Here is a 56,895-nt window from a genome sequence, read left to right as displayed (position 1 = left end):
ACACGACGGCCAACTATTCCAAACGCAAGGACCTGCGCCACGTCAATTCGCTCATGGACATGACCGTCGCCCCGGGGGTGCTTTTCCGCCTCGGCCCGCGCCTTGCGCTCGGGGCGAACTACACCTACCGCCGCCGCATCGAGAGCCTGCTGCTCAAGGTCTACGGCAAGACCGACCGCGTCTACGAGTCGCTGCTCGATTACGGGGCCTTCTTCGGCAAGCGCGAGGTCTTCGGCGAGAACGGCTATACGAAGGAGAACGAAACCAAGCCGCTCTTCGACCGTTACCACGGCGGGTCGCTTCAGATCGACTGGCGTCTCGGCCGGCGGCTGACCCTCTTCAGCGAATGCTCGTTCCGCACGCGCGCGGGCTACTACGGCCGCCCGTCGCCCACGACGGTGGTCTACACCGACCACGACGGCAGCGAACTGGCATACACCGCGCAGCTGACGCTCGATGCCGGACGGCAGCGCCACATCCTGCGGCTTGAACTCGGGCAGCGAACGGTCTCCAACCGCGAGAACATCTACACCTACCAGACCGAGGAGGTCGGCCGCAGCTACATCCTCTACCTCGGACAGACGGACGTGGGCAGCCGTACGCGGCGCTCGGCATCGGTCGTCTATACGGGTGAGTTCGGACGCGGGCAAGGGGTGGCGGCGTGGCGGGCGACCCTCGACGGCGGGGCCGGCTCCCGCCGGATCCTGGCCGTGAACTATCCCGACTACCGGCTTCAGACACTGACGTGGTGGCATTTCCGCGCCGCAGGCTGCCGTAACCTCGTGCGCGGCCGCAACCTCTGGACCTTCGGGTTCGGGGGCGGATACTCCTCGGGCTCGGGCGCCCTCTGTGCGGATGGCAGCTACGACAGTTCGGGCCAGAGCGAGACCCTGACCCGCACGCTCGACGACCTGCTCGTGCAGGAGTACGAGTTCCTGACCGCCCCGCGCGTCGGCCTCGAGCTCGACGTGCGGCTGACGCGCCGTTTCGGCAGCCGGGGCATCCGCGGGTTCGTCGCGCTGGACTACGCCTGGGACAAGGCCTTCTCGACGACTGCGCTGGGCAATGCCATGCGCCATACGGCCCGCCTGCAGTTGGGCTGCGCCTTCTGACAGGCGGGTTTCGGCCGCATGGCCGGGCGATTTTCCGATCGTGTTTCTTAAACTTACGGGGTATAAACCGTCTTTTCAGAAACACGAATCGTTATGGCAACAGTAAAAGTCAAGTTCAGACCCTCTTCGGTCGCGGGCAAAGCCGGCCGCATCTATTATCAGGTGGCACACCGGGGCCGCATCCGGCAGATCGCCACCCGTTTCCGGATTCAGACCGGGCAGTGGGACTTTCCGGCGCAGCGCCTCGCAGCCCCGGCAACGGAGGAGGAGGCGCTCGTGCGGCAGTGCATCGACAGCGATCTTGCGGCACTGGCCGGCATCATCCGCCGGCTCGAGGCTGCGGCGCGGCCCTACGATGCCGACGAGGTGGTCTGCCTCTTCGTCGCGCCGCAGCACCGGGAGACGATCCTTGCCTACATGCGCCGCCAGATCGAGCACCTGAACTCCTGCCGGCGCTTCGGCACGGCACGCAACTACCTCCGGGCCATGAACAGCCTGTCGTGCTACCTCGGCGGCGAGGACCTCCCGATCCGTGCGCTCAACGAGAGCCTGGTCGAGGGTTACGGCGCCTTTCTGCGGCAGCGTGGCGTGGTCCGCAACTCCATCTCGTTCTACATGCGCATCCTGCGCTCGGTCTACAACAAGGCCGTGCGGCAGCATCTGGCCGAGCAGTCCTATCCGTTTCGCAGCGTCTATACGGGCATCGACCGCACGTCGAAACGGGCGGTCGATGAGTCGATCATCATACGCCTGTTCCGTCTCGACCTCGACGCGTCGGGTCCGCTCTCGCGAGCCCGCGACCTGTTCATCTTCAGCTACTGCACGCGCGGCATGGCCTTCGTCGATATGGCCTACCTGCGCAAGAGCGACATCCGCGGCGGGGCCATCCACTATACGCGCCACAAGACCGGGCAGCAGCTCTCCGTGCGGATCGAACCGCCCGTGCAGCGCATCATCGACCGCTATTGGTCCCGGTCGTCGGTCTACCTGCTTCCGGTGCTCGACACCGAGGAGCCGGCCGCGGCCTTTGTCCGCTACCGCACGGCGCTGAACTACTACAACCGGCAGCTGAAGCGGCTGGCCGCCATGCTGCATCTCGACTCCGGCCTCTCCTCCTATACGGCCCGCCATAGCTGGGCGACTGCCGCGCGCAACCATGATGTTCCCCTCTCGGTCATCAGTGCCGGCATGGGACATGCCTCGGAGCGCACGACGCAGATCTACCTCTCGCGGCTTGAGAACTCGGTGGTCGATTCGGCCAACCGCAGAATCGTCGGCAGCCTGCGCTGAAGGGCCGTCGTGCGGCCGTATTCCCTTCCGGGGGGATTGTCTTCCGGCGAAAAAACGCTATCTTTGTCCTCTGCCCGGGGCGGTGCTGCAGCCGTCCCGGGACAAAACGGAACGCAAACGGATATGGAACGCAAAAAATCGGTGTTCAACTGGAGCGGCGGCAAGGATTCGGCCCATGCGCTCTGGAGGGCGATGCAGTCGGACGAGTATGAGATTGTCGCGCTGCTGACAACGGCCAACCGCTCGACCCGCCGCTCGACGATGCACGGCATTCCCGAGTCGCTGCTGCTCGCGCAGGCCGAGCGGATCGGCGTGCCGCTTCATGTCGTGGATCTTGCGCCGCAGGGCGGCATGGAGGACTATGGCGAGGCAATGACCCGCGCCGTCGGGCATTTCAGGCAGCAGGGTGTCACGCACTTCATCTTCGGCGACATCTTCCTGCACGACGTGCGCAGCTACCGCGAGGCGCAGCTCGCCCCGCTCGGCATCGAGGTGGTCGAACCGCTGTGGGGCCGCAGTTCCGCCGAGGTGATGCGCGACTTCCTCGACTCGGGGCTCCGCACGGTGGTCGTCACGACGATGGCCGACGGCCTGGGCGCCGCGGCCGTCGGGCGGGAGATCGACCGTGACTTCGTCGCCTCGCTGCCCGCGGGGGTCGATCCCAACGGCGAGAACGGCGAGTACCACACCTTCTGTTACGACGGCCCGATCTTCCGCTCGCCCGTGCCGTTCCGCCTGGGCGAACCTTTCATGCAGAGCTACGACATCCGCCATGACGACGGCTCGGTGCACACCTACTCCTACTGGTTCGCCGACCTTTCGGCCGCCGAGTAGCCGGCCGTGCCGGCATGCCGCTACCGGTCGATGCCGTCGCGCGACAGCACGCCCTGCGTGTAGTAGTGCTTCACTTCGCGCATCTCGGTCACCAGGTCCGCCGCGTCGAGCAGCGCCTGCGGGGCATACCGTCCCGTGATGACCGCCTCGACCCGCGGGTCGCGCTGCCGCAGGGCCTCGAGCACCTCCTCCTCGGTCAGCAGCCCGAAGTGGAGCGCTATGGTCAGTTCGTCGAGGATCACCACGTCGTAATCGCCGCCGTGCAGCAGTCCGGCGCAGCGTGCGAGCCCCTCGCGGGCCGCCGCGATGTCCGCGGCATCGGGCTGCCGGTCGATGTAGCAGCCGCGGCCGAGCTGCTCGATCCGGATCTGCCCGAATCCGGCTCCGGCGCGGCCGAAGAGCTCCTCGATCCGCGTTTCGTTGTACTTCATCGACTTGACGAACTGTCCGACATAGACCTTTTTCCCGGCGCAAAGCGCCCGTACGGCCAGCCCGAACGCCGCCGTTGTCTTGCCTTTCCCGTTGCCCGTATAGATGTGGATGTATCCTCGTTCCATGCGGCAAATATAGCCTTTTTGGGTCGAACACCGAAACTTTTGCCGGCCGTATCTTACGTGTCGGCGGGCTGCGGATCGCCTCCGTCCGGGAGTTCTTCCCCGCCTTCCCGCCGCGTCAGCCTCACCACGTGGCGGCACCTTCGGGCCACCTCGGCCCGGTGGGTGACGAAGAGCAGCGTCCGGCCTGCCGTGCAGGCCGTCAGCCGCTCCATGAGGAGCCGTTCCGTCGCGGGGTCGAGCGCCGAGCTGAACTCGTCGAAGAGCAGGATCCTTCCCTGGCCGAGCAGCGCGCGGGCGATGGCGATGCGCTGCGCCTGCCCTTCGCTGAGTCCCTCGCCTCCCTCTCCGCACGGGGTGTCGAGCCCGAGCGGCAGCAAATCGACGAAATCCGCTGCAGCCGAATACAATGCACGTCTCATCTCAAGTTCCGAAGCATGTCTGTTCCCGGCGCGCAGGTTCTCCCGGATCGTACCGCTCAGCAGGCTGTTTCCCTGCGGGACGTAGACCAGGGCGCGGCGTGCGGCGGCCGACGCCTCGACCGGCCTGCACCCTTCGCCGTAGAGCGTCACCGACCCCTCCTGCGGACGCAACAGCCCCAGCAGCAGGCGGATCAGCGTACTCTTTCCGACTCCCGTGGGCCCGATGACGGCCGTGGTGCTCCCGGGGCGGAAATCGTGGGTGAAACGTTCGAGGATGTTGCGCCGGCCGTTAGGATAGGCAAAGGTGACGTTGCGGCAACTGATGCCGCTCAACCGGTTGAAGTTCAATGCGTTGTTTGGCGTCACCTCATCCTCCGGATCAAGTTGTCCGATCTCCTCGAGCCGTTCGGCCGATGCCGCGGCGCGGAGCACCTCCGGCGCCTTGTGCCCGAGGTCCGCCGCAGGGCGCTGCAGCAGCCCGACCAGCTGGATGAAGGCCGCAAGGGTCCCGACCGTGACGGTGCCGTGGCGCAGCAGCAGGGCGCCTCCGATGAAGACCGCGAGGTAGCCCGCCCCGAATCCGGCGAGGAGCAGGCCGCGCATCCGCCGGGTCATCCGGGCGCGGCGGTCAGTCATCCGCCGCACCTCGCGCTGCAGCGTCGCAAGCCGCGCCACAGCCGTGGACGTGCGGCGCAGGGCGAGCAGCACCACCCGTTTGCGGAGGCTCTCCTGCATGAGCGCCTGGCTGCCTCCTTCGGCCCGGCGGATGGCGGTGGAGAGTCGCTTGATCCGCCGCGAAGTCCCCCGGGCGGCCAGCAGGCAGGCGGCCAGCAGCACCGTGACGCCTGCTGCCAGTCCGGCGTGGAGCATGCAGAGGAAGAGAAACGCACCGCCGGCCTGCAGCAGGTCGTTTACGCAGCCCGGCAGCGTCCGGCAGCAGCATTCGGCAACGAGGCGCACATCCTCCCCGAGCCGGTCGGCCGTATCGCCCGTGTGGAGCCGCTCCCGGCCGTTCCAGACGCTGCCGACCGCCCGGCCGAACAGCCGGCGCCGCAGCCGGTTCGCCATGCGGACTTCGGTCCGTGCCGTGGTGTATCCCTGTCCGAGGCTGCAGGCGATGCCGAATGCCGAGGCGGCGGCCAGCCCCAGCGCCGGGGCGAGCAGCGGGGCACTGGTGTCCGATGCGGCCAGGTCGATGAGCCGCCGGCTGCATCCGACGAAGAGCAGACCGCACCCCGTGCGGAACGTGCCGAGGAGGAGGATCGTGGCGATCCTTCCCCGGAATCCGGAGGCGGCATGCAGGAGGAGGTGCAGCGGGGCAGTGGGGCAGAGGTTCATGTGCGGCGTTTCGGCAGGGCGTATGACGCGGATGCTGCAAAATGCCTGCCGGACCGGAAAGCGGCGGGGCGGAACCCGCAGTGGGTTCCGCCCCGTTCCGACAGCCCGAATGCCGGGCCGCATGCGCCGCACCGGTCAGGGTTCGGGGGTGATCGTCACCTTGTCCACGTTGTTCTTGTGGCCGTAGTAGGGACTCTGGGGTTGGTACGACGTGTTGATCCCGCCGTCCCGGTCGTTGATGTAACGGACGTTCGAGGCCGGAGAGCAGTTGTTGATCTCGAGGGCGGCCGACCAGGAGATGTTGATGCCTCCGTCGCCGATGTTGCCGATGAATCCCGACGATGCCGAGATATAGGAGTAGCGGATGTAGATATCCTCCGTGCGGCAGTTGTCGAACGATACGCCGCGGTCGCCCAGCACCTGGCCGACCAGTCCGCCGGCCTGATAGCCCGTCAGGTGGATGTCTTCGGCCGAGCAATCCTTCAGTGCGGCCACGCGGCTGCCCGGATCCCCGCCGCCCGAGCCGACCCAGCCGATCAGTCCGCCGAGATTCTGCGACGTGGCCGACGATTTGATCTGCACGTGTCGGGCGTGTACGTTCTCGAACTGGCTTTCCATGCTCCACTGGTTGCCGCCGGTATATCCGATGCAGCCGGCGAAGTAGGCGTTCTCCTTGCTGTGGTCCACCGGGTTGCCGTCCTCGTCCTTGACCGGGAATTCGGCGTCGGCCAGTCCGTTGATGGTGATGTTCTCGAACGTGAGGTTCTTCATCACTCCGTCGAACTTGCCCCATACGCCCGTGTAGGCCTCATACCGTCCGAGGACGAAGGGGCCGAGCTTGTATTCGTAGATGGCGCCGTAGGCCCCGCTCATCGAGAAGTTGCGCAGGGCGTGGTCCTGTCCGTCCACCGTGTAGATCCGTGCGCTCGAGTTCGGGTAGATCGGTTTCCACTCGATGCCGCTCATGTCGATGTCGTTGTTCAGCCGCAGCGTGAAGTTGGGATGGGCGTCGAGCATCTCGTCGATGTGTTCCGGCAGCCAGGCGAACTCCTCGCGCGTGAAGACATCGTAGGTGTTCGAGGCGGCGTCGTAGCCCGGCTCGACGGGGGTGATCGCCTGCCCGTTCCACCACTCCTCGCCTTCGATCCACTCGTTGGTGAAGCCCTCGTCGATGGAGATCGTCACCGATCCGCCGACGGTCAGCAGGTTGCCGATGAGCGTGGTGAGGTAGTTGCGCTGTACGGGGATGCTGGTCTGGAAATCGCGCGAGGCGACCTCGGTGTCGCCCTCGAACATCTCCAGGCTGAAATGGACGGCCTGCTGCTCGGGGGTTGCGATCAGGTAATCGACCGTCAGCGTGCGGTTGGTATCGCTCGAGTCGTAGCCTTCGGCGTAGAACTTGCCGCCGGCCTGGTCGGTCGCGATGGCTCCCGTATAGACCGTCGAGGCGTCGGCATCGGCGCCGCCCACGGCTTCGCCCGTCACGGCGTTCAATCCGGCAAAGCGTTCGCAGTCGTGGTAGGCGATCCGGAAGTTGTCGGGTTTGGCCGCCGCTCCGTTGGCCTCGTCCCAGTCGGTGGTCACCACGCGGATCTTGGCAAAAGGCCGCTTGAGTGTCAGCGAGGCGTCGAAGGTCTGGGAGATGGCGATGTTGGACGAGATGAAGTAGGCGTCGCGGCTCTCGTCATTGATCTGCGCGTCGAGGGCATCCCGGGTGGTGATGTTCGTGAAGTCCGAGGTGTCGTAGTGCAGGTCCTCGGAGGTGCCCTGTGCCACGAAGTCGGCCCATGCCACGAACTTGTAGGTGTTGTTCGGCGTCAGCCGGAACTCGAAGACCGTGGGACCGTAGGTGTCCGAGGTCTTTGCCTGCGGTGCGACCAGCAGCCGGCTGCCGTCGGACGAGTAGACGGCAATCTGGTAGCGCAGGTCGTAGCGCTCCCAGTCCACGTTTGTCAGACCGCCGCGGGCACTGTTCGTGCCGGCCACGGCGCGTGTCGTTTGCAGCGCCTCGGGGGCGTCGAGACGAATGCGGATCGTCTCACCGTCGGGATTCCATCCCGGCAGATCCGGGTTTTGCGAGCAACCTGCCGCTGTCAGTACGGCGAGCCCGCCCATCAGGATACGGTTCAACTTTTTCATGCGTAAAGGGTTTTATAGGTTGATACTTGTGATTTATGTCATGAATCCGAGGGGTCAGTCCGGGATGACGACGACGAACTCGTCGTCGAATCCCTCATCGATCCCGATGTCGCCGCTGCCGACCGACCGGGTCAGGAACGGCCCTTTGATGACCGTCTCGCGGTTTCTCCACAGCGGAACCTCGATGTCCTGGTAGTGGTTCAGCTCCTGTCCGTCCTCGTAGAGGAACACGTCGATCAGTACGTGGTCTTCCCGGTCGCTCGAGGTCAGCACGTAGTCGTAGGCCAGGAGCACGCTCCCGTCGGCCTCGACCGTCGAGGGCGAGGTCTCCATCGTGCGGCTCTCCACGAAGGCGTTGGGGTTCTGCGTATCGACGTTGTATCCGGCACTGACGTATTGTTTGTAGATGATCCGCACGTCGAGGTCCTCGATCCGTTTGCCGCTGGCCAGGAACTCCTGCAGGTCGGTGGCCCACAGCCTGAAGCGGCCCGATGCCCGCTCGAGATAGACCGGTATGCTGCCGTCGTCGGCGCGCGTCGCGCGTCCGCTCCGCAGCAGGATCGGGGCACCCTGCCTGTCGGCGGCGAAGTCGATGGCGAAGTCGCTCGATCCGGCGGCCGAACTCTTGTGGTGGTTTACCTGGGGCTTGTGCTCGACCTTGACCAGGACCGCATCGAGCGAACCGGTCTCGAAGTGCCAGTCCGATACGTTGCTCTGCGGGGCGTAATCGGCCCAGCTCAGGGCCCGGTAGCGGCCCTCGGGTACGCGGAACTGCAACGTGTCCTGCGGAGCCTCCATGAGTCGCTCGACCGCGATTTCGCGCCGGGCGACGAGCCGCCCTGTATTCGTGCGCGATTCGGTCGAGGCGACCTCGTAGAGTTCGGTGATGATGCGCATGCAGAGCCTCTCGTCGGCCGTGTAGGTCTGTGAAAGCTCCGGAGCGAGTTCGGTCTCGGAGCGGTTGCCGTCCTGGTCGTAGACCAGCTCCTTGTAGTATTGGGGAGGGGTTCGATCGACGTTCAGCTCCACGACGACCAGCGATTCTCCCTTTCCCGGGTATTCGTGTATAGTGGCGTCGCAGGATGTGGCAAGCAGCACGATCCCGCAGACGGTTGCCGGATATATGGAACGAAGGTTCATGGCGTTCAGTTTTTGGGTTTTTTGCGGGAGAGGTCCCATTTGTAGGAGAGGGTGATCCCGGCACGGGTGATGCCCCAGTAGCAGTCGGATCCCGATGCGAATTTCTGTCCGTTCTCCCGGTTGCGGTAGGCGTCGTAGCGGTATTTGGCGAATCCGGCGCCGAGGGTGAACTCCAGCCCCCAGCGTTGTGCCCGGCCCAGCGGCAGGGCATATCCGTAACTTAGGCCCAGACCCCAGAGCGCGTGGTTGGGGTCCTGGTAGCGGGCGTAGTCGTCGAGGGCGATGTTGAAGCCGGCAACGTGGGTATGCAGGCCGATGAAATGGCCCCGCAGGGCCTCTTCGGGCCACCAGCGGATCTCGGGCTGCACGGCCAGCAGGCGGATGTTGCGCCGCGAGGTGATGTTGTAGGGCGAGTACCACACGGGAATGTCGAGCGACCAGTGGGTGCAGGGGCTGATCTCGATGCCGAGGTTGGCGACCAGCGCCGCATCGAACAGCAGGTTGGTCTTGGCGGCGATCAGCCACTTTCCGCAGCCGCAGCCTCCTTCGGGGGAGGCGGGAAGGCCCGCGGCCGGGAGCGGCTGTTCCGCGACGCGGAGAAGCGGGGCCGGGAATGCGGCTTCGGCGCCGATGCCGTCGTTTTTCGGCCGCTGGTAGACGATGACCATGCGGGCATTGCGCAGCGGGGGAAAGAGTTCGCGGATGATTTGTTGCCAGGTTTGTCCGCCGTCGAGGTCGCGGATCTTCCGTTTGCGCGCCTCGTTGTCGGGGGTGCTGCGGAGGATCTCCAGCACTTCGTCGCGCTTCGGGATGCGGCGGTCGGAGGCAAGCATGCGTTCGAACGACGTCCAGTCCTCGCCCAGGTTGTCGGTTCGGAACCACTCTGCCGAAAGGCCTGTCTGGTCCCCGATGAGCCGGGTCAGGGCATCGGCGCGCCGTTGGCCCAGGCGCAGGTTCCAGTCGGCGAGGCCTTCGGGCGAGGCACTGCCTCCGATCCAGATGTAGGTCAGCCGGTATACCGGGTCGTGCCGGATTTCGTCGAGCAGCCCGAATGCCGGTTCGAGCCGGTCGTTCGGTTGCGGCACATCACGATTGACGGCAAAATGCACCGGTGTGACGAAGCCGCCGGTGGAGTAGATCAGACTGTCGNNNNCCGCCGGTAAAGTAGATCAGACTGGGGGAAGAGCCTTCCGATATCCGTGACAGGCTGTCCGGGAAACAGATTTCGGAGGCTCCCGTGAAATCGGCTGTCTGTTGTTGGGCGTGGATGACCGGTGAGCAGAAACCGGTCATCAGCAGAAGTAGCAGTTTTTTCATAGGCCTGCGATTTCTTTGCGGTTTGGGGTTTTGTATTGTCTTGCTCGTTGGGTTCGCTCTTGTCCGATTCGGATATCTCTGGGGCGTTCCTGTGATTTTAAAACGTTGGTCTTTTCTTCAAATTTAGATATATTCTGGGAATAATCCAATTCGATGGGACGAATATGCTTATTTTATCGGACGTTTTGTGTAATATTTGAAGTCACGACCGGTGGTTCCGTTGAAGATCCTTCGCTGTTTGGAAAAGACCAACGTTTTTTCCACAACCGTCTGTCCGGACCCTTGGAAAAACGAATGCAAATTCGGTGCCATCCTGTTCCGGGCCGTCGAGCGGGGAGCAGGCCCGTATGCCTCCGAACGGAGCCCGCCGAGCGATAAATGCGGGCCGGACCTGTCCAACCGCGTCCCTGCAATATCCGCACGTACTATTTTTCTCTTCTGACATTTTTTCTATTTTTGCAAAATCTATTTTTGTTTATTTTTAATATCGGCTGTTTATGGAGAAAGAACTGCGCCCCGGCAGGCGGACCTCTGCCTCCCTGCTCGGAAAGATATCGGTCGTCGTGCTCAAGACCCTGGCAGCACTGGTCCTGATCGCTCTTCTGGCGGTCTTCGTCACCAGTGTGAGCCCCATCTACGATTTTGCCGAACCGAGGCCGTTCAGCGGACCGGACATCTTCAACCCCTATCGGGACGGCGGTGATTCGGCGTTCTGCTGGAAACGGGCCAACTTCCATACCCACACCCGGGTGAAGGGCATCCTGAACGAGTGCGAGCATTGGCCCGATGAGACCGATGCGGCCTACCGCAAATTCGGCTACGACATCGTGACCTTCTCGAACCACAACGAGCTGACCGTGCATCCGTACGACCCGATGCTGCAGGTCAATGTCTACGAGCACGGCTACAACCTGTTCAAATACCACAAACTGGTGTTCGGGTGCAGCGACGTGAACCTCTTTGACCACCTCGTCCCGCTCTTTGCCTCGCAGAAACAGTTCCAGCTGGACCTGCTGGGCAAGGAGTCCGACTTCATCCAGATGAACCATCCCCTGCGGACGATCGGCACGTCGGAGGACCACATGCGGAAACTCGGCGGCTACCGGATCATGGAACTCGACAGCGGCAAGAGCAAGGAGAACGAGTACTGGGACTGGGCCCTCAGTGCCGGGCACTACAGTTTCGGACTGGCCAACGACGACCTCCATTTTCCCGACCGGTCGAGCGCCATCGCCGTCCGGTGCAACTTCCTGTGCTGCCCCTCGGCGCGCTATGAGGATATCCGGAAGACGCTTCTCGGGGGGTGCTATTACGCGATGCGCGTACCCGACTACGGTCGCGGGGACTGGAAGGTGAAATACGAGCGGAACCGCCACCTTCCGTCGATCGAGCGGATCGGCCTCGACGGACAGACGGTCTACATCGCCCTGTCGTGCCCGGCCGACAGCATCAAGGTGACGGGGCAGGACCACGCCACCCTGGCGCTGGCGCTGAACACCTCGGAGGCCCGGTACACCCTGACGGCTGACGACCCCTATGCCCGAATCACCGCCTATTTCCCCGACGGCGAGGTGATCTACACCAATCCCTTCGCACGATACGACGCCTCTGCGGCGGAGAGCCCCTATGTGGCACCGGCGCACACGGTGAACATCCCGCTGACGGTGCTTTTCAACCTCGTGATCCTCGTCCTGTGTGCCGGGACCCTGTTCGCGTTCTATAAAATTGTGATCAAATGGTAGGATTCCTCAAAGAGAAGGCCAGCCTCACGCGCGTGGCCTCGGTGCTCAGCCTCTTTACGCTCGTGGCATACCACCGGCCCTTCTTCCGGCTGGTGCTCGACAACCTCGAAGGGGGCTTCAACGGCGTGATGATTGCCGGAGGGCTCGTCGTCGTGATGCTGGCGCTCAATTTCCTCGTCTATTACCTGCTGCTCTTTCTGGGCCGCTTTGTGGGTAAATGCCTCCTTGCCTTCACCTTCGTCGGCAACGCCCTGAGCCTCTATTTCATCAACACCTATCAGGTGCTCATCACGGACAAGATGATGGGCAACGTCTTCAACACCCGCTATTCGGAAGCCTCCGGGTTCTTCTCCTGGGATGCCGTGTGGTATCTCCTTTTCCTGGGCGTCGTGCCGTGCATCTACCTCTTTGCCCGGCGCGTAGACTACGGCAGCAGGCGACGCTTTCTGACCCGTACCGGCACGGCGCTGGCGCTCTCCCTGGCCGTGGCGCTGATCAACATGCAGAACTGGCCCTGGATCGACCGCCACGCCCCCAAGATCGGAAGCCTGATCATGCCCTGGTCGTATGTGGTCAATTCCGTACGTTACTACAACTCCGAGCGGAAACGCAACCGGAAGGAGATTCCGCTGCCCGATGCACGGATCGCTACCGACAGCCGTGACGTCTGCGTCCTGGTGATCGGGGAGTCGGCCCGGAGGGCGAATTTCTCGCTCTACGGATACGGGCGGCCGACCAATCCGCTCCTCGAGCGGGACAGCGTGACCGCCCTGATGGCAGATGCCGCGGCGACCTACACCACGGCCGGCGTGAAGGCCATTCTCGACCACAAGCCGACCAACAAACTCTATGAGATCCTTCCGAACTACCTCTACCGGAACGGTGTGGATGTGGTGTGGCGCAGTGCCAACTGGGGCGAGCCACCCCTGCACATCGACAAACACTACGGCACCAGGGAGCTCAAGGCGCGCTATCCCGAGGCCGACGACCGTTATGACGGCATCCTGCTTGCCGGACTCAAGGACGAGATCCTCTCGAGCGACAAGGACAAACTGCTGATCGTGCTCCACACCAGCACGAGCCACGGGCCGACCTACTACAAGAAATATCCGGCCGGGTTCGAGGTGTTCAAGCCCGTATGTACCACCGTGGAGATGTCGAAAGCCGACCCCGGGGAGTTGATGAACGCTTACGACAACACCATCGTTTATACGGACTATCTGATCCACTCGGTAATCGAGATCCTTCGCGATGTGCCCCGGCGCAGCTGCCTGATCTTCGTCTCCGACCACGGGGAGTCCCTCGGCGAGGGCAACCTCTACATGCACGGGGTTCCCATGCTCGTCGCCCCGAAGGAGCAGATCGAGATACCGTTCCTCGTATGGACGTCGGACGGGGAACTGAAGGCGGATGCCGGGAAGCAGGTCGGCCAGTACCATGTCTTCCACAGCATCCTCCGTTTCCTCGGGATCGACAGCCCGGTCTACGACGAATCGCTGGACATCTTCAGCCCCACAGAAAAGGAGTAACGTCGCGTGGGGAAGCGGGATCGCCGCGCCCGGGAGCAACCGTTTCGCTCCCGGGTGCGGCGGTATCGTTTCGTGGTGCGGATGGTCCGGCTACCGGGTCGCGCGGAAGAGCTGGAATTTGATTCCGACCGAGAAATAGACGATCTCGTCCAGTCCGAGATGACGGTTCCCGCACTTGGCGACGATGTCCAGGTCGTTGGCCGAAAATTCGTAGAAGAGCGTGATGTGCCGCAGCAGCGAGTCGCCCTTCAGGTAGAAGGTGAACCGCTGTCCGACATAGAGGTGGAACCGGAGCCGCGAGGTGAAGTTGTAATACTGGTCTCCCGGGTAACGGTCCGGTTCGCGGATCCAGAAATCCTCTCCCGAGATGAAGTTCATGTAGATGCCGCACGACAGGGGCTCGACGGCGAAACGTTCGCCGCAGCGGATGCTCCACGGGATGTAGTTCTGTTTGAGCGTGAAGGTCATGTGCGTCCGGTCGGAATAGGCTTTGGGAAGTACCCCGATCATCATGTCTGTCTCCCAGCGGCATTTGCGGCCGTAGTCCCATCCGTAACCCGCGGAGAGGAAGCCCATGCCTCCGGCATACTGGGCCTTGACGTGTGTCGGCAGCAGCCTCTCCCACGATTCGTATCCGCAATGCTCCCGGCGGTCGAGGGGGCGGGGCGCCGGGATGCTTCCCGCCTGCCGGGTCTCGGCTGCGGCGACCGATGCCGTCAGAAGGACGGCCAGGAGCAGCGCTCCCCTAAAATTCGATACGCTCGCACGCATAGCCCTCTTCGTTTACGGTGAACAGCAGATAGGATCTCTTGGCGATGTTGTCGCACTCGTAGTAGAGCACGCCGTCGCCGAACAGGTCCACGACCTTGTAATTGTGTCCGTGCCCGTTGATGCAGCACTGCAGGTCCGGGAAGCGCGTGACGAGATACTGGAATCCCTTGGCGACATTGTCTCCGAACTGTTCCGTGTAGGGCTTCGCGTGCATGGCGACGATGGTTTTCGACGCCTCGGGTGGGAATTCGGTCAGCTCCGTCTCGATGAATTCGAAGTTGGGCACCGCCTCCCGGAGGTCGAACTCCAGGGCATTGGTGTTCAGACAGAGAATCCGGACATTCCCGGCCGTGAAGGCGGTGTTGAAGTCGCCGAAGATCGTGCGGAAGATCTCCTCTCCGGTGGCCAGACAGTCGTGGTTGCCCAGCAGGACGACGTAGGGAACGTGCAGGCGGTTGAGGATATCGCGCTGGCGCTCGAACTCCGCCTTCATTCCGAAGTCGGCCATGTCGCCCGTGTGGAGCACGAAGTCGATGTCGCCGCGGGCGTTGAGGGCGCTGACCGCCTTCTGGGTCTCGTCGTACCAGCGCTGCGTGTCGGAGATCACGGCGAAGCGGATGGCGCTCTTCCCGGCGGTCGAGGCCTCGATGCGGGCGATGTTCTTCGCATTGATTCCGCACTCCCCGTCGATGCGGGTGTCGTATGGATGGTAGTCCACCTGGCAGGCTGTCGCCGTTGTCGCCGCCAGCAGGGCAATTGCAAGTCTCTTCATGTTCGACAGGTTTGGATGGCAGCCGCGCTCCCCGGAACGGGCATGCCGCAAAAATAGCATGCCGGGAGGTGCGGGCGGTTGTCTTTTTCAGCCGCAGATTATCCGAAAAGTCCGACAGATCCTTTTTGCGACAACATGTCGAACTTCCCGAATATGCCCCGTCGGTTTCGTATTGCGGCCTCCTGTCGGTTGGGATGATCAGATAGCGGTTCCCATATGGTGAAAAAACGGGACAATTTGTTAAATTTGTGTGCGATTTCCGGTTTCGCCGATCTGCCGGGCCGTTTCATGCTGGCCCGACGCGCGCTTTTCGGCCTTCGGAATGCTAACGAACGGGAACCTCGATGCAGCGGGATGCTGTTGCCGGGGCCGGGGGCTTTCCGCCTGGCCGGAAGGGGCATCCCGCGACTGTCATCAAAACATTATTGCCATGAGACAGATCATAAACCATTTTACCGACGATGACCTTTACAAGTTCACCATGTGCTGTGCCGTTATCGACAACTTTCCCAGAGCACGTGTGAAATATGCATTTACGGACAGGGATGATACCGTCTATCCGGCTGGATTCGCACAGGCGCTCGAGGAGCAGATCCTGATGCTGGAGTCGGTCATCATAACCGATGAGGAGATCGACTTCATGAAACGTCGGTGCCGCTTCATCCCCTCCTGGTTCTATACCTATCTGAAGGGTTTCCGGTTCGACCACCGATGGGTCAGGGTCCGGCAGGACGGGCAGGGGCATCTGCACCTGGATATCGAAGGCTGCTGGTCGGAGACCATTCTGCTGGAGGTGAAGCTCCTTGCCATCATCTCCGAACTCTATTACATGATGACCGGCGCCGACCGGCGCTTCGACTATCGGGTCTATTACGACAAGACCGCCGAAAAGGGCCGGCGGCTGTTGGATGCCGGGTGCGTATTCAGTGATTTCGGAACACGCCGCCGGGCTTCCTATCAGGCGCAGGATACCGCCATATCCGCCCTGAAGAGCTGTCAAGGGGCATCGAACGGGACCGGCCGCTTCGTCGGAACGAGCAATGTGCATCTGGCGATGAAGTACGACCTGCTGCCGATCGGCACGATGGCGCATGAATTCATCTGCGCCATTGGCGGCATGTACGGTCCGCAGATGGCCAACCACATGGCCATGAACCTGTGGCGCAACACCTTCCGCGGGGCGCTGGGGCTCTTCCTCTATGACAGTTTCGGATGGGATATCTTCAGCCTGAACTTTTCCGAGGATTTTGCGAACCAGTTCAAGGGCCTGCGCATCGACAGCGGGGACAATTACGAGCAGCTCATGAGGATTGTCGGGAAATACCGTTCGCTGGGAATCGATCCCCGGACGAAGCAGGTCGTGTTCAGCAACGCCCTCGACACGTCCGCAGCCATCCGGATCCAACAGTATGCCAAAGACTATTGCCAGCCCTCTTTCGGCATAGGCACGCACATAACCAATGATTTCGAGGGGGTCCGGCCGCTCAATATCGTGATCAAGCTCATCGCCGCAAAGATTACGGAATCGTGGCCCTTCTATAACGAGACGTGCAAGATCAGCGAAGACGAAGGCAAACACACGGGCAATCCGGAGACGATCAGGCGCTTCATGGAGGCCCTGCACATGGACTGACGGAGTTGCGGCCGACGGGGCATGCCGTGTCCGGTTTTGCGGATCAGGCGACGATGCCCACACACTTTTCGGATGGCGACTGGGCCATCTGCCCGAGGCGTATCGATTGACTCTGTCGCTGATCTCCTGTTTGCGGCGGACACTGACCGAGAGCTGGCAGCTGCGGCCGGCACCTCCGACCTGCTACCAGCGCTATACGATCACCTACAACGGGCCGACCCAATGCCAGGAGAGCAAGACGGCACGGACCTATACCGTCACCCGGAAACTGCTTGATGAACTGCTGAACGATGTCTCCGGCCTGTAAGATCGTTGGAGACGGAGATACATCCGGCTTATTCTCTGTCTCCTAATTTCTTACAAATCCTCTTGCTGAATCTTACAACGCTTACGGACTTACGGCACCGACTGTCCTGTAAGAACGTTGTAAGAGGGCAACCTTTCTTTCCCATATTCTCCCCGGATCCCCATCCGGGAATATCTGGCCCGCTGCGCCATCCGGCGCTGCTCGGAGACCTTGCCTCATGCGGCATTGTGCCCGGGATTGCGGCGGCTTAATGTCGGGAAGTGCGCTACCAGGTTCGCTGCCGCTGCTTTTTCGCCATCGGCCTCCGGAATGACTGCGGAGGCTGGGAGCTGCGGTCCGAACGCTTCAAGGGGAGCTCCTCGCCCAAACAGATAACGACCATCGACCACCAGGCCGACAGGGTGATCGTCTTCGAGGGGTTCATGGACTTCCTCGCCTGTCTCTCGATGAAGCACTCCGCACCGCTCGGTATCGACGCCGCGGTGCTGAACCCGGTGGTCAATCTGCCGAAGGCGCTCTCTTTCCTCGAACGGCATCCGACGGTCCATGCCTTTCTGGACAACGACGAAACGGGACGTCACACCCTCGCCGAATTGACCCGTCGGTGTCCCCGCAGCCAGATGATCGACCACGCGTATCTCTTTTTGGATTACCCGCAGACGGTTTCGGAATGATTCGGAAGGGGTAAAGGCTGAATCCCGAAAACCGAAGTTACGACCCAAGGGAGGAATGATAAGGGAGGCAAGGTTGCGTTTCTGTCAGCCAAAAACCGGCCGCAAGGCCCTATCCCGATGGTCTCAACTCAAAAATTCCAATCCATGAACACACCGAAAAAGGGGGCCGTCCGCCTTTGGGACGCGCCCGGAAACAGGAGTACCGCATCACCTTGCGGTGCAACACCTCCTGCAACTTCAAGCTCCGTGCCCTGACCCGTGCGGCCGGTATCCCTTCTCCGCAGCGGGAGGTGGTGGAGCGCAAGCGCCGCATGGAGGCACGTTCCCGCAAAATCGGATAACCAACCTAAAATACGAAAGATAATGAATGAGAACATTCTGGAGCTCTCCTTCGAGATGTATGAAGAGTTGAAGTAGACCCTTATCAAGACACTCCACACGGAGCAGGCCGAGGCCCGATCTCAACCGGCAGCAACCATAGCAGCTGTAAATTCTGATTCTGCAACTGGAACAGACCCAGACAAGGGTAAGCGAGGCACAGCAGGAACGGGGCCATCGGATCGAACAGCGGCTGCATGCGATCTCCGATCGTCTTCTCGTTCTCACGGGACGCAACCCGCAACTCCAGGCTCTTCATGTCGATGTTTATCGTGATCGTTGCGCAGTCAGCCGAACTCTACCTGAAGAGGTGGCCTGGCCGCAGCCGGTATGACAACGACCTGAAGTATCGCTATGTGCTGATGAGGGGCGGGGCAACAGGTTGCGCAGTTTCCCGATGCTCGTTACCAGTAATTCTTCCGACATGCTGTTTTCTTCTTTTGCGGCAAAGAAAGTTTCAAAATAGTTGCTATTGCATATTATTTTTCACCTGCAAACTCAATATCCGCCTCCGAGGGCGTGGTAGAGGTTGATGACACCCTGAATCTCGTCGAACCGGTCGGATGCGGCATCGAGTTCGGCCTGAAGCAGCGATTGCTGGGCCGTCAGGACTTCGAGGTAGTTTTGCGAGCTGTGCTGCATCAGCAGTTCCGAGCTGCGCAGGGCAGAGCGCAAGGCCTCGATCTGCCGATTGTCCAGTTCAAGGCGACGCCGGGCCGTCTGCCACTGCACCAGTGCGTCGTTCACCTCCGCCCCGGCCGTCAGGAGGCTCTGACGGAAGTTCACCAACGCCTCCTCCTGCTGGGCCCGGGCGATTTTCAGATTCGCACGGTTCCGGCCCCGCGTGAAGAGCGGCTCGACCAATGAGCCGACGGCCGTGAACAGCCATTGCCCCGGATTGGAGATGGCCGCCCCCGCGGCGTTGGTCCACCCGGCGGTGCCGCCGAGCGTAATCGACGGATAGAATGCCGAGCGGGCCGTATTCGTGGCGTAGAAGGCAGTCGCCAGGGTTGCTTCGCTTTGGCGAACGTCCGGACGCCGGCTCAAAAGCTGCAACGGAATGCCTGTCGAGAGCGAATCCGGGAACTGCTGTTCGTCGAGCGAGGTGCGGTCGATCGCCCGGGGTGTTGTGCCGAGCAGCACGCAGAGCGCATTCTCCGTCTGGAGAATCTGACGCTCGAGCGCAAGCACCGACGCCTCGACCGACGCCTGTTCCGCCGCGGTCTGCGCCACGGCCATCTCGGTCGTCTGGCCGGCCCGTTTGAGTGCCTCCATGACCCGCACGTTCTCGGCCCAGATTTCCGACGTGCTGCGCGTGATTTCCATCTGCCGGTCCAACATCAGCAGCGTATAGTAGCTGTTGGCTATGGTCGCCACAAGCTGCGTCTCGACCGCCTGGCGGTAAGCCTCCTGCCCGGCCAACGCAGCTGCAGCCCCGCGCTTCTCGTTGAGCAGTTTTCCGAAGAGGTCTACCTCCCATTCGGCTGCAGCTGCCAAATCGTAGGTGCGGGTCGTCGGCGCATGCTCCGGCGCATTGACTGCTCCCTGCGGGGTAAGCGACAGGGAGGGAAGGTAAGCCAGCCGCGAGGCCGTGAGCGAGGCCCGGGCCTCCGCCACACGCAGCCGTGCAATCTGCAAGTCGCTGTTGTTCATGATTCCCGAGTCGATGAGCCGTTGCAGTCGGGAATCGGTGAAGAGCTCCCGCCAGGTGAGGTCGGCGAGCGACGTCGTGTCTGCTCCCTGCACGGGCTGCCGGAAAAGGCTGTCGATCTCAGGCAGTTCGGGGCGCTGATAGGTTCGATATATCTGGCAGCTGCCCAGCCCCGCGAGCAGGCACAATGCCATGACGATTCGTTTCATGCGCGAGATTTTGATTCCGGTTGGACAGATTCGGGGTCGGACTCTGCGAGGTTTCTGCCGGGCATCCACCGCTCCTGCAGGTATTGGAAGATCATGAACAGGGGCGGAACGATGAACAGCAGGGCAATCGTGCCAATCAGCATGCCGCCGACGGTTCCCACACCGATGGACGCATTGCCGTTGGCTCCGACACCCGACGCGAACATCAGCGGCAACATGCCGAAAATCATCGTCAGCGAGGTCATCAGAATCGGGCGCAGCCGGACCTTGGCAGCCGAGATGGCAGCCTGGGCGATGCTCATGCCATGCTGCCGTCGCTCGGCGGCATACTCCGTCAGAAGGATGGCCGTCTTCGACAACAGGCCAATCAGCATGATAAGACCCGTCTGGAGGTAGATGTTGTTCTCGAGCCCGAACATCCGGGCAAAGAGGAAGCTGCCCGCCAGGCCGAACGGCACGGAGAGGATCACGGCCAGCGGGATGAAGAGACTTTCGTACAGCGCACAGAGAATCAGATAGATGAATACCACGCAGATGACGAAGACGAGCGTCGTGGTATTACCCGTCGAGGACTCTTCGCGCGACATGCCGCCGAACTCGAAGCCGTAACCGGTCGGGAGCGTCGCGGCAGCCACCTCGCGCACCGCCTCGATGGCCTGTCCGGAGCTGTAGCCCGTGGCCGGGGTGCCGTTGACCTGAATCGAGGAGAAGAGGTTGAAACGGGTCAGGATCTCCGATCCGTAGACGCGCGTCAGGGTCAGATACTGCGCGATGGGCGACATCTCGCCCGCATCGTTGCGCACGAAGATGTTGTTCAGCGATTCGGTGTCGAGGCGGTACTCGGGCGGCGCCTGCACCATCACGCGGTAGAGCTTCGAAAAGCGGTTCATGTTCGAGGCGTAGTTGCCGCCGATGTAGCCCGACAGGGTGCTCAACACGTCGGCTGGGGAGACGCCGTTGCGTTTGCAGCGGGCGGCGTCAACCTCGACCAGATACTGCGGGAACTTGGTGTCGAACGATGTGGTGGCGCGTCCGATCTCGGGGCGTTGGTTCAGCGCCTCGATGAACTGCCGGGTGTATTTCAGCAGATCCTCGGTCGTGCCGCCCTTCTGGTCCTGGACATAGACTTCGAAACCGCTGCTCACACCGTAGCCCGGAATCATCGGGCGCGTGAAGGGCATGATGTCGGCGCTGGTGATGAAGGCCGTACGGCGGCTGATTTCATCCATCACGGCATCGATGGCGTCCTCCCGGTCCGTACGTTCACTCCAATCCTTCAGCCGGATGGTGAACATGCCGTTGCAGGCTCCCTGTCCGCTCAGCATCGAGTTGCCGGTGGTATTGGACTGGAGCTCGATCTGGGGGATCGTACGCAGGCAGCTGTCCACCTGCTCCATGACGATGCGGGTCTGCCGGGTGCTGTTACCGGGCGAGGTGCGCACGTCGATGAAGACGGTTCCCATATCCTCGTTGGGCACTAGACCGGTCTTGGTCGTAGACATGAGAAGCGCGAAGCCCGCGCACGCCACAACAAGCAGCAGACCGGCCAGCCACTTGCGGCGCAGCATGAACAGCACGCCGAACTTGTAACGCGACACCAACCGGTGGAACGCCGCATCGAACGCAATGTGGAAACGCGACGAAAAGCTCAGCCGCCGGCCCTCGCCTGCGCTCTGATGCGGGGTCATGATGAGTGCGCAGAGGGCCGGGCTGAGCGTGAGGGCGTTGATGAGCGAAATGGCCACGGCGGCGGCCATTGTCAGACCGAACTGGGTGTAGAACGTACCGGTCGTCCCGCCGATGAAGCTCACGGGAATGAAGACGGCCATGAAGACAAAGGTCGTGGTCACCAGCGCCGAGGTGATTCCGTCCATGGCGTCGATCGTGGCGCGGTAAGCCGAGCGATACCCCTCGTCGAACTTGGCCTGCACGGCCTCCACGACGACGATGGCGTCATCGACCACCGTGCCGATGACCAGCACCAGCGCAAAGAGTGTCAGCATGTTGAGGCTGAATCCCGCGGCATATAGGAAGGCGAAGGTCCCGACCAGGGAGACGATAATCGAGAGCGCCGGGATGAAAGTCGAACGCAGACTCTGCAGGAAGATGTAGACCACCAGCACCACCAGGATGATGGCCTCGATAAGCGTTTTGATGACGCTGCGGATCGAAGCGTCGAGGAAATCCTTGGTACTCATCAGATCGACGATCTTGATCCCTTCGGGCAGGGTTTTGGAAATTTCCGCCACCGTGCGGTCAATCTCCTCGATGATTTCGTTGGCATTCGACCCGGAAGTCTGGGCAATCATGATGTTGCAGCCCGGATGGCCATTCACCTCGTTGATGTAGTCGTATGCCCGGGTTCCGAGTTCGACCGTGGCCACATCCTTCAGCCGCAACACCTCGCCGTCGGGCAGCGACTTGATGACCATGTTTTCATAGTCTGCCTCATGCTCGTAACGGCCGCGGTATTTCAGTACATATTGAAACGTGTTCTCCGATTCGGCGCCCAAGGTTCCAGTCGGAGCCTCGACGTTCTGTTCGTCGAGCACGGTGGTGATGTCCGAAGGCACCAGTCCGTATTTCTGCATCTTGGCCGGGTCGAGCCAGATGCGCATCGAGTATTCGTAGCCGAAGACGTTCACCTCGCCTACGCCGGCAATACGCGACAGGCGCGGTTCGATGTTGATCTTCATGTAGTTGGTCAGAAAAGCCTCGTCGAACGAGTCGTCGGGGCTGTATACGGCCAGCTGCTTGATGTTGCTCGTCTGGCGCTTGCGCACAGTGATGCCGCTCTTCGTGACTTCGGCCGGGAGCAGTCCCTGCGCCGTGGCGATGCGGTTCTGGACGTTGACCGTCGCCATGTCGGGGTCGGTCCCCTGGCGGAAGAAGACAGAAATCTTGGCCGAACCGTTGTTCGACGCCGTGGAGGTCATGTACATCATGTTCTCCACGCCGTTGAGCGCCTCCTCCAGCGGTACGACGACACTCTTCTGTACGGTCTCGGCATTGGCACCGGTATAGGTGGCCGAGACGCTGACGGTCGGGGGTGCGATTTCGGGGAACTGCTCGATGGGCAGCTGCGAAAGACCGATGAGCCCCACGATAAGAATCACCACCGAGATGACTCCGGCCAGAATGGGCCGTTCGATAAAGGTGCGGATGGTCATAGGGCTGCGTTGTTTTCGGATTCATCGCCTGCAGCGGGCGTAATCTGTATTCCTTCGTGCAGCAGTCCCGCGCCCTCGGCCACGATGACATCTCCCACGTCGAGTCCCGACTCGACAATGTAGGAGGTGCCGTCGTTGTATTTGTAGACGGAGACGGGCGCCGACTGGGTCTTGCCGTTTACCACCTTCCAGACAAAGATGCGGTTCTGCAACTCATAGGTGGCCGACTGCGGGATGATGATGCACTCATTGAAGTGCGTGGGCACCGACACCGAGGCGCTGCCACCGTTGCGCAGCAGATGGTCGGGATTCTCGAAAACAGCGCGCAGACGCACCGCACCGGTCCCTTCGTCTACCGTGCCGCTGATGGCGTCGATGCGCCCCGCAAGGTCGTACATCGCCCCGTTGCCGAGCCGCAGTCCGACATCGGGCATCTGCTCTCGGGCCGCTTCGAGCGAGCCGTACTGCAGAATCAGGTCGAGCATCTGGCTTTCGGCCATCGAGAAGTAGGCGTAGATGCGCGCGTCGTCCGAGACGGTTACCAGAGGCTCGTCGATATTGCTGTCTACGAGCGCCCCGACACGGTAGGGAATCATGCTCGCCACACCGTCGACGGGACTCTTCACCTCGGTGTAGGAGAGGTCGTTGCGGGCGTTTGTCTCCGCAGCCCGGGCCTGAGCCAGGGCCGCCTCGGCCTCGAGCTGTTCGTTACGTGCCATCTGCACGTCGAAATCCGACACGACCCGTTCACGGAAAAGCGCCTCCTTGCTCTCCCTCGTCAGCCGCGCGGTCTGCAACCGCGCCTCGGCGCTCGTTACATTGGCCTCGGCCGTTTCGAGCGCCGCCCGGTAGGGAACCTGGTCAATGATGAAAAGCACCTGTCCCTTGCGTACGACGGCGCCTTCGTCAATAAGTATGTCGGTAATGATACCGCCGACCTGCGGCCGGATTTCCACGCTCTGGCGACCCCGCAGCGTGGCGGCATAGTCCGTATGGAGCGTCATGCTTCCGAGTTCGGCCGTCAAGGTTGCGTATTTCCCGGCAACAGGCTGCGGCCGGTCGCCCGAACATCCGCCGAGCATCGGTATCAGGAGCAGGAGAAAAAAGATGCGATTCTTCATTTTTGGGTATTTGTTTCTGTTATTTGCACTTCGTATCGCCCAAACGGGAGCTGCCTCCGATGCGGAAGCCTCCCGTCTGGACAAATTTAGAGCACCGCCGCCGAACGGGAAAACAAGTGATGACCAACGACCGGAATATGATGACGAACTCCGCAGCGAGGAGTGGGTTTTAGCGCGCAAAGAACTATCTTTGTATCGTCTTCCTCATATGAAACCGCTCCCGTCATGAAGCTCACCCGCATAGCCCGATACGTCGACCTGCTGTTCTGCCTGGTCATCATGCCGCTGGTCATCACGCTTCTGCCCGTCGACCGCTGGATAGTCCACAACACGGCCTTCCTGCTCACGCTCGTGGTCTATATCTACGGACTCTATTTCATCTATCGCCGGACCAGACCCGCTCACCTGTTCCTGCAACACAAGTACCTGCGGATTGTCCTGTTGATGCTGCTGTTGGTCGGAGTGACGGAGCTGCTTACTCACTTCCCGATGCACGAAAGCTCCCCGGCACTCGATGCCCGCCAGCTGGCGGCCCGCCAGAACATGCGGACCCAGACCATCTGGTTCTTCTTCCTCGTGGTGACGGGCTTCTCGCTGGCCATTGAACTGACCTTCGAACTGTTCCGCCAGATGCTGTTTCGCCAGGAGCTGGAGGCCGAGAAAAACAAGGCCGAGCTGGCCCTCTACAAGGCGCAAATCAACCCGCACTTCCTCTTCAATACGCTCAACACGCTCTATGCCCTGACGCTGTCGAAATCGGACCGGGCGGAATCGGCTTTCGTAAAATTCTCGAACATACTCCATTACATGTATGCACAGGCCGACCGTGAGATGATTCCGCTGGTCGATGAATGGGAGTACATCCGCCAGTATGTCGATCTGCAGCGGCTACGGCTGAACAGCCATACGCAGGTCGAGCTGATCGAGGAGATTGACGACGACCGGGCAGCGGTTCCCCCGATGCTCTTCATCACCTTCGTGGAGAACGCCTTCAAGTACGGCATCTCGTCGGAGACCGACTGCTCCATCCGAATCGGGCTGCACCTGCACAAGAGCATGCTAGACTTCACGACCGAAAATGCCGTGATGCGGCGGCGGGAGGAGGCTGTTCCCGGCATCGGCATCGCGAATTGCCGCAAACGGCTGCAACTGCTTTTACCGGGACGGTTCGACCTGCAAACATCGGAGCGGGAGGGTCTCTACCGCGTCCGGCTCACCATTCGACTGCACGAGGAATGAAAACAATCCGCTGCATAGCCATTGACGACGAACCAATGGCGCTGCTGGTCATCGAGCAGTTCTGCCGCCGCAAGGGCGGTCTGTCACTGGAGACCTTCAGTGAACCGCATGTGGGGCTGGAGACGATCCGCCGCACCCGCCCCGAACTGGTCTTTCTCGACATCCGGATGAACGGCATGGACGGTCTGGAGGTCGCCCAAGCACTTCCGAAGGGCTGCTGTCTGATCTTCACCACAGCCTATGCGCAGTACGCGCTGGACGGCTTTGACCTCGATGCTGTCGATTTCCTGCACAAACCTTTTGCCTACGAGCGTTTCGTGCGGGCTGTAGACAAGGCACTGCGACGGATCGAGGCGCGCGCCAAATCCGACCGCACGGAGACCGTGACTCTGAAACAGGAATACAACAACGTGGTCATCCCGGTCAATGAGATCCTCTACCTCGAAGCGATGGAGAACTACACGAAGGTGCACCGTCGCAACGGCCGATACATTCTCTCGCGCAACAGCCTGAAGAGGACTGCTGAACTGCTGCCCGCCGACCAATTCTTGCGGGTTCACAAGTCCTATGTCGTGGCCTTGTCGCAGGTGGCGGAATACTCGCATGTGCAGTTGCGGCTGAAAGAGAGTTCGGTCATCATTCCCATCGGTCGGACGTATGTCGACGTTTTTCTGCAAAGAATAAGAAAAAACGATGAGGCCCCTGCCGAGGCCCCATCGTCTGGAAAAGTTAATTAGTAAATAAATGGATCACAGGAGCTATTCCTGCTCCTCTCCATTCTCGCCATAGACAACAACCGTCTCGACACCATCCTTGTCCAGGAACGTCACCTTGTAGGTCTTCGTACCACCCACCTCCTCGACGGCGGCCTCTTTTATTGTCAGCTCGGGATATTTTGCGGCAATAGCGTCCTGGACGGCTTGCGGCAGGTCCTTGATATTGATCGTCTGATAATCCATCTCGACGGAGGCCTGTCCCCTCAACGAAACCTTTTCAGCGGCCGACGTTGCGACCGTGGTTCCCATCGTCAGCATCATGGCGGCTGCAAACAATACTTTTTTCATCATGTCAGATTTTTTCGTGAAACAATCGTTTCGATTACAGAAACAAAGATACGCGATGGTTTCTTTCCATAAAAGTGTCTGTTGATGAACGGCTTGAATCCGATGACAAGCGGCATCTGACGTCATTTTCCATCCCTTTTTCCGGAGCATTCGGCCCGACGCCGAAAGTAGATGGAATGGCCGTGTTTGAATGCAAAAATCAGAGTCACATCTCCTACCTTTGAAGAAATGCGGACAAAATGCGGACACAGAGGGTAAAATAAGAATTCCAAACAGCTATAGATTAGCTGTTTGGAATTCTTTACTGGTACCCGGAGCCGCATTTGAATATAGTAAATTCCATTAAATCGGAATAATTGGATATATGTGCAAATTTCACAGTATTTCACTTATTTTCAGTATTGTATATTCACTCGTTTGTCTTAATCACTGAAAGGGCATTGAAGATTTTTCAGCATGTGTGGGGAAAATGTGGGGAAAGATTTCTATCTTTGTCACAAGCCCCTAGATCTTGCTGAACCATGAAAGTAACCCTCATTCTCAAAAAGAGCGTCACCCGTTACGACACGGAGTCCCAGGCGACCATCTACGCGCGTCTGCGCGACGGCCGGCAACTCGATCTGGTCGCCCCGACCCGTCTTACGATCAATCCGAATCTTTGGGATGACAAGGCCGAGCAGGTCAAGAGCAAAGTCGTCTGTGACGAGGCCATGCGCACCCGCTACAACAACGAAGCCCGCAGGCTCAAGACCTACATTGAAAGAGCCTATCAGAACCGCCCCGAAGAGACGGTATCGAAAGGTTGGCTGAAGGAGGCGCTGGACCAATATTACAATCCGCAGAAGTACAACCTGGAGCAAGTATCCGCCATCAAACCGACCTTGACCGCGCTGTTCGACGAGTTTCTCGAGAAGCACCGACTTTCGGAGGTTCGCAAAAAGAACTATCGCGTCATCAAGCGGGCTTTGCAGCGCTATGAACTCTACATCCGGGCTACCCAGATGGGGAAGGAGGACTTCACGCTGGATGTGGACCGGGTAACGGCCGACACCCTGCGGGACATCTGGAACTTTCTGGAAAACGAGTACCGCTACTGCGCCATCTATCCCGAGATTTACGAGGCCATTCCCGAAGCCCGCACGCCGCAACCCCGAGGCAAGAACACGCTGTTGGACTGCTTCTCGCGTATCCGAACCTTCTTCTATTGGTGCAACAGTCATAAGAAGAGCCGGAACCGGCCGTTCGACGATTTTCCGCTGGAGGAGTGCACCTACGGGACGCCGTATTATATCACCATCGAGGAGCTGCACCGGATCTACGACACCAATCTGAAGCGCCATCCCCAGTTGGCCATCCAGCGGGATATCTTTGTCTTCCAATGTCTGATCGGCTGCCGGGTGGGCGACCTGCTGAAGATGACGAAATCGAATCTCATCGGCGGCGCCATCGAATACATTCCGCGCAAGACCAAGGAGGGACGTCCGCTGACGGTGCGGGTGCCGCTCAACGCCATGGCCTCGGAGATTCTTGCCCGGTATGAAGCCTGTGACGGCGACAAGCTGCTGCCGTTCATCTCCGAACAAAAATACAACCTGGCCATCAAGCGGATCTTCAAGGCAGCCGGGTTGAAGCGATTGGTTACGGTCATCAACCCGACGACCCGCGAGGAGGAGAAGCGAGTGTTGTACGAAATCGCCTCATCACACCTGGCGCGGCGGACCTTTGTCGGCAATCTCTACCGGAAAGTCAAGGATCCCAATCTGGTCGGTGCACTGAGCGGACACAAAGAAGGTAGCAAGGCCTTTGCCCGCTACCGCACCATCGACGATGAAATGAAAAAAGAATTAGTAAATTTGTTGTCATAATTGAACGCAGTGCGTTCACTATTCAATAGCGAGAACCATGAACGAACCGGCAATCTTCAAATTGGACGAACAATTTGTCTCCGACATTCGAAACATCATCATCACCGCACGAACGACTGCCATACGAAGTGTCGATTTCGAGCGTGTAAAAATGTACTGGAAACTGGGAGAACGCATCATGCTCGAAGAACAGGACGGCAAAGAACGTGCTGAATATGGGACCAAACTACTGCAACACCTGGCAGACAACATGGAGGCAGAGTTCGGAAGTGGATTTTCCTATCGGCAACTGGCCTTTTGCCGTCAGTTCTACAACACATACCGAAATATGAACGCACTGCGTTCACAATTCAACTGGTATCAATACCGTCTTCTGATTCAAATAAGCGACAACGACAAACGGGAGTATTATGAACTGGAAACCGCCAATAATAATTGGACCGGACGCGAACTGGAACGGCAGATCAATTCCGGGCTTTATGAGCGGTTGCTGTTGAGCAACGACAAGAAATCGGTATTGGAGGTGGCTCGCAAAGAACGTCAACCCGAATCTCCGACCGAGATCATCAAAGATCCCATGGTACTGGAATTTCTCGGATTGAAACCCGACGCAGCCTATTACGAAAAAGACCTGGAACGCGCCCTGATCACCAATCTGCAGGCTTTTTTGCTGGAATTGGGGAACGGGTTCTCATTCGTTGCCCGCCAAAAGAGGATACTGCTCGAAGATGATGAATTCTTCGCGGACCTGGTATTTTACAACCGGCTGCTCCGCTGTTTCGTTATCATTGAATTGAAGACCCACAAGATCACACACGAAGACATCGGTCAGTTGCAAATGTATGTAAACTATTACGATCGGAACGAGAAGGCGCCCGATGAGAACCCGACAATTGGAATCCTGCTGTGCGCCGACAAGAACGATCTGCTGGTAAAATATACGCTGCCGGAAAACAACAATACGATTCTGGCAAGCAAATACCAGCTCTATCTGCCCACTGAAAAGCAACTTGCCGAGCAATTGAGAATCGAATTACAGGAATTTGATCAATAAAGCCATGGGCCAGGCGGAATACGAAGCCTTCAAGGCAAAGCTACGGGAGTGGATGGAGGCCCATCCCGAAGAATATGCTGCATTCGAAGAGTCGATGAACACCCGGGACATGGCCGGGTGTCAGGCCGTATTGCTTCAGGCCATCGCCCTTATTCCGCAATATCGGAAGCTCGCGGCAGCCAAGGCCAACGAGGGGCTGTTCGACCATGTCGACGAGATCGAACAGGCTGCCCAAGACAACGACCTCGCCCGCAAACTGATTGGGGAGTGCGAGCAACCGGTCGCCGGATCGCCGGTTCCGGCAATGCTCTGCTGGCTCTACTTCGGAAAGAGCTTCGAACGCATGGTGGAGCATTGTGAAGAGTTGCGCCGATCTCCTGACCTGGGCTACTTCCAGAAGATCACCATGAGCGCTACGATCCGATTGCTGATTGCCCGTTCCATCAAACTGGGGCTTCGGACCCGGGAGGAGTGGAAAGCTCACCGCGAAGCCATGCGCCTGGCCGAAAGCGATCAGGTGCTGGATTGGGCCATGGAGGAGTCGTCAAACGACAGGAACGGCTCAAAACGCAAGCCGGGGCGTCCGGGAACCACCCGCTCTTTGACGGAGATGTTCGCCCCGACGGTATCCCGCCCCGAGGAGTTGCGGCGTAAGATCGGGACGTATCTCCTTACCCGGCATACACAAACCGATATTGCCCGACTGAAGATCGCTCTCGACGAGTTACGTTATCTGACGCTCCCGATTCCGATCAAGCCGTTCCGTGACGCACTGCAGGAGGAATACGGCCGAGAGATTCGCATCGTCCACGAACGCGGCATACAGGAGGCATACAGCCGGCTGACCGAGCCGCTGCTTGCCGGAAAAGCGGTCCGGGATCGAGGCTCGGAAGCCGTCGTCATTCGCGAAATCAAGGATTTTCTATCCGAAACGAACTCGTTTAATTCGTCCGAACCTGTTGCGAATTAAACGCTTAAAGATCATTCAATCACGTTATTATATTTGCGCCGTCACTCGGATACCCGGGCGACGGCGTCGCTTTTTGTTCCGCCGGAAGCGCCGTCCCACCCGTGCGGAAACAACAACTTATGAAAGACTTATTATCCATCCTCCGCGAAGCGCCCGGGAGCATTCGTCTGGAGGTTAGCGGCGAGGATCTGCTGGCCTTCTCCAGCAATCTGATCAATCGCGCCAAAGAGGAGTTGGCTACCCAGGTCGCCGAAGCACGCAAGGTACGCTTCCTGACCAAGGAGCAGGTCAAGGAGCTGTGCGGCGTATGCGATGCAACGCTCTGGCATTGGAACCGGAAGGGCTATCTGAAGGCCGTTAAAATCGGCAACAAGATTCGATATCGCACATCGGATATTCAACGGATTCTCGGTGAGCGGGAGAGCAAATAGTCGATTGAGAATGCCGGGGAGATCCCCGAGCATTCGAAAAGCAGAGGTAACAGAGGCAAGTTTGTGTTTTTGTCAGCCAAAAACCGGCCGCAAGGCCCTATCCCGATGGTCTCAACTCAAAAATTCCAATCCATGAACACACCGAAGAAAGGAGGCCGTCCGCCTTTGGGACGCGCCCGAAAACAGGAGTACCGCATTACCCTGCGGTGCAACACTGCCTGTAACTTCAAGCTCCGCGCACTGGCCCGTGCGGCCGGCATTCCGCGCACCGAGGTGCTGCGGCAACTGATTCTCAACGGCTCGGTCCGCGAGCGGCTGCGGAGTGAGCATCTCGAATGGCTCGCCCAACTCAAAGGCCTTGCCCGCAATCTGAACCAGCTGACCCGACTGGCCCACACCCAGGGATTCGCCACCGTCGCAGCGCGCCATGCGACGCTTCAGGCCGAACTGGTGCGGATGATCGAAGCCCTGCGTCGTGATCGGTAAGGTCATTTCGGGAGGATCGTTCGGCGGCACGGTCGGCTATGTGATGAAGGAGCAGTCGCGCGTGCTGGAGGCTCGGGGTGTCGAGCCACCCGGTGTGCGGGAGATGGTCGAGGATTTCGAGGATCAGGCGCGCCTCAATCCCCGTCTGCAGCAGAACGTCGGACATATCTCCCTGTCGTTTTCGCCGGAGGATGCCCCGAAGCTCACCGACGAACGAATGACACAAATTGCCCGGGAGTACATGCAGAAGATGGGCATCACCGATACGCAATACCTTTTGGTGCGGCACCTCGACCAGCCCCATCCCCATTGCCATCTGGTCTACAATCGCGTAGGTGATCACGGGCAGACCATTTCCGACCGCAACATCAAGCTCCGCAATGCGAAGGTGTGCCGCGAGCTGACCGAACGCTTCGGGCTGCATCTGGCTCCGGGCAAGGAGGCCGTCCGGCGGGAGCGGCTTCGTGAGCCAGACCGGACTCGGTACGAGATATACGATGCGATCAAGGACTGCCTGCCCAAGTGCAGGAACTGGAACGAACTGGAAGGCAGGTTAAAGGAACAGGGCATCATTGTCCGCTACAAGTATTGCGGTTCTACCAGCCAAAAGCAGGGCGTTCTGTTCTCGAAAAACGGGCTGGAGTTCTCCGGCTCGAAGGTCGACCGGGCCTTCAGTTTCTCGAAGCTGGATCGCCACTTCGGGCAGGTGCAGCAGCGGCACACAACCCTGATGTCGGGACTCAAGGCGGCAGCCGGGAGCTTCCGGGCTGCTTTTGCAAATCTGTTCGGCGGCGGGCGTTCCTTCTCCGCAGCGGGAGGAGGTGGAGGAGGTGGAAGCCATAGCGCAGGATCGGTGTCGCTCGGCAGCGCCGGGTCGATTCCGCTGCCACCGTTCGACTCGCCATTTGCCCTTTCGCCCGAGATGATGCAGCGGCGTGAGGGTGAGAGCCCCGAGGAGCATATTGCCCGCATCACAGCCCTAATCAACAAGGCGGCCGAAGCGATGGCCGTAGCCCTCATGGAGCGCAAGCGTCGCATGGAGGCACGTTCCCGCAAAATCGGATAACAAACCTAAAATACGAAAAGATGAAAGAGAACACCCTGGAGCTCTCCTTCGAGATGTATGAGGAGTTGAAGGAGACCCTTATCAAAACGCTCCGCACGGAGTTGGCCGAGGTTCGATCACAGTCGGCAGAGCCCGTTGATACGGACGCAATCAAGCGGTTGCTTCAAACAATCTCCGAGCGGCAGGAGCAGATTAGCGAAGACCTCGGAGCGCAGATTTCGGAGATGGAAGAAAAAGTGGCCGAGATGGAGATTCCCGAGGAGTTGCCGCCGTGGATGGTGCTGCACCGCTTCGCGCTCTCCCTCGACGCAACCCGCAACTTTTGGCTCTTCATGTCGATGTTTGTCGTGATCGTCGTGCAGTCTGTCGGACTCTACCTGGAGTGGCGGCTCGACCGAGGCCGGTATGACAACGATCTGAAGTATCGCTATGTGCTGATGAAGGGCGAGGCGTCGCCGAAACGGCTGTCGGAGTTGGAGGAGCTGTTCGAGACTGAGCGGGATCAGCGGCGTATCGATTCAATGCGGAGGGATGTCGAGGAGTACGAACGGCTGGTACGCAGAAGGGCGGCTCTCGACGAGCAGGCGCGGCTGAAAGCCCAGGAGGCCGAGCAACTCAAACGCGATGCTGCCAAACTTAAAAACAAGTAGCCCTTCCCTTTCTGACGCAAAGATAAGCCGCCGGACGGACAACGCAAGGTCAGAACGAGTTGCCACAGGCAAACCTTGCGCAAAGTCCATCCGGCGGCTTTGGCTTGTCGCTACCAATCGGGAAGGGCGAAGAGTAAATTAAAGCTACTGAATAATTAGATTCGCTTCAAATTTTTTCAGTATTAAATTCATTCTTTAGCAACCTAAAGAACACATCGTTTCGACTTGATGCAAGTTCATAAATATCTTCGAAAGAATATAATTCTATCCTAATATCTATTTTATTCCGGGGATTATCATCTCTAGAAAAATTATCATCGTAATAATATGAATTTGAAAGGAATGGAATAGGCTTATATCCACCACTAAAACTATTAGATGTTAATTCTTTATTTATATCAGATTTCCGGGCTAGAATAATTCCAGTATATTGTATTAAGGACGTATTTACACTCCAATTCAGCACCGTCTCTGGTTTCATAAAGAAATCTCGAGCATACCTTTTAACTTGGGCAATCATTCCCTCATTATGGTTTCCGGCATTATGAGCTCTTGTAGTCGATTTTAATTCCAAAATTAAAATCTGTTTTGTTTTCTCTGGGTCATCTGCCCATATATATACATCAGATAATGGTTGCCCAGATTTTGTACTTTTAGCTTTAAAATTGTTTGAGAAAGTCGTAAACTTATCGTCTAAAATCCAAAGGTTATGTAAATGATTTACATTGGAAGAATCACTTAAGATTTCGCCTCTTTTAATAAAAAGTTCATGAACCCGACTTTCCAATTCAGGCTTATTTTCACCCTGTTCATCAAACTTTTGAATTAAAGCATGCAGTTGTTTTAATACGTTTTCGCGATGTTTAACATAAATATGCAAACTAGAATTTAACAACTTCTGACAGTCTTCAGATTCACTAAAATGACCATCCTCATCATTCAATGGATCCTTATCAATTTGGTTCCAAAAATTTTTTTCTATTCTACTTTTTTCACTTAAAGCAGATTGAACCATATCCTTCTCACTGACAATATTCTTATCTCCTACTACATTTACATCCTTAATAAAGGCCTCAAGAGAAGGATACTTTTTCTTAAATTTTTTGAGATTAGCCGTCGATTCTTTCTGATTTCTCTCAATGACAGTTTTAAACTTTGCATCTAATATTTGATTGATCTTCTTACTTATTTCAGAAATATCACTACAAGAGACCTCTATTTTTTCGCCCTTTGTATCTACATATTCATCAAAATATTCCGATGTTAAATATAATAAGAACCCATTATCATTATCAATAGAGTAGCTTAACTTTCCATTAGACAAATCTGCTCTTAAATTTCTAGCAAAACACGTTATAGGATTATCCCCATGCATTTGCACATTTTTTTTAATAAGCCATAAAGTAAAAACCTTCTTACTATCATTAAACACTAAATCAAAGGAAGTATTCTCTGTTTCAGTTTTAATGTTTTCTTTTTTTATTATAGCATTCTCTCCGTTGAGAATAATATTCACCACAAGCTTGTCATTGTTTATAATAAACGGAAAGAAGGTTTCAATAAACCATTGTTTAAATAAATCAATATTAGGATAATTTCTAAAGAATGTTTTAGCTCGGCCTAATGTATTGGGCTTATTTATTGATATAGTTAATTTAGTATATGTATCTGTTTCAAGAGGAACTTCTTCCTCAAAATCTTCTATACTAAAAAGGCCTTCGGATGTTTTGGGATATGGAATTATACGCTTATGGTACATACCATCTTCATCTTTATATACAGTTTCATATTCAGATGAGTCTGCAAAATAAACAATAGCTAACCGTCCTTGACCTAATGGATGAAATCTAAATTGTTCCTTTTCTACATTCTTTTTATCAAGTTCCTCAAAATATTGGCGGTTTTTTTGGGTAAAGCCCTCTCCGTTATCCATTAGTTCAATCTTACACTGGATATCGTCAAACATGATATTTAAATCCAATTTTGGAATAAAATTGGCTTCTTTGCTTTGCCGAATAATAACGGCATGTATGGAATTTGAGATTATTTCCCTTAATAATAGAAAAAATTTCTCTCGACTATTCTTGTACTCTTTCTCTGCCCTATATTGAACATCTGATTTTTGCTCCATAACAATGCGTATTTTCTTTACAATCAACAAATAAAGCAACCAATTCTTCGATTAGTAGTCAACTATAGCTAATGTTCCGATTCTATATACAAATATAAACAAAATTAAAGGATGTAATAGAAGACTTACTAATTAAAGTTAACGTAGGCTAACTCGCTTAACCTAAATACATATTACAGGTATTTGGCAGATAAATGACATTCGAATAAATTCAATAAGAAAGGAGGATGATTCGATCATCCTCCTTTCTTGACGTTTTTTATCCTTCGGGTGGATAAGGATCGTTCCCATAGCTATCGCGATCTCGTATTTGGCCATTGGGTCGGTGAATCAGTAATTCAGACCTTTGGTTGCGAGCGATTTCGCGGGCTATCTCAATTGCCTCTTGTTGAGTACGAGTAATTACAGTTACTCGTTGATTACCTTCTCCTCTGACGGCCCATTGGCCGTCATGAGGTACAACATGTTGGTTCTTTCCCATTTTAGGCAACGTTCCAAAGTTCAACAATCTGTTCACTGGCAATTCGAAGATCTTCCATATCCGATTGAAGGTCTCTTGGTGCCGGAATAATGTTTCCATCCATGGCGTTGTAGCACAGACAAAAATTATTCACTACAACTTCATCGTCAGCGGCAATGCATTTTAAATAATGAGCCAGCAAAGATGCGATACGTCGGTACACTCCGAACTCGGCAGCCTTCTTTTTGATCCGAAGTTTCAGGCATCCGATATAACGGGTCCCATCCTCTTCCCAGCGGAAAATTAAATCCGGAGCTACCACAAGGGTAAGTTCTCCAAACCTAATCTGTTTTTCACGAGGCGTGAAGAACGAGCATTTGATTCGACCGAATCGTTCCGGGAAGTGACTTTGCATAAACCCTCGAATCGCTTGGATAGAACAACTCTTTTCGCTGGCAGCCCATTGCGATACAGGTGCCTTGTTTTGAAGTTTCTCCAATCCTTGAAGGAGGATAGCTTCATCAAAATCGTTCTTGCAATAGTTCTTAAATGATGCGCGAGCTGTTGCATACCGAGCAACTCGAAATGTCGAAGGATGCTTTTGCTTACGAACAATTGCTTTCTTGCCGCGTTCTGAAGCGGCTACAAATTCCGCCATCTGGTTGATGGAGATTGTAGGAATTCCTACATGGAGTTCTACGTTTTTAATAGGTTCCATAATTATTTTTATTTTAATAAATAAAAATGATATGGCCAACCACAAAAAAACACAAAATAGAATACTATATTTGTGACGAAAATAACAAGGATTCCTGCCAAGGTTTTTGTTATTTCCTAAAAGGACAGGTGGTTGACCGCTTCGTCCTTTTTTATGTCTATTTTTATCTCTATTACATTTTACCTCCTTTCTTTAGGGGTTCGAGACAAAGGTGCTAACGGGCATTTTAAATCCCAAATATTTAACACCCAAATTATCGACAATATATCTACAAATCACAAAAACGTCTTGAAATTCGCTCCTGCTGCCATTTATTACTGAAAGTCTTCAACTTTTGTACGTCCTTATGGAGCTTTGGTTGGAATACTATGACCTTCCATACTTCTGGGTTCTCTTATACTCTGTCGATGGAAGCACGGTGTCGAACAAACCGATCTCCTCGTCCGGGCGTTTGTTGATGCCGATATACTCGAGCGAAGCGTCCTCGTAACGCTTGAACTTATAGATGGCATCATTCATCAGCGCCGAATTGAAGACGTCGAGTGACACAAGCAACTCGAAGTCTGAGACAGACAGTCCCGTTACCTTCTTGAACAATCCGGGTTCCAGTTGCGTGATGACATCATAGAGGCTTCGCTCGCGGAAATCCGTCAGGTACATGAATATCGGTACGCGCGTAGCGAATTTGATCAGTTTCTCTTGAATCTGCTTCCGCAGGCTCTTGTACTCCTTTTCTTCCTCGGTCAATTCCCGTTTCTTCTGCGGGGTCATTGCCTCATCCGGGGTCTCCTTTCGCGCCTTCTTGACCGCCTCTGATTTGTTGATGATTGTCTCGATGTCCTGATTCAGGTTGCGGAATCCCTCGATGCGCGTCAGCGCAGCCATCCCCTCGTGCCCCGCCAGCCCAGCCAGTGCCCCGGCATTCCCCATCAGTCGCCGCAGCGTTGCATTGTCGACATTGACCAGCAGGGCACTCTCCCAGCGACGGGCCAGCAGAGTCGCCGTCGTTCCGCTCATGGCGATGTCGAGAATCCCGGCGGCATCGATCTGCTTCATTGAACTGCCGTCGTAGGCCAGCACCGGAAGGAACGAGATAAACTCCTCGACCTTGCGTTCGGGATTGTTCTCCTCGACATTCAGCCGGCAGCTGTAATCGGCAATCTGCCGCAATGCCCGGTTGGGAGCGAAATCGAATACATAACACTCCTGCTTCAGAATATCCATCCGGTTGGGCGAAACGCCGTCGGCATTGCATACCGTCCAGGGTGTCTGCACGCGAAAGGCCGCCTGGAAATAGGTTTCGGGGCTTGATGAGTTGCGCAGCATGAAGATACCCGACCAGGGCTTCACCGACACACCCGTCGTCAGTTTGCCGCACGACAGCGTGATGGTCTTCGTCTCCAACGGATTGCCCATGGCCTTCAGCACAGGAGCCAGCGCATCGACACCGATCCCGGCACTGCTTCCTGCAGCTACGACCACCCGATAATCCTGATAGAAGCGGTTCTGACGCTCGGTAAGCAAATTCCGCATGGCGTAACACGACGCCACCGATGGGAGGAACCAGAACGTGTGTGTCAACACCGAGAGCAGTGGGGCGTGAGAGAAGGGCATCGGAGGCCGTGAATGCCCCAGCTTCAAATCGGAAACAATATTTTCGACATAGGCGCCGCGGATCAGTTCCAGCCACTTCTGTACCTCATTCTTGAAGACGAACCGGGCGTCGTCACCATTGCCTTCTGCCCGAAAGAAGAGATTGAGGTCGAATTCGTCGAACTCGCCGTCGATGGCAACCTGCCGCAATTCGTCGGGCAGTTGATAGGTCATCATCACCATGCGCGGCAGGGCGGCGTAGGGGTTCGGCCCGTCGGCATCGTTCCACGACGCCTTGGCGCGTTGCTCGTCCGAGTAGGTCCAGTTGTAAACCTGCTCCTCGATGAACTCTCCCGAACTGATGGCCCGAAACGGTGTCCCCGACAGATAGAGATAGGCTCCCGTGGTGATGGGCATCGCCTCCTCGTCAAACCAATCGCGGCCTTCCCCTTCGGCAAAGGCCTGCTCGCGGCGGTCTTCGTTCTCGAAGAGATCCTTGGCATGGTCGCGCCAGGCACCGTAGTGATATTCGTCGAGAATCACACAATCCCAGTTGATGGCATGTACCCATTCGTTCTTTAGCTTGATGCCACCCGACTTGCTGCGTCCGAGAAAATCCTGAAACGACCCGAAGCAGACAATCGGGCGGTTGTGGTCGGCCGTTTCGTAGTTCAGTTCCGAATTGCGCGACAGGAACTGCCACCCTTCGAAATCGACATGCGTGCGCAGGTCCTCTTCCCAGGCACTCTGCACGGCGGGTTTGAAGGTTAGAACCAGCAGCCGTTTCCATCCCATGCGGCGCGCCAGCTGGTAGGCTGCGAAGGTCTTGCCGAAGCGCATCTTGCAGTTCCAGAGGAAATGCGGCGTGCGGTTGTTGTCGGCACGGCAGGCACGGAAATATTCGCAGGTCTTCTCCACGGCAGCCTCCTGCTCGGGGCGCATGGCAAAATGCTCCGTGCGTTGAAATTCGACTTCGCGCCGCTCCCGCACGGAGCGTACCGCCGCCCGGACCTCGCGAACCGTACAACGGAACCACTCTCCCTCGGGATTCTCCACTCCCATTCGACGCAACACGCGGTGTACCTCGCGATCGGTAAACGAGGTTCCGTCGCCACGCATGGCCGACTCCTCGAAGACAATGCGGTAGGGGCGCGCTCCGGGCCGCAGCGTCGGATATTGCTGTGCCACGCGATGCTGCACATCGACGGAGGTGTATCCGACCTTCAGCAGCCCACGGTATTGCGGGTGGGTATCTTCGTAGGCATAGATGGTCGGATGCGCCGCCGGGCGGGTGGGGAAAAAGGGTGTAGACATTAATTGAGTAATTTAATCTTAATCAGTCAGTTCGTATCAATGATGATAATTTACTTACAATCAAATGAAAATAAGTTGCTACGTCAGTTATATTCAAACTCGCGAGAATAGTAATCAGAATGCCTATCCATGTAGCACATTGTTGCTTCTGAAATCTAATATCATCCCGAGTTCTAAATCCTCGTTTATAAAATAGTTCAAGTTTGTTGGTTGGGTATATCATGGTATTGGCGTATTCATCAAAAAGCAATGCTGAATCAGTATGCAAGGTATGTTTACAACCTACCATATACGCCCATTGATTATTTTGCATATTCCCCCAATAATAACCAAACTTATACATATACTTTTTACTATCATATATTGCTTTCTTATGAGTATTCGTAAGATGACTCATTATGATATACTCATTATTCTCCAAATACTTTAAGAAAGAGATAATCTCCAAACCATATAGAACGATACTTTTAGGGACATCATAGCCCTGACAATAGAAAGTCACATTCTCTTTCGATGCTGTGGTATCCCATTCTACTGCAAAACACTTATTGACATCCATGATGTCAATAATAAGTCTGGAAGCACACAGATTTTTAGTATTCTTTTGGCGTCTTGCGTCAATTAAGGCTTTAATTACAGCCTTTTCTATTTCATTATATTCTTTCATAATGATGTATTTTTCGCGAAAATAAAAAGACGCCGACAGCATTCCAATTTTTTAACTTTTAAGTTATCGACAAAATACTTTATTGAACTTTATTCCATCGGCCGTACCATCGACTCGATGAATTTTATCTCCTCGTCGGTGATTCCATATTTGGCATAGAGCTTTTTATCTGTCCATGACTGGGAAAAGTCCTGTATGGGTACCAGCCGGTAGGCCTCTTTGGTAATGTGGTGCGAGTACATGCACTGGGCAACCAGAAACCGGAAGAACAGCGTTTTCATATAGGCAACCAGATTCTTGGCCTCCTGCTCCGTGTCGAAGCTGTCCACGACCAGATAGGTCTCCGTGCAAATGGTCCCCGGCGGAAGAATGTCTATTTTGGAAAAGACCCGACGTTTCCCATCCTTGCCCGGATTGCCGGCATGGTCATAGCCGACATAGGAGGTGATTACCTTCCATTTATCAATCAACTCCCGGCCGACGGTAATCTCATCACGGCGATAGGGCCCCTCTCCGTTTTGCCACCTTAGAAGAATGTCTCCGGATTCCTGAGGCCGCACAAATGTACGCAATCCAAATGGCTTACTGCTCGATACAATATTGGACATCATGGGCTCACCGAATGCGCAGACTTTTCTGACGATGGATGCAGCCTGGTCGTGACGGATGAAGGTGTCGAACTCGTTCAGCGCACGTACGGAGTGCATCGTTTCGTTATTCCGGACATTGACGACATCGCACAGCCCGGGGTTATCCCGGTCCCACAGAAAATAACAGACTCCGCCGGCTATATCGACACCGGGGAAACAGTCGGAGGCATTTTCATAGTCTACGAGAACCCGGATGTGGTTGTCGTTTAACATCTCCCTGCGGAAGTCGTCCAGCCCTTTTCCGCCTCCGAACCACCGGGAGGGGATAATCATGGTCAAATAACGGGGTTTGAGTTTCTGCGCCTGCCGAACGAATCTGTGATAAAGCGGACTTGCGCTGGCGCCGTTTCCGCCATCGCTCAACTGATACGGCGGGTTGCCTATAATGACATCGAATTTCATATCGGGGAATATCGTTTCGGGATTCTCGGTGTGGATAAATTCGTAGGCATGGCTCTCCAGTGTGTCGTCGCGGTCGTAGACCTCCCGGCTTGCCCCGCAATAGCGGCATCGGCCGTTCTGCCAGGTGTGTTCCGTGGACCGGAAGCGGATATTCCCATCCGCATCGTGAAAGGCCGTGCAAACCGAATAGGGCCCGTTCGCCTGTTTGCTGCAATAGACCGAACGGCGCGACAGAAGGGCCGTCAGCTCGGTAATGGCAATGCCGAACAACTGCCGGGTGAAGATGTGGTCGGCCCGCTGCTGCCGATCGGGAATCCGCTCGCTCAACCCCTCCATCAACCGTTTGGCAATCTCGCGCAGGAAGACTCCCGTTTTGCTTACGGGGTCAAGGAAACGCGCATCGGGATTGCGCCACAACTCCGCAGGCAGTAGATCGAGCATGCGATTGACAACGACCGGAGGGGTGAACACCTCGTCGTTGCTCAGATTGGCCAGGCAGGTCAGCACATCGGGGTTATAGTTCTTCATCGGCTCCGAGTTTGAGGAAGTGAACAAGCGGATATTCGGCTACGGGGGCCGGAATAAAGGCGGCATCTCCGAGGTCGGAGAAGAGGTTGGGACCCTCCATTGGCTGGCTTTGCAGCAGGTTGGCCAGCGTGAAATCGCGGCGTTTGAACCGCCCGCCGCCAATGTCAGACCACTCGGCAAAGACAATCGGCCGCGCCGAATCGTCCGGGGTTTGGAGGGTCAGGGCATCACCCCACAGAATGTTGGTCGCAAGCAGATAGCGCACCGCACGGCAGCAGGCGGGCTTCATGCTCTTCGGGAAGAGAGCCCGGTATGCCGTCAGGAACGTATCGTAGAGATGATTGCGGCAGAGCGTCACGTTGTCTGCCAGAATGTCGATTCCGTAGAGACTTGATACGGCAATCGCGGCATGGCGTTCCCATTCGGATTGCGTCGCGGCATAACGGGATGTCACGACGGCGAGTTTGCGACGCAGGATCTCGATCAGAAAAGCGCCCTGTCCGCAAGCGGGTTCGAGGAACCGGGATTCGATGCGCTCGGTCTCGTTTTTCACAAGGTCGCACATCGCCTTGACCTCACGCTCGGCGGTGAAGACCTCGCCGTGGTCGGCCACGCGCTGACGCGAGATGATTTGCGGTGTATGGGATTTGGTGGAGGGCATAGGCTTGAAAGCTTCGCCCCGACCCTCCGTTAAGCGACATAAAGAAGGCGTGAAACCATTCGTTGTCGCTTATTTGACTTTGCAGGCTCTGGTAAACCTATGTACACAAATAAGCACGAACGGTCCACGCCCATAGACGTGAACCTCCGCTGCTTACTCTCGTGTACTTCAAAAAATTTACCAGATTTCGCAAAGTCGAGAATAAGAGCTAAAAGCTCAATTAGTTATATGTTGATATTGTCTTTTTCTCTTGTCGTTATTCTGTTTCTTGGTTTTACGGATTCAAAGATAGGAAAAATCCCCGGATTTATTTCATCGAGGAGGAGTAGATTTACCAATTTAACAAGGCAATTTTTGGCGAAGAATTACCCCTCCAAATAGCCTAGTCAAACATCATTCACAGCACGTGTGGGGAAAATGTGGGGAAAATCCGGAAAATAAAAATCGCTTAATTCGTCTATATCAACAAATTAAGCGATTTTACTGGTACCCGGAGCCGGGATCGAACCGGCACGGCCATTGCTGGCCACAGGATTTTAAGTCCGGCGTGTCTACCGATTCCACCATCCGGGCGCAGCCTTCCGCGGGGAAGACGTCGGCAAAAGTACGAAATAATTTGCGATCCGCAAAATCCCGGCGTTGGAACCGTTGCCGATTCGTGTTCCGAAGCCGGGATTTGCACCTGCAGCCGCGATCTCCGACCCGCTCCTTGGCTGGAAACCGAGCCGGATTCGAGCCGGCACTCCGGATTCCTGCTCCGGCTTGCAGCCCCTTTCCGTGTCCGGCGCACCTGTTATAGACCCGTATTCGGGGAGGCTTTTTCAGAGGCGGGGTCCGTGGTGACCGTCCTGTCGGTTACTCTTCGCCGGAGGCCGCCGGTACGGCCGCCGTACTGTCGATGTAGTCGAGGATCGCCCGGTCGTCGTTCGGGGCGAACCAGCGGATCGCGGGGTCGCGCCGGAACCACGTGAGCTGCCGTTTGGCGTAGCGGCGCGAATTGCGTTTGATGAGCTCGATCGCCTCGTCGCGCGTGATGCGACCGTCGAAGTATTCGAAAAATTCGCGGTAGCCGACCGTCTGCAGCGCCGTGAGGTGCCGGAACGGGTAGAGCCGCCGTGCCTCCTCCTCGAGTCCTTCGCCGATCATCAGCTCCACCCGCCGGTCGATGCGTGCGTAGAGCTCGGGGCGGGGCAGGTCGATGCCGATCTTCGTGACGGCAAACGGTCGTGTGCGCTGCCGTCCCGTGCGGAGCGACGAGTAGGGTCGTCCCGTTTGCAGGCAGACCTCCAGGGCCCGGAGCACACGCGCCGGGTTGCTGCGGTCCACCTGTTCCCAATAGGCGGGATCGAGCCGCTTCAGCTCGTCGGCGAGCGATTCGATCCCTTCCTCGCGCAGTCGCGTGTTCAACCGCTCGCGCAGGGCCTCGTCGGCCGACGGCAGGTCGTCCATCCCTTCGCACAGCGCCCGGACATAGAGCCCCGAGCCGCCGACCGCCACCACGATGTCGTGTGTGGCGAAGAGCGCTTCGAGACGCGCCAGCGCCTCCGCCTCGTAGGCCCCGCAGTTGAGGTGCCGGTCTATTTCGCGGTCGGCGATGAAGTGGTGCTCGGCTGCCTGCAGCTGTTCGGCGGTGGGCTGCGCCGTGCCGACCGGCATTCCGCGGTAGAACTGCCGCGAGTCGGTCGAGAGGATCGGCGCGCCGTAACGGCGGGCGATGCGGATGCTCAGGTCCGTCTTGCCCGAACCGGTCGGCCCGACGATGACCAGCAGGCGCTTAATACTCATCGTCGTAGTTGTCGTCGCCCTCGAAGTCGTTGAAGTCGCCCATCATCTCCTCGAAGGCCGAACCCTCGTCCTCGTCTTCGCGGTTCTTCGAGGGGTCGTACTGGTCCGGAGCCTCGGCCACGGCGTAGATCTCGCGCGGGTAGGAGGCCTGCGGGTCGGCCTCGTAGGCCCCCGTGAGCTCGAGGTAGTAGGCCCGGTCGCCGAACATGTCGAAGAGGTAGATCAGCCGGTCGCGGAGGTTGTGTATGATCTGCCCCAGGCGGATGCTCTCCATCGTTTCGGGCCCTTCGCCCGAGCTGTCGCCCATCTCCATGAGGGTGAATTCGCGCTGTTTCTCCCAGCGGTCGTCCGCCGTGAAGAACGATGCCATGCAGGGCTCGTACTCCAGCGAGTCGAGAATGAAGTTGTGGAATTCGAGCAGCGTCGTGCCGTACATCACCTCGTAGTCGCGTACGAAGTGGTCGTTCTCGTCGCTCAACATCCGGAATCGGAATACCATCGACATTGTGATACTGTATTAAAGGTCTTTCTCTTTGCAAAAATAGAAATTTATCCCAACCCGGCAAGCCATGCCATCACGTCCCGGTCGTCGGGGTAGTCGGTCAGGGCGGGCGACTGGGCCTGCCCGAACGCTACGCGGCGGCTGTGGGGCAGGCATTTGGTAACGACGCACTGGATGCGTTCGTCGTGCCGGGCGAGCCATGCCGCCACCTCGTCCGTCGAGCGGTAGTGCGCGCAGGCAACCTGGCTCAGCATCGGGGGGAACTCCTCCTGTTCGACCGCCACGGAGTCGCCCCAGTCGAGGAACGTTCTTCCCTGCATGGTAAGCAGCGCCCGGGCCTGGCGGCAGTTGTTGCGGTATCCGGGGTGCATCGGCGGTGTGTGGAGCTGCGGCGTGTAGCCCTCGGGCAGGAACAGGAGCGAGACGTTGCGGCATCCCAGACCCGAGTAGGCCCAGATGTCGTCGGCCAGCCCGGCCAGCTGGGCTGCGCTCTCCGAGCCCGAGAGTACGGCCACCGACTGCCGGCTTCCGCGCAGCAGGGCGGGAATCCCGGCATAGCGGGCCCGGAAGTAGCGGTTGGCGTTGTCGCTCCCGGTGGCGATCACGGCATCGACAGGCGCCGTGCCGTCGTATTGTTCGACGGCCGTTTCGGGATCGATGTCGAGCAGTTGCCCGATGACGTGGAGCATCAGTGCGGAGTCCTTGGCCGAGGGCTTGACCAGGCAGCGGTGGCCGCTTGCCACGACGCACAGCAGGTCGAAGAAGCCGACCAGCGGGATGTTGCCGGCCATGATGACCAGCACGCGGCGGGGCTTCGCGACGGGGAGCGTGGGGTAGAGCTCCAGCCATCGGCCGAGCGTCTCCTCCTGCAGCATTTCGTCGCACAGGGCCTTCACGGCACGGCGGATGTCGTCGGGGGTGAACCATCCGTTCTCCGTGCACGCTTGGGCGATAACGCGGCGGCTCGTGTCGTCGCATCCGAACGTGCGCAGGCGCTCCCCCAGCGCGGAAAAGAGTTTGATCGCGTTTTTCATTACGGCAAAGATAGCACATCGGCGACGGATTTCGAACGCAAAATGCGCTTCACTGCTGTTTTTTGTCCGGCAACCCGGCTTCGGGGGCGGAACGGTCCGGCTCCGAAACGGCCGGTTGCCGTCTCTCCGGAGAGAAAATTTCGGGATTTTTCAGAAAAAATTTGGAGATTCGGATTTTTTGCCTACCTTTGCACTCGCAATCGAGCAATGCGGAAATAGCTCAGTTGGTAGAGCGCAACCTTGCCAAGGTTGAGGTCGCGGGTCCGAGTCCCGTTTTCCGCTCCAGAGGGGGTCAGAAAGAAACCCCGATAGAAAGCAAAAAGCCTTGTATATCAGCGATATATAAGGCTTTTTCTTGTATTCCCCCACTCCTGTTGAAGCAAAAGGCAGCAAGTATTTCAGGCCTTAATCGTGACCTTTTTTGCTCGGGCTGAAAATAGGTCACGATTTAGCTATATTTCGCTGATTTGCATTATTTTACTCTGCAACATTCCGGTGCTGAAGACGTTTAATTTACTCAAAAACCAAGCAGCCATGTTGCCACGAACCACCTTCAGCGTCGTCTTCTTCTGCAAGAAGACCAAAGTCACAAAAAAGGGCAAGGCCCCGATCTATGCCCGCATCACCACGACCGGCCAGTCCACCGAAGTCTATACACAGTGCCAGATCGAGCCGGATCGCTGGAACCAGCGCCTCGAACGTTCGCTCTACAAGGATGAGGTCGACCAGCAGATCAACCGTATCGTAGCCAGTTACCGGGCCTCCATCCCTGCCGCCTACGACCGCCTGATCCAGGAGAACAAGACACCGACCTGCTTTGCCGTCAAACAGCTGCTGGGCTCGGCCTCTTCGAGCCGGATGCTGCTGGCGGAGTACCTTCGGATGCAACGCAAGGCAGCGGCCTGCAATCTGTCCCTCTCGGAGTATGCCCGCCAGGCGGATGTCTCGGGACGGATCATGCGCCGAATCGGCCCCGAAGAACTGCGCCTGGTCTCCGAATTGACGCACGAGAGGAACAATCTGAACCAACTGGCCTTCCTCCAGCACGCCTTCGGTGTTGCCTCCCACGAGGAGGAGTTGCGACGGATCCTTCGTTTCTACGACGAGGTAATCGGACGGTTGAAACAAAAACTCTAAGACGATGATCGGCAAAATCGTAACCTGCAAATCCTTCGGCGGCGCGGTGCGCTACCTGCTCGGCAAGGAGCCGGGAAAGGCTTACATCCTGATGAGCGACGGCGTGGAGCTCTCCGATCGGCAGGCACTGATCGGCAGCTTCGAGTTCCAGCGCCGGGCCCGTCCCGATGTCGAACGGGTTGTCGGACATATCTCGCTGTCGTTCCACCCCGACGATGACCCGCGGATGTCGAACCAGTTGATGATTGACCTGGCACGGGAGTATATGCAACGCATGGAAATTACCGGCACACAACACCTCGTCGTGCGCCACACCGATACAAAACATCCCCACGTGCATATCCTCTACAACCGGGTACGCTACGATACAACGCTGGTACCGGACCGCAACGAACGCCTGCGCAACATGCGTATCTGCAGGGAGCTCAAGCAGGAGTACGGGCTGACCTTTTCGCACGGCAAGGAGCAGGTCTCCACGGAACGGCTGCATGGCCCGGAGCAACTGCGCCACCGCATTTACGACCACCTGCGGGAGCTGCTGCCCGTTTGCACTTCCTGGACAGCGCTTGTTGAAGAACTGGCCAAACGACAGGTCGCCACGACCTTTGTCCATCGGGGCGGAGATCCTGCGAAGGAGATCCAGGGCGTGACCTTTACCCTGGAGGGACATACGTTCAAGGCCTCGCAGGTGGACCGCAAGTTCAGCTACGGCCGCTTGACGCAACGGATCGAGCAGAATCGCCTCCGACAGGCGATGATCGAGCGGATTCGCAACTACACGGAGGAACAACGTCCGCAAGTCTTGACTATTCTGCAAAAACTGGAGGCGGAAAAGCTCCGGCAACAGCAGCCAGAGTCGCCGCATCGGAATCTGTCGATTGCAGGCAAGCCCTTGACCAAGGAGCAGATCGAGATGCTCCGCGAGGGAGAACCAATCTTCGTGCGGGGAATGCAATCGGAGGGTTATGTGGTGATGGACGACCGACTGCAGATGGCATGGATCTATCGGGACGATCCGCGGGACTGGGTGGAGTACGGGAAATACACGATGCGGCGCATGGACCGGGACCGGATTGAAGCGGGATATGTCGTGCGGGCGCTGGTGAAATGGTGGGGAGGCACGACGGCACGTCCCTACCTCTGGAAAGAGAAGGCATCGGATACGACCTACCGGGAAAGTTGGGACGATCCCCGCGAACCTCGCCCTGCCCAAACCGAACGACAGCAGGACCGGCCACGCCGCATCATTACCCCGAAGAAGAAATCGCGCGGCCCGAGCCGGTAACGAAATTTTGTCGGATACCCGTGTGCGCCAGCTGGAATTAAAAGCCTATCTTTTATAGGGCAATAACCCGACGAGCATATGAAAGAGAAATCCGAGAATTACCGCCGCTTTTCTACAGCCAAGAATGCATGCCAGAAGATTGAGTCGCCAAGTCCTCCATATAAATTGCGAAAACTCTCGGAGGAGGATATTCCCGTGCTGCAAACCTTGTTTCGGGAGACGGTTCTACATGTAAATGCGCGGGACTATACCCGCGAAGAGGTGGAAGACTGGGCTTCGTGCGGGGAGAGTGCTGAGCATATGAAAGACCTATTGGCTCGCAATGACTACGTAGCTGCACTGAACGAACGGGACGAGATCATCGGCTTCTCGTCGATGAATGCCGAAGGCTATCTGCATTCGCTCTTCGTGCACAAGGATTATCAGCAAGTCGGCGTCGGGAGTTTGCTGCTCTCGGCCGTAGAAAAGAGAGCCTGGGAATACGGAGTCTCGGAAATCACTTCGGAAGTGAGCCTGACGGCTCGTCCTTTCTTCGAGAAGAGAGGGTACGAAGTAGTGAAGGTTCAGAAACGCCGGGCAAATCGGTTGGAACTGACCAACTTTGTGATGCGAAAGCGTCTCAAAGACTGACACAATCATCCCTTTCCACCCGTCCGCAAAGATCCGACTTGCCGGCATCGGCTGCAAGGCTATACAGAGCGTCCTACGGGGACGGCCTTGCATCCGACTCCGCCAAGTCCGGGGCTGGTCGCTATCGGGAGGAAGGGGATGGATTGGAAAAACTGGATAATCTCACAAAAACACCACCTTGTGTCGGCGGATGCAGGCCAAACGGTCGTTTCCTCGTTGGCTGACGGGTAGAATCACGTCGTAACGAAGCGGTTGTGCCCATCCGCCCAGCCGGTTGAGCAATCCGTAGCGGCCTCGTCGGCCGATGATATTGAACTGCGCAAAGTGGTTGGTCAGTACATCGTATCGCGGAGGAATGATGGTGCGGCCCCCGAAATCCAACAGGCCGTATTTCCCGTTGCGGTGGATGCGCAACAGAGAGTCGCCATAGGGTGCCGCACGGTCACAGTTCAAACGAATGAGTTGTCCGCTGCGGATGTGCAGTAGTGCATACCCCTCGCTGTCGCGTACCAATGCCCGGTCCGTATCATCCAGCAGCCAGGCTTCATCCCAGCACGCCTTCGTAAGGTGGCATCCTCCCGAGGTCTGAAATCCCGTCTTGCCATTTTTGTAGTAGTATCTGATTCCCATATCCAGCTTTTTCGGCAAAGTAAAAGCCCTGTTGTGCCACTTCCCGGCACAGCAGGGCTGAATCTGGAGAAAAAGGGGCTTATAGCTCCATCGGCTCATTATCCTGCGGACAGCGGATTGTTCGGTCGGGGAAGAGCGTGGCAAAGCGTTCCGGCACGGTGGTGTGAATCGGGATCAACAGCCCGGGATCGACATGACGGACAATTGCCTGCAGCGATTTCACATCGGCATGACCACTGGTATGGATGTGCGGATTGGCAAAACCCCGTTCCCGGATCCAATCCATGAATTCGGGTTCGTCTTTTTCATACCCCTCCCAAATCGAAGTGACTACAACCGATGGAACACGATTGTATTTCTTCATAAAGCATAACATCGTGGGGCGGATCATCCAGACATAACGTCCCGGATTACGTCCGATATCGTTTTTGTCGACCGTAGGCAGCGCTTTCAGGCGCTGCACAATCTCCGGATCTCCTGCCTTTTCAAACCGCTTTAGCTGGGCGTGTTGGCAGAAATACCGGAAGACATCGTGTCCTTCGAACGGAGAGAGCGGCGACGGGATCGACGGCTTGAAACGATGAACCGCTTCCAGCACATACGCGACGTAGGTATCCACAATCAGCTTACGCGAGCAGACGAGCGCTGCCTTGTAGATCTGGACGATGCGGTCAATATTCTGTCCCGAGCACCAGACATAGTGCAGTTTGTCGGCATCGGTGCGGAACTGCTCCTTGAAACGTTCGCAAATCTCCGCTTCGTTCATACACGCTTTCTCGGTGGCCAGATTGGTCCCCTCGAGCAGCAAGCAGTCGACCTTCCGGGGCAGGTTGTGGTAGAGAAAGCCTTTCACCCCGTGACGGCGGATGTCTCCGCTGTAGAGGATTCGCCGGCCTTCGGCTTCGATCAGAAAGGCGCAGGCATCATAGGCCGCATGGTCGACCGTGTAGGGCGTGATACAAATATCGCCCACGATTACCGGCTCGAACTTCCGGTCGTCAGCGTCCTTGGATAGGACGCTGATATGGCGCAGATAGTCGGCATCGCCGCGGCCATGGATTACCTCGGTGACGTGCATCATGGCCGCCGTCCCGGCCGTAGCGTAGATGGCCACATCCTGGTGCGTGTCGGGCAACAGGCCGTGGTGGTCGGCATGGAAGTGGCTGATGAAGATGGCATCGGCATCCTGAGCCCATTCGAGGGCCTCGCGGCGGATTTGCTTCTGCTGCTCCTGGGGCCGGGAGTCGAAATCGAGCGGCAGACCCAGATCGAGCAGGATTTTAGTCTGCCGGGTTCGTATCTCAACACAACTGCCGCCGATTTCGTGTGTTCCGCGGTGGATGACTATCTGCATAGCTCTTTCTCTAATGCAGCCTTATTCATAAGACCGCTTTTGTATAATCCATATCCCATGAAGGAAGAGTTAAAAAAGAGACAATCCTCCATTTCCTGCAGTTCAAGCCGAAGTTGGGTACTTTGGGTTTTATAATTCGCCAGTACGCAGGCAAACTCTACTTTGGGCTGGATCTGGGTTACATCCTTATACTTGTCGGCGTTGTCGCCCAGTTTGAAGCCCGGAATCAAACCCAAGATCCGTTTTTGTCGGAACAGGTTGAGCATGTCGTTCTGGAAGTTCTGGACCCGGTCACAATCGGAGACGAAGTCGCGAAAATCGTCCTGGTGGATTTTCAATCCGGGTGATTCCGTTGTCTTGTCGTCTTTGACGCTTTGTGTTGATCGGATGGATTTGTATCCTTGTTTGACCTCTATGATAAACAAGCGGGGAATAGCCGTTTTCGCCAGTTTATGAGCGGCCGGAGTCGATTCCCATTCCAGTGCGACAAGGTCGAAGCGTTTGTCTCCGTATTGGTATTCGCTGTCGATGATAAAATAATCCGTATCGAAGGAGTTACATGAATAATTGTTCTCCTTGATAATCATTTGCTGGATATCCTTTTCTCCCAGATGATTTTTTACATTGGTGGTGTAGATATCCACAATGTGCTTTGCTTCGGTAAGATAGGCATGAATGTTTTCCAATGAGAATTGAGGCGCTTGAGCCCCAGGCATATATCGGGGATCAATACTGCCGTAATGTCCTTTATCTTCAAATATTCTCAAAACTGAACCACCTCGATAATAGATCGAGACATAATTGCCTCGCATTTCGAGATCCAGCGAGTTGTCTGCCTTTACATATTCGAGAACGGGATAGAGATCGTTTTTGTCCATGAAGCGGTTCATGAACAATTCACTGATAGAGCGAGCCATGGTATTGAATTTTTAGATTGGTTTTTTACAAAAATACTACTTATTAGCTTAAATCTTTGATTATACTTTTTTATTTTGTGTCGAAATCGTGGATTTTATTGATCGCCTCCTCGAACGACAGCGCATCGCCCTTCGGCAGATCCCGATACTCGCTGGCAATACGCATGATCGGTGAAGCAAGGCGTCCGAAACTGCCTTCGTCGACGTGGCGTTGTTGATAGCCGCATGCGGTGCAGGTGGCCGAATGGCTGCTGCGGCCGCTCAACGGTGACCCCGAGAAGGAGTAGATCAACATCCGTCCGCCGCATTTCGGACATAGACGCATGTAGTTTTCTGCGTACTCGGTCCACGCCCGGACCACCACGCCTAGTGGATAGGGTCCCGAATCCTTCATCGAAACATAGGCCATGCGGATACGCATCGGCGTGCGGGCCCCGAAGAGCTGCAGATCGGTAAGAATCCGTTCACGTTGCTGCCAAATGAGCGGCACTGCCTCCGCAAAAAGTTCCCATTGGCGCTCATGTGTCTGTTTGTCTGTTTTTTCTGTCATCATCTTCGTTCGATTTTCTTTTTTACTCATTTGTCGGACGGCAGTACAAAACATGGAGCCCGTCAATGATGCGCCGCATCTCTTCCCGTACATTGCCCGGCGAGAGCACCTCGAAATTGCCGTGGCAGTTTAACATGGCCTGGTAAAACTCCGGCGTTGGTGCCACGTGAAATTCAAAGATGGCATATTCGTCATGCGTCTCGACCTCCTGCTGCGAAGCGTGGAGGGGCAGCGTACGGAGATACTTGACGCCGTCGCCCGCGACCCGGACCCGGATCGTGCAGGGACGGATATCGTCGTAGACCGCCACGCCGAATGCGCCGGCCAGGTAGCCGGCCGGATCCAGCTCCTCGGGCGGCGTAAAGCGATCTTCGGTCACGCGGATCTTCACCATGCGGTCCAGCGCGTAGAGTTTGATTTTCGCATTGTCGGGCTTGTCGGCGTAGAGGTACCAGCGCCGGTCGCGGAGCTTGACGAAAAGCGGCCGAAGACGGAGATCGAAGGCCTCGTCCCCCGTGAAGGGCTGATAGGTAATGACCACCTGCCGGTTCTCGCGCATGGCGTCAAGCAGTTCGGGCAGATGCCCCCGGGCCGAGGGAACCTCCTCGACCAGCACGCGGTTGTGCAGCGTGCGGGCCTCGCGCAGCGACTGCCCGACGGCAAAACTATCGAGCAGCCAGTTGGTGATGTTGTGCGAGTTGAGATCCTCGCTGTTGGCAATGGAGTAACGGTTGGTGCGTTCGTCGCAGACAATCGAGATGTCGAACAGTTCCTCGACTGCGTCGCGGTGGGAGTGGAAAGTCCGCCGCGCCAGCGGACGACCGTCATAGAGCGCGCTGCGCTGCCAGCGGGCGCGGATCTCGGCCAGCGTGATGGGGCCGTAGCGATGGAGGGTGTCGGCCAGCCAGATGTACCTTTTAAAGAGATTGGATGCCATGGTGTTCGTCTTTTTTCTGGTACAAAGGTAGTAAGAGTATGTGCTGAAATATTGCACATAGCAGGAATTTTTCCATTGTATGTCATATTTTCAAATAAAGAGTGCGTGCGCCGGATTCTGGCAGATTGGCTATTGAACTTTGCCGGAGAAAAAATACGGAAATGATGGAACATCTTGAGACGAAGAGGAGCACGAGCCCGAAATCGGAGGTTGATCAGTCATTGGTAAAGAACCCGAAGGAGCCGGCGTGGACCTTGATCGGAGCCATCGAGCAGATCGTAAATTTGGCCATAGAACTGAAACTCGAAACGCCCTTTTCAGAAAAGGCCCATTCGGCGTTGACGTATGTGTCTGAATGCATGACGCTTGATGAGGAGCAGGCATTGGCCTTTGCCCTCTTTATGGAGAAAAGCACCGATCCGCGGATTCAGATCAGCGATTTTTCCGACCTGATCGGTTGCCGTATGGTGCGGATCATTTCGTTGATGGCCGCAGCCGACCTCCTGGCACAGCGCCACCTCATCTGGCGCTTCAAAAAGGAGAACACGCTCTTCTACTCCGTCCCGATGGAGGTCGTGGAGGCCGTCAAGGAAAACCGCGCCTTCGAGCCGGCGCCCATCGACAACCTGACTGTCGAGCAGCTCTTCGACCGCATGGAGAAGATTCTTGACCGGATGAAAGAGGACCGGAATCTGCTGCTCGCCGATCTGGATGCGCTGGTGGCAGCCAATCCGGAATTGCCGTTCTGTCAGACGCTCCAAACCTATGATTTGTCGGAAAATGTGGAATGCCTGCTGTTTTACGTCTTCTGCCATCTCTATGTGAACAAGGGCAAGGCATACCTCCGGATGCGGGACTGGCAGGACTATTTTATGGGGGATGAGCAACGGTTCCTTTCCTGGATGATGAATGCCTCGGATCTCAAACTGTGCGAACGGAAAATCATCGAGCCCTATAACGCAAACGGATTGGAAGATCCGGAGTATTTCCACCTGACTTGCACGGCCCGGGAGGCTCTTTTCGTCGGTTTGCGTTATGTCGAGCACAAGAGTCGCAAGGGGAGGGATCTGCTCGACTGCACGACCTTTGCCGCCAAGGAGCTCTTCTACAACCCGTCGGTGCAGCGACAGATCGACCGGCTGGGGGAACTCCTCGCCCCCGAACACTTCACCGACATCCAGCAGCGGCTGGAGGCCGGCGGCATGCGCAAGGGCTTTGCCTGCCTTTTCTACGGAGCGCCGGGGACAGGCAAGACCGAGACGGTCTACCAGCTGGCACGTCGCACGGGGCGTGACTTGATGGTTGTCGATGTTTCACAGATCAAGAGTTGCTGGGTCGGCGAAAGCGAGAAGAACATCAAGGAGGCTTTCGACCGTTACCGAGCTTATACCCGTTATTCGAAACCGGCACCCATACTGCTCTTCAACGAGGCGGATGCCGTACTGGGAATCCGTCAGGAGGGAGCACAACAGGCCGTGGAGAAGATGGAAAACTCAATCCAGAATATCATCCTGCAGGAGATGGAGCAGTTGGACGGCATCATGATTGCCACCACGAACCTCACACAGAATCTGGACAAGGCTTTTGAGCGGCGTTTTCTCTATAAGATCGAGTTCGAGAAACCCTCGACGGAGGCGAAGAGTCGGATCTGGCGGTCGATGATTCCGACACTCGACGAGCGAACGGCAGCCATGCTGGCTGCACGGTACGATTTCAGCGGCGGGCAGATCGAGAACATCGCCCGCAAACGGACGATTGACATAATCCTGCAGGGCGCGGAACCTTCGTTCGAGCAACTCGACGGATACTGCCGCTTGGAAGTGCTTGGGCAGCCAGAGCGGTCGCGGCGCAAAATCGGATTTTGAGTTTGTATTTGGACTGAAGATTTCTTATCTTTGTCGAAAGCATTGGGATGCAAACGAGTGCATGATGACCGCATCACAGGAGTGACCTTTGAGGAAAATGCTTTACGTAATGCGCTGATTGTGAACGAGGGATATGCTTGGGTCGGAAATCCGTTTTCCGCTCCAGAGGGGGCCAGAAAGAAACCCCGATAGAAAGTAAAAAGCCTTGTATATCGCTGATATGCAAGGTTTTTTCTTTCATTTTCCCACTCCTGTTGAGGCAAAAGGCGGCAATCCTTTTACGCTTTCATCGTAGCTGTTCTGCCCGGACCGAAAGCAGACCGCAATTTAGAACTTCCAAATGGGATAATCAAGGACTTTTTCTCCTCTCCTTTTGTGGTAATAGACTGTAATGGCAATAGCCAATGCCATGCTGACTATTCGGGCCATATTGGATATCAGGCCACCCGCCGCGACCTCCGTACCCTCCATAATGAAAATATGCCAGGCTCCGTTCATCAGTATGTGCAATCCGACCGGAATCCATATGTTGAAATTCCACTCGACGTACATCCAGCTGAAATAGAGTGCGCCGATGAAGGTTACACCGAAAGCGGCGAGCGACGAAAGGGCATCGTGTCCTTGATAGAGATGTACGGAGCCAAAGTAGAGGGCCGGCAATATGACAGCCCAGAAGAATCCTGTTTTTGCATATCGGAAAAGCAAACCGAACATAAGCGCCCGGAACACCAGCTCTTCCTTGAACCCGGTAAGGATGCATCGGTCATAAAACACGGTGAATGTCAATTCTGTATTGAGGCTGCCGAAGAAAGGAAATACAAGATACAGGGGGAGCACGCAAAGGAGTGCGATCCCGAATCCCTTGAGCATGTTTCCACTCAGCCCGAGAAAAGAAAACACTTCTTTCGGCTTGACGACGACTGTCGTCAGGATGAGGACAGCAAGAGTCAGGAGTAACGCCTTGATCGACAGCCCGAGAATAGAGCTGCCCGGCATATCGAGAAGTGTTGTCGCAAAGCCGATGTTTCTCCAGAAGAGGATAATCATTATACCCGCAATGAGGGAATAGGCAATCCTTGCGGTTTTCGATGCAGGCTGAATCATAAATTCGAACTGATTGTTTTGCAGGCAAAAGTAGAAAATAATTCTCCATGATTGGGGCTTGCGGGGTTGTTTTTTGACATGTGCGTCGTTTGTCCCGAGCGGAGGCGCATGCCGGGGCTTGTCCGGCGAGTGGGTCGATTGCACCGAAAGGAGTCCGAGCTGTAAGGCGGAGATCCTTATGGATTCGCAAGTCCCTGCCGCCTGTCTTGTGTGAGGTCTCAAATGGTGCTTTTTCAACCGGGAATAGCTTCCGATTTATAATCTTTGCCTCCACAATCTCCGACCTGAATAGATGCCCCGCAAAGACCATATGCCGGACTGCAGGCCAGCCGGCGATTCGGCGAGGAGGATCTCGATCCCGTCGCGCTCGACCGCCACATCGCCGTACTCTCCACGTCGGTCCTTTTGTTCGGGTGTGCCGTTTCGGTCTTCGGCCTGCACCGCGGCGAACACGTCTACGAGTCGGAGTTTCACCGGGCGCTTTTCAGCGATCCGCAGGGCGGTTATGCGGGGGCGGATCCATCCCGATGACCTTGAGCAGGAGGCCAAGAACGGCGTGGCGGGCATGCGCCATGTCTTTCTGCGCCGGAATCCGAATATGGATGTCCGGCATTTGAAGCTGATTTGCGAATATCGTACCTTATTTTGGCGAATACGGGATGCCGATCGACATTATCGCCAAGATTCCGGGTTATACGAATACGAACATGACACGACGCTATGTGAAGACCTCCGAGGCGAATATCAGCCGCAAGATGCGTCGTATCTGTAGGGTGCTGACGGCATAGTAGATGATAATGACAAGACGCTAAAGGTATCTGTCCATATTTTACAGGTCAAATCATCTCGTTTTCGATCTACCGGAATTTATTAATTCTCCCCTGCATGATGTTTAAGTTCTTTGTGTGCTTTGTTATTGAAATTCTACATCATACCACAACTGATACAGCATGACCCTGTATTCGGCTTTCGTTGTATCTTATTGGATCTCTACATCAAACCACAACCGGTATTGGTAAGAATACTGACTATTATCGGTTGTATCTTATTGAAATTCTACATCAAACCACAACTCATTTGCGGACGTTTTAAATCCAGCGGAGGTTGTATCTT

Annotated in this window: 50 protein-coding genes and 2 tRNA genes; 24 read left to right on the top strand and 28 right to left on the bottom strand. The window is 56.7% G+C overall.

Annotation, left to right across the window (positions count from 1 at the left end; genetic code table 11):
- From QZL63_RS08275 to QZL63_RS08265, 3 genes are all read left to right on the top strand, one after another.
- On the top strand, positions 1-1,112 hold a 1,112-nt coding region (locus tag QZL63_RS08275), incomplete at its 5' end, for a DUF6850 family outer membrane beta-barrel protein (RefSeq protein WP_290586522.1).
- A 93-nt stretch (positions 1,113-1,205) separates the two neighbouring features.
- Complete coding sequence (locus QZL63_RS08270; protein WP_022308852.1) at positions 1,206-2,402, top strand: tyrosine-type recombinase/integrase; 1,197 nt, start codon at positions 1,206-1,208, stop codon at positions 2,400-2,402.
- Between the two features lie 123 nt (positions 2,403-2,525).
- Positions 2,526-3,236 carry a pP-loop superfamily ATP-utilizing enzyme gene (locus QZL63_RS08265; protein WP_022308851.1) on the top strand — a complete coding sequence of 237 codons (711 nt, stop codon included), beginning with the start codon at positions 2,526-2,528 and terminating at the stop codon, positions 3,234-3,236.
- Positions 3,237-3,256: 20 nt separating this feature from the next.
- Here the strand turns inward: QZL63_RS08265 and cobO are convergent, their stop codons facing one another.
- The 5 genes from cobO to QZL63_RS08240 all read right to left on the bottom strand — a co-directional run bounded on the left by cobO (position 3,257) and on the right by QZL63_RS08240 (position 9,914).
- Positions 3,257-3,931, bottom strand: a complete 675-nt coding sequence (gene cobO / locus QZL63_RS08260) for a cob(I)yrinic acid a,c-diamide adenosyltransferase (RefSeq protein WP_290586519.1) — start codon at positions 3,929-3,931, stop codon at positions 3,257-3,259.
- Positions 3,847-5,550: an ATP-binding cassette domain-containing protein gene (locus tag QZL63_RS08255; protein WP_022308849.1), complete on the bottom strand. Its 1,704-nt coding sequence runs from the start codon at positions 5,548-5,550 to the stop codon at positions 3,847-3,849. Before QZL63_RS08255 ends, cobO begins: the two co-directional genes overlap by 85 nt.
- Before the next feature lie 135 nt (positions 5,551-5,685).
- Positions 5,686-7,689 carry a DUF6562 domain-containing protein gene (locus QZL63_RS08250; protein WP_022308848.1) on the bottom strand — a complete coding sequence of 668 codons (2,004 nt, stop codon included), beginning with the start codon at positions 7,687-7,689 and terminating at the stop codon, positions 5,686-5,688.
- A gap of 54 nt (positions 7,690-7,743) precedes the next feature.
- Positions 7,744-8,829, bottom strand: a complete 1,086-nt coding sequence (locus QZL63_RS08245; protein ID WP_022308847.1) for a DUF6562 domain-containing protein — start codon at positions 8,827-8,829, stop codon at positions 7,744-7,746.
- A 5-nt stretch (positions 8,830-8,834) separates the two neighbouring features.
- A complete protein-coding gene (locus tag QZL63_RS08240) occupies positions 8,835-9,914 on the bottom strand; it encodes a DUF3575 domain-containing protein (RefSeq protein WP_290586516.1) in 1,080 nt (359 codons plus the stop codon).
- Between the two features lie 729 nt (positions 9,915-10,643).
- Between QZL63_RS08240 and QZL63_RS08235 the strand changes: the two genes are divergently transcribed.
- Entirely contained in the window at positions 10,644-11,888 is a 1,245-nt protein-coding gene (locus QZL63_RS08235) for a hypothetical protein (protein ID WP_022308845.1), read from the top strand.
- On the top strand, positions 11,882-13,417 hold the full coding sequence (eptA, locus tag QZL63_RS08230) for a phosphoethanolamine--lipid A transferase EptA (protein ID WP_022308844.1): 1,536 nt from the start codon (positions 11,882-11,884) through the stop codon (positions 13,415-13,417). Before QZL63_RS08235 ends, eptA begins: the two co-directional genes overlap by 7 nt.
- A 90-nt stretch (positions 13,418-13,507) precedes the next feature.
- On the opposite strand, the gene QZL63_RS08225 is transcribed toward eptA, so the two are convergent.
- Together QZL63_RS08225 and QZL63_RS08220 are read right to left on the bottom strand one after the other, a co-directional pair.
- The gene (locus QZL63_RS08225) at positions 13,508-14,188 is read right to left on the bottom strand and encodes a hypothetical protein (protein ID WP_022308843.1); all 681 of its coding nucleotides are present in this window, start codon (positions 14,186-14,188) and stop codon (positions 13,508-13,510) included.
- Positions 14,163-14,960: a metallophosphoesterase family protein gene (locus tag QZL63_RS08220; RefSeq protein WP_022308842.1), complete on the bottom strand. Its 798-nt coding sequence runs from the start codon at positions 14,958-14,960 to the stop codon at positions 14,163-14,165. The genes QZL63_RS08225 and QZL63_RS08220 overlap by 26 nt, the downstream gene beginning before the upstream one ends.
- Positions 14,961-15,390: 430 nt before the next feature.
- Between QZL63_RS08220 and pncB the strand changes: the two genes are divergently transcribed.
- The 4 genes from pncB to QZL63_RS08200 all read left to right on the top strand — a co-directional run bounded on the left by pncB (position 15,391) and on the right by QZL63_RS08200 (position 17,915).
- Complete coding sequence (gene pncB / locus QZL63_RS08215) at positions 15,391-16,593, top strand: nicotinate phosphoribosyltransferase (protein WP_022308841.1); 1,203 nt, start codon at positions 15,391-15,393, stop codon at positions 16,591-16,593.
- Positions 16,594-16,699: 106 nt separating this feature from the next.
- Complete coding sequence (locus QZL63_RS08210; protein WP_290586513.1) at positions 16,700-16,900, top strand: hypothetical protein; 201 nt, start codon at positions 16,700-16,702, stop codon at positions 16,898-16,900.
- 260 nt (positions 16,901-17,160) lie between these two features.
- Positions 17,161-17,574, top strand: coding sequence for a toprim domain-containing protein (locus tag QZL63_RS08205; RefSeq protein WP_022308840.1), 414 nt, complete (start codon positions 17,161-17,163; stop codon positions 17,572-17,574).
- 176 nt (positions 17,575-17,750) lie between these two features.
- Positions 17,751-17,915, top strand: a complete 165-nt coding sequence (locus QZL63_RS08200; protein WP_022308839.1) for a hypothetical protein — start codon at positions 17,751-17,753, stop codon at positions 17,913-17,915.
- 535 nt (positions 17,916-18,450) lie between these two features.
- Here QZL63_RS08200 and QZL63_RS08195 read toward each other — a convergent pair.
- Genes QZL63_RS08195 through QZL63_RS08185 form a run of 3 tightly spaced genes read right to left on the bottom strand, consistent with a single transcriptional unit; the run spans position 18,451 to position 24,103 of the window.
- Positions 18,451-19,812 (bottom strand): TolC family protein, encoded by a 1,362-nt coding sequence (locus tag QZL63_RS08195; RefSeq protein ID WP_290586510.1) that lies wholly within the window; start codon positions 19,810-19,812, stop codon positions 18,451-18,453.
- Entirely contained in the window at positions 19,809-22,982 is a 3,174-nt protein-coding gene (locus QZL63_RS08190; RefSeq protein WP_022308836.1) for an efflux RND transporter permease subunit, read from the bottom strand. The genes QZL63_RS08195 and QZL63_RS08190 overlap by 4 nt, the downstream gene beginning before the upstream one ends.
- Positions 22,979-24,103 (bottom strand): efflux RND transporter periplasmic adaptor subunit, encoded by a 1,125-nt coding sequence (locus QZL63_RS08185; protein WP_022308835.1) that lies wholly within the window; start codon positions 24,101-24,103, stop codon positions 22,979-22,981. The genes QZL63_RS08190 and QZL63_RS08185 overlap by 4 nt, the downstream gene beginning before the upstream one ends.
- Here QZL63_RS08185 and QZL63_RS08180 point away from each other — a divergent pair.
- The 3 genes from QZL63_RS08180 to QZL63_RS08170 are packed head-to-tail and all read left to right on the top strand — an operon-like array spanning position 24,090 to position 26,079.
- Positions 24,090-24,332: a hypothetical protein gene (locus QZL63_RS08180; protein ID WP_290586507.1), complete on the top strand. Its 243-nt coding sequence runs from the start codon at positions 24,090-24,092 to the stop codon at positions 24,330-24,332. The two genes, QZL63_RS08185 and QZL63_RS08180, sit on opposite strands and share 14 nt — an antisense overlap.
- A complete protein-coding gene (locus tag QZL63_RS08175) occupies positions 24,329-25,342 on the top strand; it encodes a sensor histidine kinase (protein WP_022308834.1) in 1,014 nt (337 codons plus the stop codon). The genes QZL63_RS08180 and QZL63_RS08175 overlap by 4 nt, the downstream gene beginning before the upstream one ends.
- Positions 25,339-26,079 carry a LytR/AlgR family response regulator transcription factor gene (locus tag QZL63_RS08170; RefSeq protein WP_022308833.1) on the top strand — a complete coding sequence of 247 codons (741 nt, stop codon included), beginning with the start codon at positions 25,339-25,341 and terminating at the stop codon, positions 26,077-26,079. Before QZL63_RS08175 ends, QZL63_RS08170 begins: the two co-directional genes overlap by 4 nt.
- Positions 26,080-26,100: 21 nt before the next feature.
- On the opposite strand, the gene QZL63_RS08165 is transcribed toward QZL63_RS08170, so the two are convergent.
- Entirely contained in the window at positions 26,101-26,409 is a 309-nt protein-coding gene (locus QZL63_RS08165) for a hypothetical protein (RefSeq protein ID WP_290586504.1), read from the bottom strand.
- A gap of 518 nt (positions 26,410-26,927) precedes the next feature.
- Between QZL63_RS08165 and QZL63_RS08160 the strand changes: the two genes are divergently transcribed.
- The 7 genes from QZL63_RS08160 (at position 26,928) to QZL63_RS08130 (ending at position 32,928) form a co-directional block, all read left to right on the top strand.
- Positions 26,928-28,271 (top strand): site-specific integrase, encoded by a 1,344-nt coding sequence (locus QZL63_RS08160; protein ID WP_022308831.1) that lies wholly within the window; start codon positions 26,928-26,930, stop codon positions 28,269-28,271.
- 37 nt (positions 28,272-28,308) lie between these two features.
- A complete protein-coding gene (locus QZL63_RS08155; protein ID WP_022308830.1) occupies positions 28,309-29,325 on the top strand; it encodes a PDDEXK nuclease domain-containing protein in 1,017 nt (338 codons plus the stop codon).
- Positions 29,315-30,295 carry a DUF6043 family protein gene (locus QZL63_RS08150; RefSeq protein WP_290586500.1) on the top strand — a complete coding sequence of 327 codons (981 nt, stop codon included), beginning with the start codon at positions 29,315-29,317 and terminating at the stop codon, positions 30,293-30,295. The genes QZL63_RS08155 and QZL63_RS08150 overlap by 11 nt, the downstream gene beginning before the upstream one ends.
- Before the next feature lie 119 nt (positions 30,296-30,414).
- Positions 30,415-30,726, top strand: coding sequence for a helix-turn-helix transcriptional regulator (locus QZL63_RS08145; RefSeq protein ID WP_022308828.1), 312 nt, complete (start codon positions 30,415-30,417; stop codon positions 30,724-30,726).
- Between the two features lie 132 nt (positions 30,727-30,858).
- Positions 30,859-31,212 (top strand): plasmid mobilization protein, encoded by a 354-nt coding sequence (locus QZL63_RS08140; RefSeq protein ID WP_022308827.1) that lies wholly within the window; start codon positions 30,859-30,861, stop codon positions 31,210-31,212.
- Positions 31,202-32,278 (top strand): relaxase/mobilization nuclease domain-containing protein, encoded by a 1,077-nt coding sequence (locus QZL63_RS08135; protein WP_022308826.1) that lies wholly within the window; start codon positions 31,202-31,204, stop codon positions 32,276-32,278. Before QZL63_RS08140 ends, QZL63_RS08135 begins: the two co-directional genes overlap by 11 nt.
- Before the next feature lie 20 nt (positions 32,279-32,298).
- The gene (locus QZL63_RS08130) at positions 32,299-32,928 is read left to right on the top strand and encodes a hypothetical protein (RefSeq protein ID WP_022308825.1); all 630 of its coding nucleotides are present in this window, start codon (positions 32,299-32,301) and stop codon (positions 32,926-32,928) included.
- Between the two features lie 166 nt (positions 32,929-33,094).
- Here the strand turns inward: QZL63_RS08130 and QZL63_RS08125 are convergent, their stop codons facing one another.
- The 11 genes from QZL63_RS08125 to QZL63_RS08075 form a co-directional block, all read right to left on the bottom strand.
- The gene (locus QZL63_RS08125; protein ID WP_022308824.1) at positions 33,095-35,059 is read right to left on the bottom strand and encodes a hypothetical protein; all 1,965 of its coding nucleotides are present in this window, start codon (positions 35,057-35,059) and stop codon (positions 33,095-33,097) included.
- Positions 35,060-35,318: 259 nt separating this feature from the next.
- Positions 35,319-35,540 carry a DUF2188 domain-containing protein gene (locus QZL63_RS08120; protein ID WP_290586497.1) on the bottom strand — a complete coding sequence of 74 codons (222 nt, stop codon included), beginning with the start codon at positions 35,538-35,540 and terminating at the stop codon, positions 35,319-35,321.
- Between the two features lies 1 nt (position 35,541).
- The gene (locus tag QZL63_RS08115) at positions 35,542-36,237 is read right to left on the bottom strand and encodes a hypothetical protein (RefSeq protein ID WP_022308823.1); all 696 of its coding nucleotides are present in this window, start codon (positions 36,235-36,237) and stop codon (positions 35,542-35,544) included.
- 366 nt (positions 36,238-36,603) lie between these two features.
- A complete protein-coding gene (locus QZL63_RS08110) occupies positions 36,604-39,144 on the bottom strand; it encodes a GIY-YIG nuclease family protein (protein ID WP_022308821.1) in 2,541 nt (846 codons plus the stop codon).
- Between the two features lie 22 nt (positions 39,145-39,166).
- Positions 39,167-39,811, bottom strand: a complete 645-nt coding sequence (locus tag QZL63_RS08105) for a hypothetical protein (RefSeq protein WP_290586494.1) — start codon at positions 39,809-39,811, stop codon at positions 39,167-39,169.
- Between the two features lie 89 nt (positions 39,812-39,900).
- The gene (locus QZL63_RS08100; RefSeq protein ID WP_022308819.1) at positions 39,901-41,391 is read right to left on the bottom strand and encodes an Eco57I restriction-modification methylase domain-containing protein; all 1,491 of its coding nucleotides are present in this window, start codon (positions 41,389-41,391) and stop codon (positions 39,901-39,903) included.
- Positions 41,378-42,052, bottom strand: a complete 675-nt coding sequence (locus QZL63_RS08095) for a hypothetical protein (protein WP_022308818.1) — start codon at positions 42,050-42,052, stop codon at positions 41,378-41,380. The genes QZL63_RS08100 and QZL63_RS08095 overlap by 14 nt, the downstream gene beginning before the upstream one ends.
- A gap of 484 nt (positions 42,053-42,536) precedes the next feature.
- Positions 42,537-42,625 (bottom strand) — tRNA-Leu (locus QZL63_RS08090).
- A gap of 282 nt (positions 42,626-42,907) precedes the next feature.
- Positions 42,908-43,837, bottom strand: coding sequence for a tRNA (adenosine(37)-N6)-dimethylallyltransferase MiaA (gene miaA / locus QZL63_RS08085; RefSeq protein WP_022308817.1), 930 nt, complete (start codon positions 43,835-43,837; stop codon positions 42,908-42,910).
- On the bottom strand, positions 43,827-44,342 hold the full coding sequence (locus QZL63_RS08080; protein ID WP_290586490.1) for an IS1096 element passenger TnpR family protein: 516 nt from the start codon (positions 44,340-44,342) through the stop codon (positions 43,827-43,829). Before QZL63_RS08080 ends, miaA begins: the two co-directional genes overlap by 11 nt.
- Positions 44,343-44,386: 44 nt before the next feature.
- Positions 44,387-45,373: an acyl-CoA reductase gene (locus tag QZL63_RS08075; protein ID WP_022308815.1), complete on the bottom strand. Its 987-nt coding sequence runs from the start codon at positions 45,371-45,373 to the stop codon at positions 44,387-44,389.
- A 209-nt stretch (positions 45,374-45,582) separates the two neighbouring features.
- Between QZL63_RS08075 and QZL63_RS08070 the strand changes: the two genes are divergently transcribed.
- The 4 genes from QZL63_RS08070 (at position 45,583) to QZL63_RS08055 (ending at position 48,425) form a co-directional block, all read left to right on the top strand.
- Positions 45,583-45,658: transfer RNA gene (locus QZL63_RS08070), tRNA-Gly, on the top strand.
- Positions 45,659-45,907: 249 nt separating this feature from the next.
- Positions 45,908-46,510, top strand: coding sequence for an Arm DNA-binding domain-containing protein (locus QZL63_RS08065; RefSeq protein ID WP_022308814.1), 603 nt, complete (start codon positions 45,908-45,910; stop codon positions 46,508-46,510).
- 4 nt (positions 46,511-46,514) lie between these two features.
- Positions 46,515-47,795: a relaxase/mobilization nuclease domain-containing protein gene (locus QZL63_RS08060; protein ID WP_022308813.1), complete on the top strand. Its 1,281-nt coding sequence runs from the start codon at positions 46,515-46,517 to the stop codon at positions 47,793-47,795.
- Positions 47,796-47,873: 78 nt separating this feature from the next.
- Positions 47,874-48,425: a GNAT family N-acetyltransferase gene (locus tag QZL63_RS08055; protein WP_022308812.1), complete on the top strand. Its 552-nt coding sequence runs from the start codon at positions 47,874-47,876 to the stop codon at positions 48,423-48,425.
- Between the two features lie 162 nt (positions 48,426-48,587).
- Here the strand turns inward: QZL63_RS08055 and QZL63_RS08050 are convergent, their stop codons facing one another.
- The 5 genes from QZL63_RS08050 to QZL63_RS08030 all read right to left on the bottom strand — a co-directional run bounded on the left by QZL63_RS08050 (position 48,588) and on the right by QZL63_RS08030 (position 52,813).
- On the bottom strand, positions 48,588-49,055 hold the full coding sequence (locus QZL63_RS08050; RefSeq protein ID WP_022308811.1) for a hypothetical protein: 468 nt from the start codon (positions 49,053-49,055) through the stop codon (positions 48,588-48,590).
- Positions 49,056-49,134: 79 nt separating this feature from the next.
- Positions 49,135-50,409, bottom strand: a complete 1,275-nt coding sequence (locus QZL63_RS08045) for an MBL fold metallo-hydrolase (protein WP_022308810.1) — start codon at positions 50,407-50,409, stop codon at positions 49,135-49,137.
- On the bottom strand, positions 50,400-51,326 hold the full coding sequence (locus QZL63_RS08040) for a hypothetical protein (RefSeq protein ID WP_022308809.1): 927 nt from the start codon (positions 51,324-51,326) through the stop codon (positions 50,400-50,402). The genes QZL63_RS08045 and QZL63_RS08040 overlap by 10 nt, the downstream gene beginning before the upstream one ends.
- Before the next feature lie 70 nt (positions 51,327-51,396).
- Positions 51,397-51,879 (bottom strand): hypothetical protein, encoded by a 483-nt coding sequence (locus QZL63_RS08035; protein ID WP_022308808.1) that lies wholly within the window; start codon positions 51,877-51,879, stop codon positions 51,397-51,399.
- A gap of 19 nt (positions 51,880-51,898) precedes the next feature.
- Positions 51,899-52,813 (bottom strand): helix-turn-helix transcriptional regulator, encoded by a 915-nt coding sequence (locus QZL63_RS08030; protein WP_022308807.1) that lies wholly within the window; start codon positions 52,811-52,813, stop codon positions 51,899-51,901.
- Between the two features lie 161 nt (positions 52,814-52,974).
- On the opposite strand from QZL63_RS08030, the gene QZL63_RS08025 reads away from it, so the two are divergent.
- Positions 52,975-54,678, top strand: a complete 1,704-nt coding sequence (locus tag QZL63_RS08025) for an ATP-binding protein (RefSeq protein ID WP_290586487.1) — start codon at positions 52,975-52,977, stop codon at positions 54,676-54,678.
- Positions 54,679-55,005: 327 nt separating this feature from the next.
- On the opposite strand, the gene QZL63_RS08020 is transcribed toward QZL63_RS08025, so the two are convergent.
- On the bottom strand, positions 55,006-55,782 hold the full coding sequence (locus tag QZL63_RS08020; protein ID WP_022308805.1) for a CPBP family intramembrane glutamic endopeptidase: 777 nt from the start codon (positions 55,780-55,782) through the stop codon (positions 55,006-55,008).
- Between the last annotated feature and the right edge of the window lie 1,113 nt (positions 55,783-56,895).

The organism is Alistipes sp. CAG:268 (assembly GCA_000434235.1).
GTDB classification, from domain to species: domain Bacteria; phylum Bacteroidota; class Bacteroidia; order Bacteroidales; family Rikenellaceae; genus Alistipes; species Alistipes avistercoris.
The sequence above is the reverse complement of the archived record's forward strand: the minus strand, read 5'-3'. Positions and strand labels throughout refer to the sequence as shown.

Bases quoted from the DNA above. Each gene is read 5' to 3' on its own strand.
- pncB (WP_022308841.1), top strand. From the start codon at position 15,391: ATGAGACAGATCATAAACCATTTTACCGACGATGACCTTTACAAGTTC.
- QZL63_RS08035 (WP_022308808.1), bottom strand. From the start codon at position 51,879: ATGATGACAGAAAAAACAGACAAACAGACACATGAGCGCCAATGGGAA.
- QZL63_RS08020 (WP_022308805.1), bottom strand. From the start codon at position 55,782: ATGATTCAGCCTGCATCGAAAACCGCAAGGATTGCCTATTCCCTCATT.
- QZL63_RS08175 (WP_022308834.1), top strand. From the start codon at position 24,329: ATGAAGCTCACCCGCATAGCCCGATACGTCGACCTGCTGTTCTGCCTG.
- QZL63_RS08180 (WP_290586507.1), top strand. From the start codon at position 24,090: ATGCGATTCTTCATTTTTGGGTATTTGTTTCTGTTATTTGCACTTCGT.
- QZL63_RS08130 (WP_022308825.1), top strand. From the start codon at position 32,299: ATGAAAGAGAACACCCTGGAGCTCTCCTTCGAGATGTATGAGGAGTTG.
- QZL63_RS08105 (WP_290586494.1), bottom strand. From the start codon at position 39,811: ATGAAAGAATATAATGAAATAGAAAAGGCTGTAATTAAAGCCTTAATT.
- QZL63_RS08030 (WP_022308807.1), bottom strand. From the start codon at position 52,813: ATGGCATCCAATCTCTTTAAAAGGTACATCTGGCTGGCCGACACCCTC.
- miaA (WP_022308817.1), bottom strand. From the start codon at position 43,837: ATGAGTATTAAGCGCCTGCTGGTCATCGTCGGGCCGACCGGTTCGGGC.
- QZL63_RS08045 (WP_022308810.1), bottom strand. From the start codon at position 50,409: ATGCAGATAGTCATCCACCGCGGAACACACGAAATCGGCGGCAGTTGT.
- QZL63_RS08145 (WP_022308828.1), top strand. From the start codon at position 30,415: ATGAAAGACTTATTATCCATCCTCCGCGAAGCGCCCGGGAGCATTCGT.
- QZL63_RS08050 (WP_022308811.1), bottom strand. From the start codon at position 49,055: ATGGGAATCAGATACTACTACAAAAATGGCAAGACGGGATTTCAGACC.
- QZL63_RS08220 (WP_022308842.1), bottom strand. From the start codon at position 14,960: ATGAAGAGACTTGCAATTGCCCTGCTGGCGGCGACAACGGCGACAGCC.
- QZL63_RS08165 (WP_290586504.1), bottom strand. From the start codon at position 26,409: ATGATGAAAAAAGTATTGTTTGCAGCCGCCATGATGCTGACGATGGGA.
- QZL63_RS08190 (WP_022308836.1), bottom strand. From the start codon at position 22,982: ATGACCATCCGCACCTTTATCGAACGGCCCATTCTGGCCGGAGTCATC.
- QZL63_RS08195 (WP_290586510.1), bottom strand. From the start codon at position 19,812: ATGAAACGAATCGTCATGGCATTGTGCCTGCTCGCGGGGCTGGGCAGC.
- QZL63_RS08060 (WP_022308813.1), top strand. From the start codon at position 46,515: ATGATCGGCAAAATCGTAACCTGCAAATCCTTCGGCGGCGCGGTGCGC.
- QZL63_RS08140 (WP_022308827.1), top strand. From the start codon at position 30,859: ATGAACACACCGAAGAAAGGAGGCCGTCCGCCTTTGGGACGCGCCCGA.
- QZL63_RS08155 (WP_022308830.1), top strand. From the start codon at position 28,309: ATGAACGAACCGGCAATCTTCAAATTGGACGAACAATTTGTCTCCGAC.
- QZL63_RS08055 (WP_022308812.1), top strand. From the start codon at position 47,874: ATGAAAGAGAAATCCGAGAATTACCGCCGCTTTTCTACAGCCAAGAAT.
- QZL63_RS08025 (WP_290586487.1), top strand. From the start codon at position 52,975: ATGATGGAACATCTTGAGACGAAGAGGAGCACGAGCCCGAAATCGGAG.
- QZL63_RS08250 (WP_022308848.1), bottom strand. From the start codon at position 7,689: ATGAAAAAGTTGAACCGTATCCTGATGGGCGGGCTCGCCGTACTGACA.
- QZL63_RS08095 (WP_022308818.1), bottom strand. From the start codon at position 42,052: ATGCCCTCCACCAAATCCCATACACCGCAAATCATCTCGCGTCAGCGC.
- QZL63_RS08255 (WP_022308849.1), bottom strand. From the start codon at position 5,550: ATGAACCTCTGCCCCACTGCCCCGCTGCACCTCCTCCTGCATGCCGCC.
- QZL63_RS08185 (WP_022308835.1), bottom strand. From the start codon at position 24,103: ATGAAGAATCGCATCTTTTTTCTCCTGCTCCTGATACCGATGCTCGGC.
- QZL63_RS08065 (WP_022308814.1), top strand. From the start codon at position 45,908: ATGTTGCCACGAACCACCTTCAGCGTCGTCTTCTTCTGCAAGAAGACC.
- eptA (WP_022308844.1), top strand. From the start codon at position 11,882: ATGGTAGGATTCCTCAAAGAGAAGGCCAGCCTCACGCGCGTGGCCTCG.
- QZL63_RS08075 (WP_022308815.1), bottom strand. From the start codon at position 45,373: ATGAAAAACGCGATCAAACTCTTTTCCGCGCTGGGGGAGCGCCTGCGC.
- QZL63_RS08265 (WP_022308851.1), top strand. From the start codon at position 2,526: ATGGAACGCAAAAAATCGGTGTTCAACTGGAGCGGCGGCAAGGATTCG.
- QZL63_RS08235 (WP_022308845.1), top strand. From the start codon at position 10,644: ATGGAGAAAGAACTGCGCCCCGGCAGGCGGACCTCTGCCTCCCTGCTC.
- QZL63_RS08040 (WP_022308809.1), bottom strand. From the start codon at position 51,326: ATGGCTCGCTCTATCAGTGAATTGTTCATGAACCGCTTCATGGACAAA.
- QZL63_RS08170 (WP_022308833.1), top strand. From the start codon at position 25,339: ATGAAAACAATCCGCTGCATAGCCATTGACGACGAACCAATGGCGCTG.
- QZL63_RS08270 (WP_022308852.1), top strand. From the start codon at position 1,206: ATGGCAACAGTAAAAGTCAAGTTCAGACCCTCTTCGGTCGCGGGCAAA.
- QZL63_RS08110 (WP_022308821.1), bottom strand. From the start codon at position 39,144: ATGTCTACACCCTTTTTCCCCACCCGCCCGGCGGCGCATCCGACCATC.
- QZL63_RS08225 (WP_022308843.1), bottom strand. From the start codon at position 14,188: ATGCGTGCGAGCGTATCGAATTTTAGGGGAGCGCTGCTCCTGGCCGTC.
- QZL63_RS08080 (WP_290586490.1), bottom strand. From the start codon at position 44,342: ATGTCGATGGTATTCCGATTCCGGATGTTGAGCGACGAGAACGACCAC.
- QZL63_RS08125 (WP_022308824.1), bottom strand. From the start codon at position 35,059: ATGGAGCAAAAATCAGATGTTCAATATAGGGCAGAGAAAGAGTACAAG.
- QZL63_RS08160 (WP_022308831.1), top strand. From the start codon at position 26,928: ATGAAAGTAACCCTCATTCTCAAAAAGAGCGTCACCCGTTACGACACG.
- QZL63_RS08100 (WP_022308819.1), bottom strand. From the start codon at position 41,391: ATGAAGAACTATAACCCCGATGTGCTGACCTGCCTGGCCAATCTGAGC.
- QZL63_RS08245 (WP_022308847.1), bottom strand. From the start codon at position 8,829: ATGAACCTTCGTTCCATATATCCGGCAACCGTCTGCGGGATCGTGCTG.
- QZL63_RS08120 (WP_290586497.1), bottom strand. From the start codon at position 35,540: ATGGGAAAGAACCAACATGTTGTACCTCATGACGGCCAATGGGCCGTC.
- QZL63_RS08115 (WP_022308823.1), bottom strand. From the start codon at position 36,237: ATGGAACCTATTAAAAACGTAGAACTCCATGTAGGAATTCCTACAATC.